At 61.5% G+C, this 56,702-nt stretch carries 57 protein-coding genes (2 of these 57 running past the window's edge); 35 read left to right on the forward strand and 22 right to left on the reverse strand.

What is annotated here, in order from left to right; translation table 11 throughout:
- The 4 genes from NKH95_RS15860 to NKH95_RS15875 all read right to left on the reverse strand — a co-directional run.
- A protein-coding gene (locus tag NKH95_RS15860) for an ABC transporter substrate-binding protein (RefSeq protein ID WP_245273091.1) crosses the window boundary here: on the reverse strand, positions 1-955 show its 5' portion. Its footprint begins 341 nt before the window's first position; 955 of the gene's 1,296 nt are visible here — the first part of the coding sequence; the start codon lies at positions 953-955; its stop codon lies beyond the left edge, outside the window.
- 82 nt (positions 956-1,037) lie between these two features.
- Positions 1,038-2,606 carry a putative N-acetylmannosamine-6-phosphate 2-epimerase gene (locus NKH95_RS15865; RefSeq protein ID WP_031212571.1) on the reverse strand — a complete coding sequence of 523 codons (1,569 nt, stop codon included), beginning with the start codon at positions 2,604-2,606 and terminating at the stop codon, positions 1,038-1,040.
- Between the two features lie 45 nt (positions 2,607-2,651).
- Entirely contained in the window at positions 2,652-3,401 is a 750-nt protein-coding gene (locus NKH95_RS15870) for a GntR family transcriptional regulator (RefSeq protein ID WP_023809444.1), read from the reverse strand.
- Between the two features lie 129 nt (positions 3,402-3,530).
- Entirely contained in the window at positions 3,531-4,316 is a 786-nt protein-coding gene (locus tag NKH95_RS15875) for an IclR family transcriptional regulator (protein ID WP_023809445.1), read from the reverse strand.
- 129 nt (positions 4,317-4,445) lie between these two features.
- On the opposite strand from NKH95_RS15875, the gene NKH95_RS15880 reads away from it, so the two are divergent.
- The 8 genes from NKH95_RS15880 to NKH95_RS15915 all read left to right on the forward strand — a co-directional run bounded on the left by NKH95_RS15880 (position 4,446) and on the right by NKH95_RS15915 (position 14,628).
- The gene (locus NKH95_RS15880) at positions 4,446-5,513 is read left to right on the forward strand and encodes a succinylglutamate desuccinylase/aspartoacylase family protein (protein WP_050592648.1); all 1,068 of its coding nucleotides are present in this window, start codon (positions 4,446-4,448) and stop codon (positions 5,511-5,513) included.
- Positions 5,503-6,441 carry a threonine ammonia-lyase gene (locus NKH95_RS15885; RefSeq protein ID WP_023809447.1) on the forward strand — a complete coding sequence of 313 codons (939 nt, stop codon included), beginning with the start codon at positions 5,503-5,505 and terminating at the stop codon, positions 6,439-6,441. The genes NKH95_RS15880 and NKH95_RS15885 overlap by 11 nt, the downstream gene beginning before the upstream one ends.
- Before the next feature lie 159 nt (positions 6,442-6,600).
- Positions 6,601-7,620, forward strand: a complete 1,020-nt coding sequence (locus NKH95_RS15890; protein ID WP_023809448.1) for a sugar ABC transporter substrate-binding protein — start codon at positions 6,601-6,603, stop codon at positions 7,618-7,620.
- A gap of 116 nt (positions 7,621-7,736) precedes the next feature.
- Complete coding sequence (locus tag NKH95_RS15895; RefSeq protein WP_352891980.1) at positions 7,737-10,280, forward strand: ATP-binding cassette domain-containing protein; 2,544 nt, start codon at positions 7,737-7,739, stop codon at positions 10,278-10,280.
- Between the two features lie 11 nt (positions 10,281-10,291).
- Complete coding sequence (locus tag NKH95_RS15900) at positions 10,292-11,314, forward strand: Gfo/Idh/MocA family protein (protein ID WP_352891982.1); 1,023 nt, start codon at positions 10,292-10,294, stop codon at positions 11,312-11,314.
- A 10-nt stretch (positions 11,315-11,324) separates the two neighbouring features.
- Complete coding sequence (locus NKH95_RS15905) at positions 11,325-12,299, forward strand: ABC transporter permease (protein ID WP_352891984.1); 975 nt, start codon at positions 11,325-11,327, stop codon at positions 12,297-12,299.
- Complete coding sequence (locus NKH95_RS15910) at positions 12,296-13,102, forward strand: creatininase family protein (RefSeq protein ID WP_352891986.1); 807 nt, start codon at positions 12,296-12,298, stop codon at positions 13,100-13,102. The genes NKH95_RS15905 and NKH95_RS15910 overlap by 4 nt, the downstream gene beginning before the upstream one ends.
- Positions 13,102-14,628, forward strand: a complete 1,527-nt coding sequence (locus NKH95_RS15915) for an aldehyde dehydrogenase family protein (protein ID WP_031212579.1) — start codon at positions 13,102-13,104, stop codon at positions 14,626-14,628. Before NKH95_RS15910 ends, NKH95_RS15915 begins: the two co-directional genes overlap by 1 nt.
- Positions 14,629-14,695: 67 nt before the next feature.
- On the opposite strand, the gene NKH95_RS15920 is transcribed toward NKH95_RS15915, so the two are convergent.
- Positions 14,696-16,258 carry a GMC family oxidoreductase gene (locus tag NKH95_RS15920; protein ID WP_352891988.1) on the reverse strand — a complete coding sequence of 521 codons (1,563 nt, stop codon included), beginning with the start codon at positions 16,256-16,258 and terminating at the stop codon, positions 14,696-14,698.
- Between the two features lie 437 nt (positions 16,259-16,695).
- Here NKH95_RS15920 and NKH95_RS15925 point away from each other — a divergent pair, with 437 nt between their 5' ends.
- A complete protein-coding gene (locus NKH95_RS15925) occupies positions 16,696-17,214 on the forward strand; it encodes a YciE/YciF ferroxidase family protein (protein ID WP_013530428.1) in 519 nt (172 codons plus the stop codon).
- Between the two features lie 126 nt (positions 17,215-17,340).
- On the opposite strand, the gene NKH95_RS15930 is transcribed toward NKH95_RS15925, so the two are convergent.
- Positions 17,341-17,538: a hypothetical protein gene (locus NKH95_RS15930; protein WP_352891990.1), complete on the reverse strand. Its 198-nt coding sequence runs from the start codon at positions 17,536-17,538 to the stop codon at positions 17,341-17,343.
- 230 nt (positions 17,539-17,768) lie between these two features.
- On the opposite strand from NKH95_RS15930, the gene NKH95_RS15935 reads away from it, so the two are divergent.
- On the forward strand, positions 17,769-18,200 hold the full coding sequence (locus tag NKH95_RS15935) for a GNAT family N-acetyltransferase (protein WP_352891993.1): 432 nt from the start codon (positions 17,769-17,771) through the stop codon (positions 18,198-18,200).
- A 352-nt stretch (positions 18,201-18,552) separates the two neighbouring features.
- The gene (locus NKH95_RS15940) at positions 18,553-18,879 is read left to right on the forward strand and encodes a hypothetical protein (protein ID WP_352891996.1); all 327 of its coding nucleotides are present in this window, start codon (positions 18,553-18,555) and stop codon (positions 18,877-18,879) included.
- 31 nt (positions 18,880-18,910) lie between these two features.
- On the opposite strand, the gene NKH95_RS15945 is transcribed toward NKH95_RS15940, so the two are convergent.
- From NKH95_RS15945 to NKH95_RS15980, 8 genes are all read right to left on the reverse strand, one after another.
- On the reverse strand, positions 18,911-19,243 hold the full coding sequence (locus NKH95_RS15945) for a hypothetical protein (protein WP_352891998.1): 333 nt from the start codon (positions 19,241-19,243) through the stop codon (positions 18,911-18,913).
- A gap of 2 nt (positions 19,244-19,245) precedes the next feature.
- Positions 19,246-19,605, reverse strand: a complete 360-nt coding sequence (locus NKH95_RS15950; protein WP_352892034.1) for a hypothetical protein — start codon at positions 19,603-19,605, stop codon at positions 19,246-19,248.
- Positions 19,605-20,825, reverse strand: a complete 1,221-nt coding sequence (locus NKH95_RS15955) for an NRAMP family divalent metal transporter (protein WP_023809459.1) — start codon at positions 20,823-20,825, stop codon at positions 19,605-19,607. The genes NKH95_RS15950 and NKH95_RS15955 overlap by 1 nt, the downstream gene beginning before the upstream one ends.
- Entirely contained in the window at positions 20,822-21,277 is a 456-nt protein-coding gene (locus tag NKH95_RS15960; RefSeq protein WP_352551570.1) for a hypothetical protein, read from the reverse strand. The genes NKH95_RS15955 and NKH95_RS15960 overlap by 4 nt, the downstream gene beginning before the upstream one ends.
- A gap of 157 nt (positions 21,278-21,434) precedes the next feature.
- Positions 21,435-21,665: a hypothetical protein gene (locus tag NKH95_RS15965; protein ID WP_031212583.1), complete on the reverse strand. Its 231-nt coding sequence runs from the start codon at positions 21,663-21,665 to the stop codon at positions 21,435-21,437.
- Between the two features lie 84 nt (positions 21,666-21,749).
- Positions 21,750-21,968, reverse strand: a complete 219-nt coding sequence (locus tag NKH95_RS15970) for a hypothetical protein (protein ID WP_352441966.1) — start codon at positions 21,966-21,968, stop codon at positions 21,750-21,752.
- Between the two features lie 4 nt (positions 21,969-21,972).
- Positions 21,973-22,191, reverse strand: a complete 219-nt coding sequence (locus NKH95_RS15975) for a hypothetical protein (protein ID WP_352753508.1) — start codon at positions 22,189-22,191, stop codon at positions 21,973-21,975.
- A complete protein-coding gene (locus NKH95_RS15980; protein ID WP_023809464.1) occupies positions 22,188-22,454 on the reverse strand; it encodes a hypothetical protein in 267 nt (88 codons plus the stop codon). Before NKH95_RS15980 ends, NKH95_RS15975 begins: the two co-directional genes overlap by 4 nt.
- A 326-nt stretch (positions 22,455-22,780) precedes the next feature.
- Between NKH95_RS15980 and NKH95_RS15985 the strand changes: the two genes are divergently transcribed.
- Both NKH95_RS15985 and NKH95_RS15990 read left to right on the forward strand, forming a co-directional pair.
- On the forward strand, positions 22,781-23,566 hold the full coding sequence (locus tag NKH95_RS15985) for an SDR family NAD(P)-dependent oxidoreductase (RefSeq protein WP_352753506.1): 786 nt from the start codon (positions 22,781-22,783) through the stop codon (positions 23,564-23,566).
- A gap of 75 nt (positions 23,567-23,641) precedes the next feature.
- Positions 23,642-24,820, forward strand: a complete 1,179-nt coding sequence (locus tag NKH95_RS15990; RefSeq protein ID WP_023809466.1) for a zinc-dependent alcohol dehydrogenase — start codon at positions 23,642-23,644, stop codon at positions 24,818-24,820.
- A 421-nt stretch (positions 24,821-25,241) separates the two neighbouring features.
- Here NKH95_RS15990 and NKH95_RS15995 read toward each other — a convergent pair whose 3' ends face one another.
- Together NKH95_RS15995 and NKH95_RS16000 are read right to left on the reverse strand one after the other, a co-directional pair.
- Positions 25,242-25,622, reverse strand: coding sequence for a response regulator (locus NKH95_RS15995; RefSeq protein ID WP_023809467.1), 381 nt, complete (start codon positions 25,620-25,622; stop codon positions 25,242-25,244).
- Positions 25,619-28,729 carry a CheR family methyltransferase gene (locus NKH95_RS16000; protein WP_352892002.1) on the reverse strand — a complete coding sequence of 1,037 codons (3,111 nt, stop codon included), beginning with the start codon at positions 28,727-28,729 and terminating at the stop codon, positions 25,619-25,621. Before NKH95_RS16000 ends, NKH95_RS15995 begins: the two co-directional genes overlap by 4 nt.
- A 332-nt stretch (positions 28,730-29,061) precedes the next feature.
- On the opposite strand from NKH95_RS16000, the gene NKH95_RS16005 reads away from it, so the two are divergent.
- Positions 29,062-29,655 carry a response regulator gene (locus tag NKH95_RS16005; protein ID WP_352551574.1) on the forward strand — a complete coding sequence of 198 codons (594 nt, stop codon included), beginning with the start codon at positions 29,062-29,064 and terminating at the stop codon, positions 29,653-29,655.
- Positions 29,656-29,707: 52 nt separating this feature from the next.
- Here the strand turns inward: NKH95_RS16005 and NKH95_RS16010 are convergent, their stop codons facing one another.
- A complete protein-coding gene (locus NKH95_RS16010; protein WP_127255003.1) occupies positions 29,708-29,980 on the reverse strand; it encodes a hypothetical protein in 273 nt (90 codons plus the stop codon).
- 212 nt (positions 29,981-30,192) lie between these two features.
- On the opposite strand from NKH95_RS16010, the gene NKH95_RS16015 reads away from it, so the two are divergent.
- From NKH95_RS16015 to NKH95_RS16055, 9 genes are all read left to right on the forward strand, one after another.
- The gene (locus tag NKH95_RS16015; RefSeq protein ID WP_352759470.1) at positions 30,193-31,299 is read left to right on the forward strand and encodes an NAD-dependent epimerase/dehydratase family protein; all 1,107 of its coding nucleotides are present in this window, start codon (positions 30,193-30,195) and stop codon (positions 31,297-31,299) included.
- Positions 31,296-32,369: an NAD-dependent epimerase/dehydratase family protein gene (locus NKH95_RS16020; protein WP_128303891.1), complete on the forward strand. Its 1,074-nt coding sequence runs from the start codon at positions 31,296-31,298 to the stop codon at positions 32,367-32,369. The genes NKH95_RS16015 and NKH95_RS16020 overlap by 4 nt, the downstream gene beginning before the upstream one ends.
- Positions 32,366-33,658, forward strand: a complete 1,293-nt coding sequence (locus tag NKH95_RS16025; protein WP_352759472.1) for a TIGR04295 family B12-binding domain-containing radical SAM protein — start codon at positions 32,366-32,368, stop codon at positions 33,656-33,658. The genes NKH95_RS16020 and NKH95_RS16025 overlap by 4 nt, the downstream gene beginning before the upstream one ends.
- Entirely contained in the window at positions 33,643-34,743 is a 1,101-nt protein-coding gene (locus NKH95_RS16030; protein WP_352892008.1) for a glycosyltransferase family 4 protein, read from the forward strand. The genes NKH95_RS16025 and NKH95_RS16030 overlap by 16 nt, the downstream gene beginning before the upstream one ends.
- A gap of 2 nt (positions 34,744-34,745) precedes the next feature.
- Positions 34,746-35,876 (forward strand): CgeB family protein, encoded by a 1,131-nt coding sequence (locus tag NKH95_RS16035; RefSeq protein ID WP_352892010.1) that lies wholly within the window; start codon positions 34,746-34,748, stop codon positions 35,874-35,876.
- A complete protein-coding gene (locus NKH95_RS16040; protein ID WP_023809476.1) occupies positions 35,873-36,967 on the forward strand; it encodes a CgeB family protein in 1,095 nt (364 codons plus the stop codon). The genes NKH95_RS16035 and NKH95_RS16040 overlap by 4 nt, the downstream gene beginning before the upstream one ends.
- The gene (locus tag NKH95_RS16045; protein ID WP_352892011.1) at positions 36,964-38,067 is read left to right on the forward strand and encodes a CgeB family protein; all 1,104 of its coding nucleotides are present in this window, start codon (positions 36,964-36,966) and stop codon (positions 38,065-38,067) included. Before NKH95_RS16040 ends, NKH95_RS16045 begins: the two co-directional genes overlap by 4 nt.
- Positions 38,068-38,090: 23 nt before the next feature.
- On the forward strand, positions 38,091-39,137 hold the full coding sequence (locus NKH95_RS16050) for a UDP-glucuronic acid decarboxylase family protein (RefSeq protein WP_023809477.1): 1,047 nt from the start codon (positions 38,091-38,093) through the stop codon (positions 39,135-39,137).
- A 94-nt stretch (positions 39,138-39,231) separates the two neighbouring features.
- Positions 39,232-39,417 (forward strand): hypothetical protein, encoded by a 186-nt coding sequence (locus NKH95_RS16055; RefSeq protein ID WP_352441956.1) that lies wholly within the window; start codon positions 39,232-39,234, stop codon positions 39,415-39,417.
- Between the two features lie 9 nt (positions 39,418-39,426).
- Here NKH95_RS16055 and NKH95_RS16060 read toward each other — a convergent pair whose 3' ends face one another.
- Entirely contained in the window at positions 39,427-41,169 is a 1,743-nt protein-coding gene (locus NKH95_RS16060) for a hypothetical protein (RefSeq protein ID WP_352892013.1), read from the reverse strand.
- Between the two features lie 155 nt (positions 41,170-41,324).
- Between NKH95_RS16060 and NKH95_RS16065 the strand changes: the two genes are divergently transcribed.
- The 10 genes from NKH95_RS16065 (at position 41,325) to NKH95_RS16110 (ending at position 50,322) form a co-directional block, all read left to right on the forward strand.
- A complete protein-coding gene (locus NKH95_RS16065) occupies positions 41,325-42,428 on the forward strand; it encodes an inositol-3-phosphate synthase (RefSeq protein WP_128303885.1) in 1,104 nt (367 codons plus the stop codon).
- The gene (locus tag NKH95_RS16070) at positions 42,425-43,021 is read left to right on the forward strand and encodes a histidine phosphatase family protein (protein ID WP_352892016.1); all 597 of its coding nucleotides are present in this window, start codon (positions 42,425-42,427) and stop codon (positions 43,019-43,021) included. The genes NKH95_RS16065 and NKH95_RS16070 overlap by 4 nt, the downstream gene beginning before the upstream one ends.
- A 14-nt stretch (positions 43,022-43,035) precedes the next feature.
- Positions 43,036-44,136 carry a CgeB family protein gene (locus NKH95_RS16075; RefSeq protein ID WP_023809482.1) on the forward strand — a complete coding sequence of 367 codons (1,101 nt, stop codon included), beginning with the start codon at positions 43,036-43,038 and terminating at the stop codon, positions 44,134-44,136.
- Positions 44,136-44,939, forward strand: a complete 804-nt coding sequence (locus NKH95_RS16080) for a sugar phosphate nucleotidyltransferase (protein ID WP_023809483.1) — start codon at positions 44,136-44,138, stop codon at positions 44,937-44,939. Before NKH95_RS16075 ends, NKH95_RS16080 begins: the two co-directional genes overlap by 1 nt.
- Before the next feature lie 2 nt (positions 44,940-44,941).
- A complete protein-coding gene (locus tag NKH95_RS16085; protein ID WP_013533206.1) occupies positions 44,942-45,703 on the forward strand; it encodes a TIGR04290 family methyltransferase in 762 nt (253 codons plus the stop codon).
- Positions 45,696-46,628 carry a glycoside hydrolase 5 family protein gene (locus tag NKH95_RS16090; RefSeq protein WP_023809485.1) on the forward strand — a complete coding sequence of 311 codons (933 nt, stop codon included), beginning with the start codon at positions 45,696-45,698 and terminating at the stop codon, positions 46,626-46,628. The genes NKH95_RS16085 and NKH95_RS16090 overlap by 8 nt, the downstream gene beginning before the upstream one ends.
- A 6-nt stretch (positions 46,629-46,634) precedes the next feature.
- Entirely contained in the window at positions 46,635-47,783 is a 1,149-nt protein-coding gene (locus tag NKH95_RS16095; protein ID WP_352721180.1) for a glycosyltransferase, read from the forward strand.
- Positions 47,780-48,766: a GNAT family N-acetyltransferase gene (locus tag NKH95_RS16100; protein WP_128303881.1), complete on the forward strand. Its 987-nt coding sequence runs from the start codon at positions 47,780-47,782 to the stop codon at positions 48,764-48,766. Before NKH95_RS16095 ends, NKH95_RS16100 begins: the two co-directional genes overlap by 4 nt.
- Before the next feature lie 3 nt (positions 48,767-48,769).
- The gene (locus NKH95_RS16105) at positions 48,770-49,684 is read left to right on the forward strand and encodes a class I SAM-dependent methyltransferase (protein ID WP_352892020.1); all 915 of its coding nucleotides are present in this window, start codon (positions 48,770-48,772) and stop codon (positions 49,682-49,684) included.
- Positions 49,685-50,145: 461 nt separating this feature from the next.
- Positions 50,146-50,322 carry a hypothetical protein gene (locus tag NKH95_RS16110; RefSeq protein ID WP_023809490.1) on the forward strand — a complete coding sequence of 59 codons (177 nt, stop codon included), beginning with the start codon at positions 50,146-50,148 and terminating at the stop codon, positions 50,320-50,322.
- Here NKH95_RS16110 and NKH95_RS16115 read toward each other — a convergent pair whose 3' ends face one another.
- Entirely contained in the window at positions 50,323-50,886 is a 564-nt protein-coding gene (locus NKH95_RS16115) for a sigma-70 family RNA polymerase sigma factor (protein ID WP_023809491.1), read from the reverse strand.
- 291 nt (positions 50,887-51,177) lie between these two features.
- Between NKH95_RS16115 and katE the strand changes: the two genes are divergently transcribed.
- A complete protein-coding gene (katE, locus tag NKH95_RS16120) occupies positions 51,178-53,289 on the forward strand; it encodes a catalase (RefSeq protein WP_023809492.1) in 2,112 nt (703 codons plus the stop codon).
- Positions 53,290-53,361: 72 nt separating this feature from the next.
- On the opposite strand, the gene NKH95_RS16125 is transcribed toward katE, so the two are convergent.
- From NKH95_RS16125 to NKH95_RS16135, 3 genes are all read right to left on the reverse strand, one after another.
- Complete coding sequence (locus NKH95_RS16125) at positions 53,362-53,856, reverse strand: hypothetical protein (RefSeq protein WP_023809493.1); 495 nt, start codon at positions 53,854-53,856, stop codon at positions 53,362-53,364.
- Positions 53,857-53,943: 87 nt separating this feature from the next.
- Entirely contained in the window at positions 53,944-55,323 is a 1,380-nt protein-coding gene (locus NKH95_RS16130; protein ID WP_348625573.1) for an Nramp family divalent metal transporter, read from the reverse strand.
- 247 nt (positions 55,324-55,570) lie between these two features.
- Complete coding sequence (locus tag NKH95_RS16135) at positions 55,571-56,161, reverse strand: LysE family translocator (RefSeq protein ID WP_050592649.1); 591 nt, start codon at positions 56,159-56,161, stop codon at positions 55,571-55,573.
- A gap of 224 nt (positions 56,162-56,385) precedes the next feature.
- Between NKH95_RS16135 and NKH95_RS16140 the strand changes: the two genes are divergently transcribed.
- Positions 56,386-56,702 carry the 5' portion of an ATP-dependent DNA ligase gene (locus NKH95_RS16140; RefSeq protein ID WP_023809496.1) on the forward strand. 694 nt of this gene lie beyond the right edge of the window, so only the first 317 of its 1,011 coding nucleotides appear in the window; it begins with the start codon at positions 56,386-56,388; the stop codon falls past the right edge of the window.

Genomic DNA, 56,702 nt, shown 5'->3' on the forward strand with positions numbered 1-56,702 from the left:
AACCAAGGCCGTGGATATGATCGGCGCGTCCGTCGGGACCTGCCGGCGGCGCGATGATCCCGGTCACCTCGGCGACGGCCGGGGATTTTTCGGTGCTGGTCAGATCCGCCGCCGCGGCGTTCCACTGGAGCGCTGTCGCGGCCTGGCCGGATGCGAAGGCCGCGTTGGTTTCCGCATATTCGTAGCTCAGCGAATCCTTGGGCGACGACCCGGCATCATAGAGCTTCTTGTAGAGCTCGAGGCCTGTCCTGTAGGCATCGGAATCCACCGTGACATTGCCGTCCTTGTCCATCCAGTCGCCGCCGTAGGAGCGCGGCAGCGACTGGAAGACCATCATGTTGAACAGCAGGTTCTTCATCTGCAGGACCGTGCCGTAGCGCACCGGGCTGTCGGGGTTCACCCGCTTGGTGAAATAGAGGGCGGTGGCCCCCCAGTCGTCCCAGGTCCAGCTGTCCGGGTCTTTCGGCTGCAGCGGCTTGCCGAGATACTTCTGGGCGATTTCACCATAGGTCTTCCTGGCGGCGTCATCCCTGATCAAGGCGTCGATGAGATCCTTGCGGTAGTACATGAAGTGCAACGAAAGGTCTGTCGGCACGCCGTATTGCTTGCCGTCGAACTGCATCGTCTTGAGAACGGATTCGCCGAAAACCTTGGCCGCGTCCGCGCCAAGATCGATCGGCTCCATATAGGGCGCGTAGCGACCGAGCGAGTAGGTGGCGACGAGGTTCACGTCGAAGGCACTGGATCCGGCCGCCATGTCGGCCTGCAGCTTGTCGTAAAAGCCTTCGCGGTTGAAGAACAGCAACTCCACCTTGTCGGCATCACTGGCCTGCGTGTTGTAGGTTTCCACGGTTGCCCGCAGTGCGGTTTCCTCGGAGCCGCCAGGCCAGCCGAGCACGGTCACGGTTGCGTTGGCAGAGGTCGGCAAAGCCGTCCCCGCAAGGAGGGTGGCCATAAGCGCAAAAGACGTCCTGCTCAATTTCATGATCGTTCCCTTCTTTTTTGATGATTTTTGCATGACATGATCGGGCGCGCCGTTACCTTGCCCATTCGGCAAGATCGGCAACACCGATGACGCCGGCGTGGCCTCCGAGCTTCGCCGCTACGAGATCGGGGGAAAGGCGCGGCGGGACCTCGCTCAGATGTGCGCGCACCCGGTCGAGATAGCCTTCTGCAAGACCGATGCTGCCGCCGATGACGATCAATTTGGGATCGAACATCATCTGAATGTCCCGGCACAGCGTCGCGACCCGCGAGGCGCTCTGCGAGACGATGGCGCCGGCCCAGGCCTCGCCCTTCAGCGCACGCCTGAACACATCGACGGCATCGGCCTTGAAGCCGGCCTTGAGGGCTTGCGAAGCGATCCAGCGGCCGGAGGTGCCGTCCTCGAGCGGAGCCCGGTCTTCAGACAGACTACGGATCAGACCGAAGTGACCGGCAAGACCGGACAGCAATCGGCCGTTGCAAACGATGCCGCCGCCAATTCCGGTCGAGATGGTTAGAAAGACGATGTCGCGACCTTGCCCGGCGCCGAATTTGTATTCGCCCCAGGCAGCTGCCTGGGCATCGTTGACCGCACAGACCGGCTTGCCGAAAACAGAGGACGCCCTTTCGACCAGCGGGTAGCCGTCGGGAATGCCGAGGGTTGCCGGATTCAACGCCGACCAGCGTCCATCCTCTACCAATCCGGTCACCGCAATGCCGATACGACTGAAGCGGCTCGACCAGGCCGACGTGCTTTGCGCCAAGGATGCAAGCCAGGCGTCGGGTCCAGCCTCTCGCGCGGTCGGCACGATCATGTCCTCGATCACCTTGCCGCCGCTGACCAGCGCGGCCATGGTCTTGGTTCCCCCGATGTCGATGCCCAGAACGGTTGGGCCCAGGACACTTGTGCCAAGGGCGGTTTGCGCGCCCCTCGCCACATAGGCGTCGGAAAGCGCCTGATGGAACCATGAGGTGACGTGCTCGGTACGGGTGATCGCCGAGCCGACAACCACGGCACAGGCGCCGGCGCGCGCGGCGGCAGCCGCCTGCTCAGGCGACCGGATACGCCCTTCAGCAATGACGTAGGGGGTCAGGGTTCGCATTTGAGCAATGAGGGCGATGTCCGGATCCTCCGGCTCCGGCCCACCGACATAGCCGGAAAGCGTCGTGCCGACGAAATCGACACCCGCGGCAAGGGCCCGGCGCGCATCGTCAAGGCAAGAGCAATCGGCCATGGTCAGCTTGTTCCTGGCCTTGACGGCTTTCACAAGCGCTTCGACAGGAACGGGACGGACACGGTCCGTCGCATCGAAAGCGATGATATCGGCGCCCGCCTCTGCCAAGGCCTCGATATCGGCCAGATAGGGTGTGATGCGCACCGGGCTGTCGGTGAGATCCCGCTTGACGATACCGATGATCGGCACGCGGACGGCCAGGCGTGCGGCCGCGACATAGAACACGGATTCGATGCGCAGGGCCTTGGCTCCGGCTTCAACAGCGGCCCTGGCAAAGCCTGTCACGAATTGCGCACTATCCATCGGGCCGCCGGGAACCGGCTGGCAGGACACGATGAGACTGTTGGTGATGTCTTCCCGCTGCACGTCGGCACTCCCTGTCGCCATCACGATAAATGGAAAATACCAGATTACAACCAGTTGTAACTGGTATTATCTTTGCAGCTCGAAGACGAAATCGTAGACGTCGCCCTTGTATCGTGTCTCGCAGTATTCGACGATTTGTCCGTCGGCGAGAAAGCAGCGGCGCTCGGTCATCAGCAGCGGTGCGCCCGGCTCGCAATGAAGATGTTTCGCATCCTCCAGCGACGCGCCGCGCGAGCGCATGCGCTGGACTGCCCTCTGAGGCAGGAAGCCGCGTGCATCAAGCGCTTCATAAAGGGAATCCTGAACCATCTCGGGCGAAGGAAGGAAGCGAACCGGCACGGCCGAGACCTCGACGGCGATCGGCGCGCCATCGGCCGTCCTCACACGACGCATGCGAACTACATTGGTATTGCCTGCAATACCCAAGGCCATCATTTCGGCTGGGGATGGGCGGCTTATCTGCTTGGAAAGCCATAGACATCCAGGCTTCAGGCCGCGCGCCAGAATGTCCTCCGAAAAGCTCGTCAGCGTCGAAAGCGATTTCTCGACCCGCGACCCGATCTCGGTTTTGGAACCGTGCCGGCGATTGAGCTGCCCTTCCTCTTCGAGCAGCGCCAGAGCCTTTCTCACAGTGACTCGCGAGATCGACAGGGCTTCCGCCAGAACCCGCTCGCCTGGCAGAACCGCGCCGGCCTTCAATGCATTGGAGCGGATCGCTGCCTCGATCGCCGATTTCAACCGCCTGTAAAGCGGCACATCGGACGCTGTCGCTTCCATTTCCCGACTGACAAGCCCGATCAGGTTCACGGTTGTCATTGCCTTTCCTCCGCGCGAGAAGCACCCTGGATCGGAACATTCCTGACTGGACCTATACTGGTATTACCAATCCGGTGCAAACGGCCAGCGGACGGTGCTTCGTCCGCGCCCCCGGCCCACCACGATCCCTCAGCGAACCCGCGGTGACAACTTCATGGAGATGCGATCGCAGGCCGCGCGCAGGACCTCCAGAGTAAAGGCATGGCGGCTTTCACGCGTATGGCGATTGATATAGGCGACGATAATGGAGGCGACGGCGCTGCCGTCCGGTCCGATGACCGGACAGCAGATATCGGTGATGCCGACGAAGTCGCGGCTTTCGCGCATCCAGTAGCCGTCCGCGCGGATGATCCGAAGCTGCTTTTCCAGCGCGTCACGATCCAGCGGCGCCGGGGAGTGCGCCTCACTTTCATCGATCATCCGCGCCGCGACCTTTGACGGCTGGAAGGCAAGTATCACATGGCCGGAGGTCGCGTCGGTGGCCAGGCGGCCGTATCCAAGACGTAGCGTGAACGCCATGTCCTCGCCCCCGGGAACGGCCGCGGTTACGACGGTCAAGCCGTGATTGAAGACGACCAGGTGCGGCGACTGATTTGAGTCCCCCGCAATCCGCGTCAGTTCGGGCATGGCGGCGGACATGAGATCCTGAGCGCTCGGCGTGTGCAGCCCCAGCTTGAAAAGCTTGTCGGTCAACGAATAGGCGTCGGTCTCGGCGTTGCGCTCGATGTATTGACGTTCCTGCAGCGCGATCAGCATTCGGAATATCTCATTCTTCGAACGGCCGAGGCCTTCCGCGATCTCCTTCATCGTCAAGGGTGCCCGCGCTTCCGCCAGCAGTTCCAGAACATCCAGGCCCTTGCTCAGCGCCGGGGCCGAATAGGTCGGTTTGCCACTCTCTTTTGCGTCATCTGACATTCGAAGAATCCCCGGTGGTCCGCGCACGATAGAGATAAGAAATCGGAATTGCCATTGGTTTTATATCCAAACTTGACACCATATATAAAACTGACATGATGGCCGGACAATGAATTCGAGGCCGACCCGATGACCGTACCGAGACCTGCAAACACTGTGCGCGCAACCATCGCTCCCCGGAACAACAGTGTTTACACGTCGGTCGATTTCGATCGCGAGGGCAAGCAGATCGGCTTCTTCCATGTGCCCCAATCGCCGCACGACGATGCCTGGGGCACGGTCCGCGTTCCGCTCGCCGTCATCAAGAACGGAGACGGTCCGACGGTCCTGATCGAGGGCGGCAACCACGGCGATGAATATGAGGGGCCGATCGCGCTCGGCGAGCTTCTGCGCGAGATCGATTCACGGGATATTGCCGGTCGCATCATTGCGATTCCGGCCATCAACATTCGGGCTGTCGAGGCCGGCACCCGCACCTCCCCGGTCGACGGGTTGAATTTCAACCGCAGTTTCCCGGGCGATTTCAACGGCACGCTGACAAGCCAGATCGCGGCCTATGTGCATGACATCCTGTTTCCGAAGGCCGACTACTTCCTGGATCTCCATTCCGGCGGTTCGTCCCTGATGATCTTGCCGAGCGCAATCATTGAGCCATCCCCGACCGCGCAAGGGCATCGCAAGAACATCAGGGCGACGCTCGCCTTCGGGGCGCCGACCGTTGTCATGGTCGACAATCTCGGTGAAACCCGGACTTCGACCGCGTCCGCCAACCACCAAGGGCTGATCGTTATCGGCAGTGAGATGGCCGGCGGCGGCCTTGTCAGTCCGGATGCGCTGGCCATCTGCCGCAGGGGCATCCGCAATGTGCTGAAACATGCAGGCGTCCTGAAAGGCGCGCCTGACATCGCCCCTGGCGCCAACGCGCGCGTGCTCAAGGTGCCCGGAAGCGAAGGCTATCTGCTTTCCGAGGAGGACGGTGTCTTCGAGCCCTTGAGCCCGCTCGGCAGTGCCGTCAGCAAAGGCGACCTTGCCGGACGCATTCACTTCCTCCACACGCCGTCACGCGCGCCCATCGATCTCCTTCACCCCATCGACGGCATCGTTTTCGCCAAGCGTCAGCCCGGCCGCGTGCGTCCGGGGAATTGCTGCTTCGTGCTTGCCAACGAATATCCGGAGGCACTGACCGATGAGCCATGAGGACATCATTGCGGCTGCCCGGCGCATTGCCCCCTTCATACGGCGCACCCCGGTCGTCAAGCTCGACCATGCCACGGGCGCAAACCTTCAAAATGATGTCTATCTGAAACTGGAATGCCTCCAGGTAAGCGGCTCCTTCAAGATTCGGGGCGCCACGAACCGGGTTAAAACGCTCGAGCCAAGCCGGATCGAAAACGGACTGATCGCCGCATCCGGTGGCAATCACGGCCTGGCCACCGCCTATGTGGCTGCCCAGGCCGGCGTTCCCGCCACCATTTACCTGCCGAACAATGCAAGCCCGCTGAAGGCGGAAAAGCTGCGCAAATGGGGCGCTGACGTTCGCTTCGCAGGCAATGTCTGGGATGAAGCGCATGAGGCGGCATCGGCCGAGGCAAAGGCGCGCGGCGCCTTCTACATGCATCCATTCGCCGATGCACAGATCGTGTCCGGTCAGGGAACCGTGGCGCTGGAGATGGTCGAACAGATTCCCGATGCCGACATCTATATCGTCGCGATCGGCGGTGGCGGCCTTATCAGTGGCATGTCCGAAGTCCTGAAGCACGTCAAACCTGAAGCCAGGATCATCGGTGTCGAGCCGACCGGTTCACCGACCCTTCACGCCTCCCTGGCTGCCGGCCGTGTCGTTCGCTTGCCCGAGATAACGACGAAGGTGGCGACCATGGCCTGCGGCCGCACGGATGAAAGCATCTACGCGATCGTCGCCAAGCACGTCGACGATATCGTCCTTGTCGAGGATGCGGACATGCAGAAGGCCGCTGAATTGCTCTGGTTCGAATTCGGCATCGCCGCCGACCTCAGCGGCGCGGCATCGCTGGCCGCGTTGACGAGCGGAGCTTTCAAGCCACCGCGCGGCGCCCGCATCGCCGGACTTGTCTGCGGCGCCGGTGTCGAGGGCCTGAATGGCTGAGGTCGAGCAAGGCCGGTCCACGCAGGGCGCGGCCCTGACATGGATACGGCACGAGTGCCGCGGAATACCGCCGGAATGCCTGTCGCTGGGACGGTCGTCGTGCGGGACATGAAAAAGAGGCGAAGAATCGCCCTGTCGCAACAAGAGGAGAACTGAAACATGCGCCTTTCCTTGAAAGCATCCATTGCTCTGCTCGCACTCGCCACCGCGACGCCCTCGCTTGCCGCGGAAAAGGTTCTTGGGCTTGCGGCAATCGACCTGCAGAATTCCTTCTTTGTCCGCATGAAGGAAGCGGGCGACGTGGCTGCCGCCGACTATGGGGTGAAATCCACCTGGCAGAGCGCCGAGGGCAGTCTGGAAAAACAGGTCAGCATCATCGAGAATTTCATCAATCAGGGCGTCAGCGCGATCCTGATCGATCCGATCGACAAGAACGCGGTCATTCCGGTCATCCAGAAAGCCACCGCCGCCGGCATTCCGGTGATCACCATGGGCAACAAGGTCGAGGCCGGCTCGAACTACTCGACGCTCTATCCGGACTACGACAACATGTCGATGGTTGCCCGCGCGCTCGGCAAGTCGCTTGGCGGCAAGGGCGAAGTCGCCCTGCTCGTCGGTTCGCGTGGTAACTTCGTGTCCGACACGCGCGAAAAAGGCTTTGTCGAAACCCTGAAAAAGGAGTTTCCGGATATCAAGGTTGTCGGCATCGAGCCGACCGGCTGGGACGCAGCCAAGGCAACCAATGCCGCCCAGACCTGGCTCACCACCTATCCGGATCTGAAGGCCATCGGCTGCATCTCCGACAGCCTTTGCCTGGCCGCCGATTCCGTTGCCAGCTCGATGGGAACCCAGCTGCTCTACGGCGGCTATGACGGCGACGCCGAGATGAAGCCGCTGATCGACGACGGCAAGATGGTGATGGACGTGCTGACCGGCGCCTATCGTGTCGGCTACTGGAACATCGCCGTTGCCGCTCGCCTGGCCAACGGCGAAAAGCTGCCGCAGGATCTCTACATGCCGACCTATTTCGTGACCTCGGATGCGACGGCGGCAAAGCTCAAGGCGGATGGCCTCACCTTCGAATACATCAACACCGACAAGGAGGCGGTGGAAGCCAAGAACTATACCGAGCAACTCGGTCCCAAGGTTCCGGCGACCGCCATGACCCTGGCAAAGTAACAGCCTAAAGCGGCTCAAGCGCCGGATGACATATCATCCGGCGTCCCCTTTTCCTGACGATCGCCGTCGCCGCTTCCGTGGTGACCGCGCATGATGCTCGATAAGAGGACCGACCCATGTTCCAGTCCTGGACCTCTCCGTTACTGCGGCGCAACGAACCGGTTCTCATCGCGGTGCTGCTGGTCGCCATCGCCGTCTTCGGCTGGATCGATCCGCGTTTTCTGTCGACCGGCAATCTTGTCAGTATCGCGCAGCAGAGTGCGGTCATCGCCCTCATCTCTTTTGCCATGACGGCCGTGATCATAGCGCGCGGCATTGATATTTCCGTCGGCAGCAATCTTGCCTGTTCCGGCATCGCCGCGGGCCTTGCCTACACGGCAACCGGCTCGGCGAGCTTGAGCCTTCTCGCCGCGATCGGTGGCGGTGCCGCAATCGGTCTGCTCAATGGAGCGCTGATCGGCTTTGCCGGCATCTCCCCATTCATCGCAACGCTCGCCACCATGGCGTTTGCGCGCGGCCTGGCGCTCAGTCTCTCCGGCGCATCGAGCATCGCGGTCGCCGATCCGGTCCTGCTTTTCGCGGGACGCGAGACGATCGGCCTCCTGCCGGTCTCCGTCATCATCGCCGCCATCTGCCTGGGCCTCTGGTGGTTCGTGCTCAATCGCACGGTGTACGGGCGCTGGATCTATGCGGTCGGCGGCAATGCGGGAGCAGCGCGGGCCTCACTGGTTCCCGTCGACCTCGTGCGCATCTCCGTCTACCTGATTGCCGGCGCAACGGCCGGGCTCGGCTCGATCCTCACCATCGGCCGCCTTGGTTCGGCACAGCCGCTTGCCGGCACCGGGCTTGAATTTACAGCCATCACAGCCGCCATCATCGGCGGCACGAAACTGTCCGGCGGCCAGGGCTCCATCTGGGGAACGGCGATCGGGGCGCTGCTGCTGGGCGTCATCAACACCGGCCTGTCCTTCCTGCAGGTACCACAGATCCTGATCTACTTCGTGACCGCGAGCCTCATTCTGGTGGCCGTTCTCACCAGCCAGCCGGAGAGTGTCGCCGCCCTGTTCAAAACCAGTGGCCGCAAGTCCACCCCGTCGCCCCGCAACACCGCCGCAACACCGGTCGGCAAACACAGCATCGCCTTGCGCGGGCTTGGCAAGTCTTTTCCGGGCGTCAAGGCACTCGACGGTGTCAGCTTTGCCGTCTCGGCCGGCGAGGTGGTAGGACTTGCCGGCGAGAACGGGGCCGGAAAATCGACGCTGGTGAAGTGCATTTCCGGTCTGCATCGTCCGGACGAGGGTGAGATCGTCATCGACGGCAACGCCGTCCAGTTCCACTCCCCCAGCGACGCCAAGGGCATCAGCGTCATCCATCAGCATTTCAGCCTTTCGCCGGACCTGACGGTGGCGGAGAATCTCTTCATCGGCCGCGAACCGCATACCCGCCTGGGATTTCTCGACCGGGCCCGGATGCGGCGCGATGCGAAATCCATCATGGACGAGCTGTCGCTCGATATCGACATTGGCGCGGAGCTGCGAACGCTTTCCGTCGGGCACCGGCAGATGGTGGAAATTGCCCGTGCCGTTCTGTCCGATGCCTGGTTCTTCATCATGGACGAGCCGACCAGCGCGCTCTCCAACCGCGAGCGCGACCAGCTCTACGACCTGATCGACAGGCTGAGAGCTCGCGGCGCCGGCATCCTCTACATCTCGCACAAGATGGAAGAGATCTTCAGCCAGTGCGACCGCGTCGTCGTTCTGCGTGACGGACGGTTCATCGGCGAGCGCCAGACCCGCCAGACCAACGAGGCCGAGATCGTCTCCATGATGGTCGGGCGCGATGTCGGCGACATCTTCCCCTATCTCGAAGCGCAAGTCGGCGAAACCGCGATCGAGATCAGCAACATCTCCGATGGCAAGCTCTTGAAGTCGGCCACGCTCAGCGTGTGCAGGGGCGAAATCGTCGCGCTCGCCGGCCTGATGGGAAGCGGCCGCTCCGAGGTGCTCAGGCTGATTGCCGGCCTCGAGACCATGCATGGCGGCACGCTCAGAATTTTCGGCGGGCAGCAGACCGGCGGCGACACCAAGGCCGCCAATCGCGCCGGCATCGTCTACATACCCGAAGACCGGCATCTGGAAGGCTTCGTCGGCACGATGTCGATCAGGGACAATCTGTCCCTCGCCTGGATTCGCGATAACAGTCACTTCGGCCTGCTGAGACCTCGCCGCATCCTGGCACTCGCCCGCGATCTCATCGGCTCACTCGGCGTGCGGCCGGCCCAGCCCGACAAGATGACCATCGAGCTTTCGGGCGGCAATCAGCAGAAGGTCGTCATCGGCAAATGGCTTGCCACTAAGCCGAAGATCATCCTGCTCGACGAGCCGACACGCGGCGTCGACGTCGGCGCAAAATCCGAACTCCATCACCTAATCGCAAGATTGAAGGCCGAGGGCGCGGCGATCCTCATGGTGTCGAGCGAGTTGCCCGAGGTTCTCGGCGTTGCCGACCGCATCGTCGTCATGCGCGAAGGCCACTCTGTCGGCACGCTGGCTCGTGGGGCGACGGAAGAAGACGTGATGACGCTGGCCTTCGGTGATCGCACGATCACACCACAAGCTTGCGCACCCCGGCCAGCATCCAACCTTGCACCATGCCTGTAAGGAGAAACCCTTTGAGCAAGCTGAAAATCGCCATCGTCGGTGCCGGCTACATGGGTCTCCTGCATGCGCAGGTGGTTGCCGCGAGTCCTGTCGCCGAACTGTCGGCATTCGTTGATCCGAATGCTGCCACGGGGAGCAAGGCCGCGTCGGATTTCGGTGCCCGGTATTTCCGCGATGCCACCACCGCGCTGACCGCCAATGCCGCCGACGCCTATATCGTGGCGGCACCCGACACGCTGCATGAAGACGTCTGCCGCATTCTGCTCGATGCCGGCAAGCCGGTGCTGCTCGAAAAGCCGATGGCTCATGATCTGTCCCCTGCCAAGGCGATCGCGAAAGCAGCGGAGAGAAGCGGCGCACGCCTGTTGGTCGGCCACATCCTGCGGTTCGACCCTCGCTATTGCGAGGCCGCGGCAGCGGTAAGATCCGGGCGGATCGGCGAGCCGATCCACGGCAGCAGCGGCCGTTTCACCAGTCGCGAAGTCGGTCTTCGCATGAACGGAAATTCGAGCGTCTGCTTCTACCTCGGCGTGCACGACGTGGATGCGCTGCAATGGATCTCAGGTTCGGACATCATCGCCGTCTACTCCCGCCCGGTCGCCAAGCTCATGCCTTCGCTCGGAGTTCGATCCGAAGACGCGATCTTCTCCACCGTCGAACTGTCGAACGGAATGAGCGGACAGCTCTACTTCGGCTGGACGCTGCCACCGACCGTTCCGACCGGCATCTGGGCACGCACGGAAATCATCGGCACGGAAGGCATGATCGACCTCGACGTGCGCGACCACGGTCTACGCATCCTGTCGCGTGGACAGTGGTCGCAACCCGACGCCCTGCACTGGCCGACCGTCAATGGCCGTATCACCGGGGATCTCTTCGAGGAGGTCCACCATTTCATTTCGGCGGTTCGCGACGACACCCCTTTCGTGATGCCGGTCGGCGACGCCCTGCGCGCCGTCGCCGTCAATGATGCCATCCTGCGCAGCGTCAAATCAGGCCTGCGCGAACCGGTCGAAGATTGGCACATTCGATGAGAGGATCCTCATGAACCGCCAACAGAACATCTGGTGCAGGCGCTTTCTCGACCTCTCGCCGTTGATCCTGCTGGTCATCCTGCTGGCGATCTTCGCGCTCATCGACGCCCGCATCGTTTCAACCGCCAGCCTGATCAACATCGTCGCCCAGGCGACCCCGATCGCCATCCTGGCGCTTGGGGCTCTGATCGTTCTGCTGACGGCGGGCATCGACCTGTCCGCCGGCGTCGGCGTCGCCTTCTGCGCCGTCTTCATCGCCAGCCTGATCGACGGCGGCGCCGGCCTGCCGCTTGCCCTGCTTGTCGGCTTTGCCGTGATGGTGGTGATCGGCCTCGCGAACGGCGCCGTTATCGCACTGTTGAAAATACCGCCCTTCGTGACGACACTGGCCACAATGGTCGCGCTGCAGGGCGCAACGCTTGCCGTTGCCTCCAAAGGCGTCCTGATGCTGAAGGATCCGACGCTTCGCGCGGTCGGCATTGAGCGCAGCTTTGGCATTCCCAATGTCATCTTCGCAACGCTCCTGATCGTTGCCGTAGCAGCAATCCTGATGCGGCACAGCCGTTTCGGGCTGCGTACCTATGCGCTCGGGTCGGATGCCGGAGCCGCGGAACTTGCCGGCATCCCGGTGACGAAACACACGACCCTCGTCTATTGCGCCTCCAGCATCTTCGTCTTCCTGACGGCCGTGATCATGATCAGCCGGGTGCCTGTCGTGACGCCCAATATCGGCGGTACCTCGCTGCTTCTGGACGCGATCGCCGCTGCCGTGCTTGGAGGCACCAGTATCTTCGGCGGACGGGGAACGGTGTGGGGGGCGGTCGTCGGCGCCCTGATCGTCAGTCTGCTGACAACTGCGCTTCGGGTATTCGGCACGGATCCTTCCAGCCTCGAACTCTACAAGGGTGCAATCATCATGGTCGCTCTCCTGGCCGATTCCGGCATGACTTACGCCAAGGCGCGGCTCGTCGAGGCAGCACGATGAGCGAGCCAGTTCCGGCCTTGCCGATCCCGCCCAGGTCCAGCTTTGCGCTGATGACTTCGCCGGATACGGAAAGACACGCGACAGCCGGCGTGCATAAACCCGTCGTCATTCTGCCGCTCGGCGCTGTCGAGCAACATGGCCCGCATCTGCCTCTCGGCGTCGATTGCTGGCTTGCGGAAGCAGTCGCTCTCGCCGCGGCGGAAGGACAGGCTTCCATGCGGGTCGCCGAACCTTTCGCCTATGGCTCGTCCGAGCATCATCGCTCCTTCTCCGGCACGATGAGCCTCAGTCCGCGGGCCTTCATCGCCGTGCTCGTCGATCTCTGCACCTGCCTTGCCGAAGACGGCTTCCTGCCGGTCATGCTGAACGGCCATGGCGGAAACCGCGCCGCGATCCAGGTGGCGATCACCACCCTTGGCCAGCGTGGCATCGTCACCGCGGGTTTCTCGTATTTCGATCTCATCGCCGACGTGGCGGCGGAGGCCCTGCCCGATGCCGCCACGGGCACCGGTCACGCTTGCGCGCTTGAAACCTCGTTGATGATGCATGTGCTTGGCGACGGCGTTCGCCGCGATCTCATCCCGCCAGGCGGCACTTCGCCATCCTGGCCGGATCCTCACCTTTACGCCGCGCCGGCCGTCACCGTCTGGCGCCGTTTCGAAGCCATCCGCGACAACGGCGTCATCGGCACGCCATCGCAGGCGAGCGCAGAGGCCGGCAGCAGACTTTTCATCGCAGCCGTGGAGCGCAGCCGTGCCGCCATTTTGAACATCCAATCCGAATTCGGCCAAAGGAACGCATGATGACAGTCCATTTCAAATCTTCTCTCGAAGGCCCCAACCTGCGCGGCATGGCGATCGTCTCGGAGCCGGAAGCAGCCGCCCGCATCGGCATCAACCGCATCGGCGGCGAGTGGATTGCCGGCAGCTCGGGCAAATTCCTGAAAATCGACAGTCCTTCGACGGGCGAGCATCTCGGCTATCTCTCCCTTTCCACCCGCGCCGATGTCGGTCGCGCGGTGAAAGCCGCCGAAGGCGCACGCGAGACCATGCGCAAGATGGGAACCTTCGCGCGCGCTCAACTATGCATGCGCATTGCCGACGCGATCGACAGGCGCGCCGAGGAGCTTGCGCGCCTGCTCTGCCTGGAACAGGGTAAGCCGTTCCACAGCGAAGCAAAGGCCGAAGCGTCGGCGGCGGCTCTCGGCTTCCGCAATGCGGCAGAACAGATGAAGTGGCTGGAGACGGCGGCGTTTCCGCTTGCCGATGCCAACAAGCGCGCCTTCAGCTTCCTGCAGCCGAAGGGCGTCTTTGCCATCATCACACCCTGGAATTTCCCGCTCGCCCTGCCCTGCCTCTACTATCTCGGACCGGCCGTCGCAACGGGCAACACCGTCGTCTGGGTGCCCGCGCCGACGACGTCGCTGATTGCCACTGCACTTGTCGAATGCTTCATCGAGGCGGGCCTGCCGGACGGCGCCATCAATCTCGTTCTGGGTGACGGTGCGGAGGTGGGCGACGAGGCGGTCGTTCATCCGGGCACCCATGCCATCGGCTTCACCGGCAGTTCCGCCACCGGCGCGACGATCGCCCGGCGTGGCGCGGGCAAGCCGCTTCTGCTCGAAATGGGCGGCAACGGTCCGACCATCGTGCTGGCCGATGCCGATATCGACATGGCTGCCGCCCAGGTCGGGGCCGGCTGCTTTGCCAATGCCGGGCAGATCTGCACGGCCACCGAACGCGTGCTGGTGCATAAATCCGTCCATGACCGTTTCATCGAAGGTCTCGTGAAAGCGGCCGCGAAGGTGAAAATGGGCGACCCTTTCGATCCCGCGACGACGATGGGTCCGATCAACAATGCGGTGGCCGTCGACAAGGTGCTCAGCCACATCGCGGACGCCCGCGCGCGCGGCGCCGAGATCGTCACCGGCGGCAATGTGGCAGCGGGCTTTGCCACCAATCTCTATTTCGAGCCGTCGATCGTCACAGGACTGACCCGGGAAAGCCTGCTCAATGTCGAGGAATCCTTCGGGCCGATCGCACCCGTGTTGACCTTCGAGACCGACGGGGAGGCGATGGAACTTGCGGCGTCCAGCCCCTACGGCCTGTCGGCCGCGGTCTTCACCAGCACCATCAAGAACGCCTTTGCCTTTGCTGAAAGCCTGAAGGTCGGCATCGTCAACATCAACGAGATGAGCTGCTATTGGGAGCCGCATATTCCTGCCGGCGGCGCCGCCGGGACGCAGAGCGGCCTCGGTCGCACCGGTGGGCGGCACACGCTGATGGAAATGTGCGACCTGAAGACGATTACCGTGGATGTCACTCGCTGACATTCAAGGCCCGCGCCTTTTTGCGCGGGCCTGCCCTCGCGACCATATGCAGTTCGGCAGAGAGCTGTCAGGTGGACCGGCGCAGGCTGTCGGCCATTTTCTCGCCAATCATGATCGAGGTGAGATTGGTGTTTGCCTGGCAATCGAGCGGCATGATCGACGCATCGATAACCCGCAATCCTTCCAAACCGTAGACCCGGCATTCCGGATCGACCACGGCCTCGCCGGGCCCCCCCATGCAACAGCCTCCGATCCCATGCTGCGCATCGGAAGACTGCGCCAGCAGGAAATTGTCGACCTCCTCGTCGCTTGCCGTTTCGAGCCATGACAAAGGCAGATCGGAATCCCCCAGCAGGACGCGCTCGGCGATCGCCTGGATCGGCGCCTGCCGGGCAATCTCGCCGAGGTGGCGATAGGCGATACGCATGCGCTGGAGATCCATTGGATCGTCCAGCATGTTCTCTTCCACGATCGGCTGGTCGAAAGGGTTGGCGGAACGCAGTTGCACGGTGCCGCGGCTCTTGGCCTCCATCAGGATCAGATTGACCATGGCCTCGCCGAACTGGGCGCTGTCGGACTCCACGCCGATACCGCCATGGTTCATGGCGACGTAGAGAATGTCGTCGCGCTCGGCGCCCGGCACGCCCGAACTCATCCGCACACAGCAGTTGGTATGCCGCGCGTCGACATCGGTCGCCTTGAATTCCGGCTTCAGCTTCAGTTCGATGCGGCAATAAGGATGGTCGAAGAAACCTTCGCCGACCGGCAGGTCGGCAAGCACCTCGATGTCCTTTCGATTCAAGAGAGCCGCCGGACCGATGCCCGAGCGCTGCAGGATGACCGGAGAGTGGATGGCGCCGGCCGAGACGATGACCAGCGGCGTCTCCAATTTGCGAACCTGACCGGCCACGATGGCCAAAACGCCGATCGCTTTCTTGCCATCGAAAAGCACCTTATCCACCGTCGCCTGCCCGATGATGGTGAGGTTCGGCCGGTCGCGGGCAGCTTCCAGATAGCCGTCATTGACCGACACGCGCTTGCCGGCTCGACTGTTGATGGGATAGGTGCAAGCCCCTTCGGCATCCGGAGCATTGAGATCGTCATGCCAGGGATGGCCGAGAGCCATCGCGCTTTGGCGCATGGCCTTGTCGACGCTTCCCCAGCTTTCGACAGGCGCGCGGTAGATCGGAATCGGGCCGCCGCTGCCGTGAAAATTGGCCGCGATCGGGTCATCCTCCAAGCGGCAGAAGAAGGGCAGCACGTCGGCTCCCGACCAGCCCTTGCATCCGATTTCCTCCCAGCGGTCGAATGCATGGAGCACGCCGCGAATGGCAATCTGGCCATTGACGGCCGTCGAACCGCCAAGCCCCTTGCCGCGCCAGTAGACCCGGTGTTCCTGCCGCTTCGTGCGGCGAGCCATCAGGTCGGGATACATGTATTGTTGCTGAAAATGGTCGGGAAGCAGCAGGTTGAAGGGATTTGGGCTCGCCATCTCGGCAGGTTGCTCGCCGCTCCGGTAGTCCGGCCCCGCTTCCAGCAAAAGCACGGTCGTGGCCGCATCTTCGGTGAGCCGGGCGGCAAGAACAGCCCCGGCTGCGCCGGCTCCGACAACGATGACATCAAACGGCATGCCGTACTCCCCGGATCCGACCAATGCACGGCTGGCTCGACCGCACATCATGTTGATTTCATTTGTGCACTATCATCTGCTGGCATTCAGGCTCAGCGACGTACGCCGGAACCAACCACCTTAGCCGCGTTGCACGACTGCAAGATCATCATGATTTGTTTTATATGTAAATATGATTTCGTATATGAACCCATCGGAAGGGTTTCTTTTCACCATCTGCTCCATATCGCGCGACGAACCCCGGTGCTCTCCGTCCCCTGCCGGCGGTTCTCACACGTCATCATCCATCGCCTTTTGACAGCGATCGGTTTTCGACAAAAGCGGTGTTTGGCGTGCTGCCCTTCCGAGTCGCGCCCAGGGAACAACTGCTTCCATGGAAAGTTAGTCCATGGCTACACCGCCGGTGAGCTTTCACGACAATCCAAGGGAGACAAATCATGGCGACTGCAAAAAGAGCGACGACAAAGGGACTGGAGGCTTTGTTCCTCGATGGGCTGAAGGACATTTACTACGCTGAAAAGAAGATACTCAAAGCCTTGCCGAAGATGGCAAAGGGCGCCGAATCCGAGGAGGTGGCCGCGGCCTTTGAGAAACATCGCATGGAAACCGAAGGCCAGGTCGATCGGCTCGAGCAAGTGTTCGAACTTATGGACAAACCGGCCCGCGGCAAGACCTGCCCGGCGATCGACGGCATTCTTGAGGAAGGATCGGAAATCCTCGACGAATACAAAGGTGACCCGGCGCTGGATGCAGGGCTGGTCGGCGCGGCACAAGCCGTCGAACATTATGAAATCGCGCGCTATGGCACATTGGTCGCGTGGGCTGAACAGCTTGGCAAGAGCGACGTGGTCAAACTCCTCAACGAGACATTGAAAGAGGAGGTCGCGACGGACGAAGCGCTTTCCGGGCTGGGCGAAGGCGGTGTCAACGAGCGCGCCCTGGAGCAAGCTGCCTGACTGGTTGTGCCCCGGCGCCAAAGCCGCCGGGGCGACTTCGCGACCCGGCCTTTTCGTCGGTACCCCTTCAGATGCAATCAGACCCACCCCGATACTTCGGGGTGGGTCTGCTGAAATCAACCGCGATCAGCGGTTCTTGTGGCTTTGTTCGCCAGCTTTCACGTGCTGTTCGTGGGTTCCACCACGCATGCCGGATCCATCGCCCTGCTCCCGTTGACCACCACCAGCGGCCTGCTGTTGCTGACGGTTTTTATTGTCGGCGTTCTTGTGGCTCTGCTGGCCTGCCTTCACATGCTGTTCGTGACTACCACCTTGATTGGGCATTCTTCTTCTCCTTCAAAATCCACGAGGCGACAACCGCCTCGATTGCCTAAGAAGAGTCAGGCGCGAACGTTCCCTCACGTAACATTTTGTGAAGACCACAAAGCCCGCGGCGTTCGAAGGCGCCTGAGATGGCTCGGATTTATTTCTTGGCGTTGGCAACGAGTTCATCTTGGCCGTGACCGACGTTGCCGGCGAGGTCTCATGCCTGTGCCCACCCAGGAGGAAAATGCATGTCATTCCGATCCGAGAGATTTACAACCGCTTTGACGTATAGCGAGGATGATAGAGCGCGGGCCGCCGCAGCGCTCTATCAATACAACATCGCACAGACCGGGATCGACGACCGAGCTGTCATCGGAGCGGAGCTTTGCGACCACTCAGGAAGAGTCTGGGGCGGGCTTTGGGGCAGAACGGAGCTCGGGCTCCTGTTTCTCGACATGTTCTTCCTGCCTGAGCAGTTGCGTGGCCAATCCTTTGGCTCACAACTTCTCAGGACTGTCGAGGAAGAAGCCATCCGGCGTGGCTGTAAGAAGGCCGTCGTGGAGACGAGCAGTTTCCAGGCACCGGTATTCTACATGCGCCATGGTTTCGAGAAATTTGGCAAAGTCGAATTCGGGATCCCTGGACATGCCCGCATCTTCCTTCGGAAAGATCTGCTGTGAAATTGATCGCGAACCTGCCGTCATGGCCTCAATCGCGAGGCAGCGACGGGTCGGTTCATTTTCCCGCAGCGAGCAGTGACTGTTCATAGGATCTGCCAAGGCTGATCTAACGCCAATTTGCGACGCCATGCTCCACAGCCAAATTCTTGAGCGACACAGCCTCGTGTGAACCGACTCAGCCGTGGGTGTTGCTGCTTGGAACAAATCGGCGGCGGCAGAAGTTTGGCGTGCGCTACGAGTGACCGCATGGCGAGCAAATCGACAGTGGTAGGCCGCTCCGGCGCACGCAAGCTTTGCTCTCGCCGCGCTCACAAGTGCAAGTCTGCCAGGGCGTGGTTGAAAGGGAGAAATCATGGCCAAGGTTTCAAGTCCGACCCCTGCCGCGGCCAGAGGCGAAGTTCAGGCAGGAGTTACGCAGGACAAGACGCCGGGGTTCGATCCCGCCATTGCCCCGCTTGAGACAGACGCAGAGGCCGCGGACACACAAAATCCGGTCGCTGGGACAAGTCCGCCGCGCAATCGTCCAGAATTCGAAAACGATGCCAGCTTTGCCAATGCCATGCGACCGGTCGAAGGCGAGCCGGAACTGCGGCCTGGCGCCAACTGGCCGGTTTTGGTGATTGCAGCTGTCGTTTTGATAGCAGCCGTGGTTTTCCTGGCGGCAAGCATGCTGCGCTGAGAACGATCCCGACGATGCAGCACCCCACGGCCTATTCCTGGAGGTCTGGTGCGCCCTTCATGCCTGAGAGTTCGGTCATTGGGCACAGCAGCCGCGGTCGCGCGGGATCGGAAATGTCGAGCTTGTCCCAAGGGATGCGATATAGACCGTCGCGGCGGCGCAATCGGAAAAGATCCAACACCGCCACGCCTATGGCCGAGGCCGAAAGACGCTCGAAAGCGGCGTAGACCCCGACATGGAATTCGGTGACGACGAAATCGTCACCATCCCGTTCGGCGTGGATCTCCTCGATATAGCCGACATTCTTGCCGCGCTGCGAGAGTACGCGTCGCCCAGCCAGATGCTCGAGATTGACCGTGGTCATCATCAAGCTCCCGGAATGCGCCCGATGACATGGTCGCGCAACCAGTCCTGCCAGGCGAAGATCGACGTTTCTCGCACATCGATGTCGAACTCGATATCGATGCCGATATCTTTGACCTTGTGCCAGGCGATCCGATGGGGTTCGCCATGCTGCTTGCCACCCAGCTTGACCGCGAGCCGCGCCATCCAGCGCCCAGGCCCTGCGCCGAGGCGACGTGCCAGGGTAATGGAGCCGAGCTCGATGGCAATGATCCGAGGCGGCTTGCCAGGCCGCAACTCCGCCACCAGCCCATCGACCTTGCCGATCTTGATCTGCTCGCGGTCGACCACCTGCTTGTCGAGGAGATCGCGCAGCAACTTCATCATGTGCCTCCGAATATCTGCAGCGGGATGGTCACCACCGCCAGTACGAAGCCAAGCGCGATGATGAAGATGACGGCGGCATTCGACAAAAAGCCATTGCGATGCTCGCCGACATAACGTTTGTCGTTCAGCAGAAACAGGAAAGGAACGACCGTCAGCGGCAGGCTGGCTGCCGTCAGCGCCATGGAGAAGATGGTGAGCCTCAGCGGATCGAGACCAAGCGCGATGGGAATAGCCGCCAAAAGCAATGATATCGTGTAGGTGGCGCTGAAACCCGGATCGTCGCGCGGCTTGCGATCCTCGCCCCAATTCCAGCCGAAACCCTGGGCCACAAGATAGGCCTGTTGCAACCCGACCTCTAGTGCGGCGCCGAAGCAGGCAATGGCGAGGGAGGCAACAAACAGCACGAAGCCCCAGAAGCCGAATATGGATATCAGCATCAACGGCAATTGGTGATAGTCGTCCACCTGGGTGACGCCATGCGTGGCGAGCACGAGAGCGGCCACGATCAACACGCCGATCGAGATGGTCCCCCCGAAAGTCATGCCCAACCCCGCTATGGCCCGATTGGCTCCGAGATAGCTTTTGTCCCACCTGTCCTCGATGGCCCCCGAGGAATAGAACATGAAGAGGTAGGGCGATATCGAGGCGCCGAGAATGCTCACCGCCATGAACCAGTAATTGGCGGCATCGTGGACCGGCAGCGAAGGCACGGCGCCCCTTGCGACTGCCGTCCAATCGGGTCTCAGCATCACCGCTCCGACGACGAAACACAGCGTCACCAGACCGAGAATAGATACGCCCTTCTCGATGAAGCCGAAGGTGCCTTTCCAAAGCAGCAGCCACGCCAGCAAAGCCACCGGCAGTGCCCACCACTGGAAGCCTATGCCGGTGGCAAATTCGAGCGCAATGGCGACGCCGCCGATCTCGGCGGACAGCACCAGGAAATTGACCAGCAGGGCGGCCAGCAACGGCCATAGAAAGACGTTGAAGCCGAATCTCTCGCGGATGCCGTCGGAGATCGTGTGATGGCTCACGGCCGCGAACCGGCCGGACATTTCGACAAGGAAGATGATGCAGATGGTGCCTAGCACCACCGCCCAGATCAACTGGAAGCCAAACATCGCGCCTGCCTGCGCCGCCGTCGCCATGGACCCAACTTCGAGGAAGCCGCCGACGCTGGTGACGACGCCGAGGGATATTTCCATGAGCTTCTTCATGGCTTCGGCGCGAAATACTTGGCGTAGGCGGTAGCGAGCGAACGCGACGCCAGCCGTAGATCCTGTTGCGCGTCTTGGACTTCCGGCCGGTCGCCCGCCTGCAATCCGGCCTCTGCACGCGCCACCGCGACCGACAAATCGTAGACTGCCTTTGTCAGTGAAGCTTGCTCGGCGGGTTCACTGGTTTGCGCGGACCGGATTTGCGCCCCGGCGTCGGTAAGCGTCTCGCCGATCGATTGCAGCGTACCCACCGTGTATGCGGTCGGCGCCGCCCCTGCCGCCCAGGCGTCCAGCGCCATCAACACGGTCTGCGATGCGGAGGCCGCTGTTCGTGATTGCTGCTCGATCTGATCGGAAGATGAGCATGCCGACAACATCAGCAACAGCAAGCACAGGCAGTCGTGCCTGAGATAGCGGCGTCTAACGATCAAATCAGGCGTTTGGTGCGCCACCGAATAGTCTCCCCCGACCCAACAAAACCGTGGCCGGCGTAAATCTGATCTAGAGCACTCGTCGGGTCCGTCAACGACCGCGCCCGCCGATCCGGAGCACGAGGCGGCGAGCCAGGTCCCGATCGGTTTCAATTGCCGCATCAGCGTAAGCTGAAGGTCAGGCGGGGCGATCCCCGTTCGGCGCGTCTTGGATTCTGTATTCGTGAATGAGGCCGAGAACCTGAGTTCTGACTGTATCGCGCGCGTCGGGCTGGATGAAAAACATCAGCCGTTCGACCGCTTCCACGACTGCTTCCGGCAGATCCGAAACCGCATCGGTGAATTCGCTGCCATGCTCGTACATATTGTCCGTCAGCTTCTTGTCGAGGTCGGAAAGGATGCCCATCATCCACACTCCAGATCGGTGCTGTATTGAACTCAGTTCGGCAGGGTCACCGCGAGGTCGCCCTCTCCTGTTGCTGCCGGCCGTCGATCACTGTTGCCCCGGCATTTCCGTGTTTTCCCTGGGATTTTTCTGGACGCCCGCAGCCGGGGCGGTGTCCGCCGGGGCATTGCCGCCCTGGTTCTGCTCCGGCGCACGTTTCAGCGGGGAGGTCTGCCAGCCCATGTCAACGTAGAAAAAGCCGACGATGAAACCGACAATGATGACCGCCGCTATCACCAGCGAGATTATTGCGTTGCGTCGCTCCATAGGCCTAGTCGCCACTTGGCTTTGGAGATGCGGGCTGCGTTGGCTGCGTACCTTGCTGGTCGCCGCCGGTGCTGGTCTGCGGCGTCGGGTTGGTGTCCGTCGTGGGATTCTTGTCCACCGGCTGGCTGTTCGTAGTGTCCGTCTTGGACTTGGCTGGATCGGCATTGTCGTTGCACCCCGCCAAGGCGAGGAATGCAGCCGACACCAAAAGGACTGCCCTCATGCTGATTTCTCCTGGCTGAGTTCGGGCGAAGCCGCCTGCCAATGACCTATTCGGTCGAACCGCACCGAGAGCCCCTGTTTGACCGCGCTTCTAGCCAGCAAATGGTCCAGTTCGGCGTCTTCGATCGGACTTCGTACGACTTGGCGAATGGCCTTGCAGGCAAGTTCCGTCGAGACGAAATCATATCTCCTGCTCCTGGCGACAACATATTGTTCGACCAGCATTTTCACGCGCCTGAGCGCGATTTCTTCGGCGTATTGCATTTTATTCCTCCTGCGCCCCGAACTGCCGAACGGGTTTGTTGTTCCAAAAACATGATTGTCGAGGTGATTAGATGCTCGCGCTTTCCGATAGAAAGCGCGAGCGGATCAGGCTGAGGGGACCCGATCGTGCAGCATCAAACAAGGGGAGCAACGATGCTGCATGATATCGAACTCGCCCAGACCTGAGTTGTTCCACCTCTCCACGCCGCGTGTTCATTGAACTCAAGAACAAATCGTTGTCACGGCCCGCATACGGCCGCGCATCAACCCGCACGGAACAATCAGCTCCGACAGTGGTTCGGCCGAAGCGAAGTTCGGAGGACGTGATGACGAATGAAAAGTTGGCCGTGGTGACGGGCGCCTCGAGCGGCATTGGGAAGGAACTTGCCAAACTGTGCGCAAAGGACGGCTACCATCTGATCATAGCCGCCGACGAACCTGCGATCCGGCAGGCCGCCGAGGCGCTCGGTTCGCATGGTGTGACTGTCGAAACCATCGAGGCCGATCTGGCGACCGAGGAAGGTGTCGATCGTTTGATCGCCGGGATCGGCGATCGCGATGTCGACCTGTTGTTCCTGAATGCCGGACGTGGGCTCGGCCGTGGTTTCGTCGATCAGGATTGGAAAAAAGTCCGCCGCATCATCGACACCAACATCACCGGTACCGTCTATCTCGCGCATCAACTCGGAGCCAGGATGGCACGCCGCGGCCGAGGCCGCATCCTCTTCACAGGATCGATCGCTGGTTTCATGCCGGGCACTTTCCAGGCGGTCTACAACGGCACCAAGGCTTTCATCGATTCCTTCTCGATCGCACTGCGTCATGAATTGCAGGACACAGGAGTCACAGTCACCGTGCTGATGCCCGGGGCAACGCAGACGCGGTTCTTCGAACGCGCCGAAATGATGGATACCAAGGTCGGCACCGATGAGAAGGACAATCCCGCCGATGTGGCCGAGGCCGGCTACGAGGCGATGATGGACGGTGAGGAACAAGTCATCAGCGGCTGGAAGAACAAGCTGCAGGTCGCCGCGGCGCATGTGACGCCGGCAGGCACGCTGGCCGAACAGCACCGCAAGATGGCCGAGCCGGGTTCTGCCTCCAAAGGCTGAATTTCGGCCTTCACGCCAAACCAAAATGTCGGGCAGACTCTTCTGCCGACCTTCTTCCAAGGCAGGAGCACCATCATGAAAGCGCTCACGTGGCACGGCAAAGGCGACATTCGATGCGACCAGGTGGCTGATCCCGCCATCGAGGATGATCGTGACGTCATCATCAAAGTCACCTGTTGCGCCATATGCGGCTCGGACTTGCATCTGATGAACGGATATATGCCGACGATGGAGTCGGGCGATGTGCTCGGACACGAGACGATGGGCGAGGTCGTGGAAGTCGGCAGCGGCCATTCGAAATTCAGAAAGGGCGACCGCATCGTGGTGCCTTTCAACATCTCATGCGGCGAATGCTGGTTTTGCCAGAAGGGGCTGTTCTCGCTTTGCGACAGGTCCAATCCCAATGCCAAACAGGCTGCCGAAGTGATGGGACAATCCCCGGCTGGCCTGTTCGGCTATTCGCATCTGGTCGGCGGCTATTGGGGAGGGCAAGCCGAATATCTGCGCGTTCCTTTCGCTGATGTCGGTCCGATAAAGGTGCCCGAGGGAATGGACGACGAACAGGTGCTGTTCCTCTCCGACATCTTTCCAACCGGCTATATGGCGGCTGAAAACGCCGGCATCGAGCCAGGCGAAACCGTCGCCATCTGGGGTTGCGGTCCGGTTGGTCAGTTCGCCATTCAGAGCGCATGGATGCTCGGCGCCGGCCGCGTCATTGCCATAGACAAGGTGCCGGAGCGGCTGGCGATGGCTCGCGAGCACGGCAAGGCCGAGACGCTCGACTTCAGCAACTCCGATATCTACGACGCCTTGATGGCGATGACCGATGGCCGCGGTCCGGATCGCTGCATCGACTGTGTCGGTACGGAATCGGATCCCGGCGCCAGTGCCGACTCCATGCTCGACAAGGTCAAGGCTGCCGTCTATCTCGGCACCGATAGGCCGCATGTATTGCGCGAAGCAATTTACTCCTGCCGCAAAGGCGGCACCATCTCGGTGCCCGGCGTCTATATCGGCCTCGTCGATCATATTCCGTTCGGCGCCGCCATGAACAAGGGACTGACCTTCCGGATGGGTCAGACGCACACGCAACGCTATCTCGAACCGCTCCTGGCCATGGTACAGAAGGGCGACATCGATCCCTCCTTCGTGATCACGCACCGGGCAGACCTCGAAGCGGGACCGGACCTCTACAAGACGTTCCGTGACAAGCAGGATGGCTGCATCAAGGTGGTGATGCGACCGCATGGCTGAGATGTCGGCATCTTGCGTGGGGTCCGCCTTGCGCGGATTCCCCACCAAGGATAGCACCGACGCTGCCGAGGAACCTGGAACTTTCGACCGTGGCGGCGGTTGACCCGCAGAATAAACTCAGGGCGACGAGACTGTCGTGCCCGCCCGCTGCGAAGGAGGTTATCGCCATGAGGAATCCCACATCGAAACCCAGCGTCCGGTCGCCAAACGCCGATGCTCTGCCGCACCCGAGACGGGACGCCAGTGATACGGATGCCGGTGCCAAGCCGCTGACGCCGAAAACCGCCGGCACATCCCGGCCATCGGCCCCGCCGCTGGACAATCCGGTTGCCAATCGAAACGCCGGGCGGCCGCGTCAGGCGAACACCACGCCTAGGCCGACCGACAAGCCCCTGGACTGATCGAAACCGGCCTCTTGAAATCACAGCGAGTGTTTGTCGGGACGAAGCGATGCCAGGTCGGCCAGGGTGTTGAGAAGTGCAGCGTCGCCTGCCGGTTTCGGCACGAATTTGCAGTTTCGGAAGGGTGTGGGAACGTCGCGCGGCCCAAATCCGGTCATGAATGCGAAGGGGATGCCGCGAGCCAGCAATGTTTCGGCCACGGGCAGACTTGTTTCACCGTTCAATTGAATGTCCAGCAGCGCCACGTCGGCTTTGCCTGCATCGATAAGCTGACGAGCCGCGGCGACCGACGAGACCGGGCCGATCACCGGATAACCCGCCGCACGCAGGCGAGACGCGACGTCTTCGGCGATCAGCCATTCGTCCTCGACCACCAGAACGCGCGGCCTGTCGTCGCTCACGGCGCCTCCTTGTGATTTGCCGGAAACGCGATCTGGACGCTGAGGCCGTCCTTGTGGAACGCGGTCTCGACATGGCCGCCGAGCCTGTAACCGATTTCTCCTTGCAACAAGGTCAGGCCAAAGCCGTTGTCCAAGGGCGCCTCGACAAGAGGACCGTCCTTCTCTCGCCAGCCAAATGTGAAACTTTCATCCTCGATCGACCATTGCACACTGACCTTGCCGTCGGTTTTTGACAAAGCGCCATACTTGGCCGCGTTGGTGGCCAGTTCATGAATGGCCATGCTGAGGGAAAGCCCCTGTTGCGGGCCTAATTTCACGTCTGCGCCATCGAGTTCAACCCGCTCGATGCCGAAGGGTTCGAGCTCCTGCTGGAGCAATTCCCTGACCGAGGCTTCCTTCCATCTCTCCCGGGTCAGCAGGCCGTAGGCCCGCGACATGGCATGCAGGCGGCCGATCAGCGCATCCGCGAACTCCTCCTTCGTATCAGAACTTTCCCGCGTGCGGCTTGCAATGCTGGCGATCACCGCAAGCATGTTCTTGACCCGGTGGTTGAGTTCCGAGATGAGCACCTGCTGATGCTCTTCTGCCTGTGCCAGCGTGGTAACGTCGACAAGTGTCACCACCACGCCCTGGATCCTGTTGCCCTTGTCCCGATAGGGATTGATGCGGACCATGTGGAACAAGCCCCTGGCATCGCGCGCCAGATGGTGATTCAGGATCTCGCCTGTCTCGAACACCTTGTCGATGTGCTGCTTCAACTCTGGGTAGTCGAGTTGGCTCGACAAATCCGTCAGCGGCCGGCCAACATCGGAGGGGCGCAGGCTGAAGAAGGATGACGCCGCCGGCGTGAAGGTGCGGACCACAAGGCTGCGGTCGAGGAAAATGGTCGCGATGTCGGTGCTTTCGAACAGGTTGCGCAGATCGCCGTTAGCGTGATTGAGCTCTTCTATCTTGGCCGTCAACTCGGCGTTGATCGTGTTGAGTTCCTCGTTGAGCGACTGCATCTCCTCCTTCGAGGCTTCGAGTTCCTCATTGGTGGATTGCGCCTCCTCATTGACGGAGACGAGTTCCTCGTTGGACGATTTCACCTCCTCCAGCGCGGTCTCGTATTCCTCGATCATCGATTGCAGGCGCTCTCTGGTATCGCGCAGTTCCCGCTCGAGATCGGCGGTGCTGTCACTGTCACGGCTGCCGCCGTCTTCCTCTGAGCGGGCCTGCGTCGGGCCCGACGGCTCGAAAAGGACAAGGTAAAGCGGCTCGCCGTTGCCGCGTTCCGCGAGCGGCTCGATCGTCAGCCTGATCGGCTGGACCCGTTCGTCGTCTTCCTCCACGGTGAGGTTTTCCCGCACCACTGTGCGGCGCGTGGTCGTCGCTTCGCGCAGTGCGGCGCGGAGATCCAGCCGCAGCCCACGCCTTGCCATCGTCAGCAACTGCCGGCTGGGAATCCCTTGTGGCGCTTCGAGATATCTGCCGGTCCTGGCCGAATAATAGACGACATCGCCCTCGGCGTTGACCAGGACATGCGGCGGCGCGAACCGTTCCAGCACCTGCGCCTCCACTGCCTGCCGCAAGGGATAGCCGACAAGTCCCTTCTTCGAGCCGGCGCTTTCGGATGGGAAGACGCTGGAATGACTTTCCCCGATCAAGGCCGGCAGTCTGATGTGCGGTGAGGCATGCTCCCGCGCATGGAAGATGCGATGTTTCTTGTCGACGGTGGCGAACAGATCGTCGTGCTGCCCGACGCTTTCGGAGGTGCCAAGGAAAAGGTAACCGCCGGGCTTCAGCGCATAATGGAAGACAGGGATGACGCGGTTTTGGATGATCGGGCCGAAATAGATCAGCAGATTGCGGCAGGAGACCAAGTCCATGCGCGAGAAGGGTGGATCGCGAATGACGCTGTGCGGCGAGAAGATGCACAGTTCGCGTATCGCATTGCTGATGACATAGCTTTCGCCATCGCCGTTGAAAAACCGCTGTTTGCGTTCGGGAGAAAGACCTTGCAGCAAGGCTTCCGGATAGCGTGCCGCCCGCGCCACCGCCAGCGCCGGCTCGTCGATGTCGGTGGCGAATATCTGGACGCGCGGAACGACCGTAAGCTTCTCCATGTGTTCGCGCAGCAGGATGCCGATGGAGAACACCTCCTCGCCCGTGGCGCACCCGGGAACCCAGACCCTGACGGTGTCGCTGGCGGTCTTGCCTTCGAACAGCTGCGGTATGATCTTTCGCTCGAGCAACTCGAAGGCATCGGGGTCGCGAAAGAAGTTGGTGACATTGATCAGCAGATCGCGAAAAAGGCTCATCACCTCGCGAGCATCCTTCTTCAGCCAGTCTATATAAGCGCTGATGGAATGGACCTGGGCGATCTGCATGCGCCGCTTCACGCGGCGCAGGAATGTCTTGGTCTTGTAGCCCGAGAAGTCGTGGCCGGAGTGGCTGCGCAGAATGGCGTATATCTGTTCTCGCACCTTATCGATGTCGGCCGTATGGTCGCCATCTTCTTCCGTCAGCCCCTCCAACGGATCGAAGCCGCGGGCGAAAGCCTCCAGCTTCGCCCCGATCTCCTCGGCGGGCACAGCGACATCGACGAGTCCGCTGGCAATAGCGCTCTGCGGCATGTCGGGATTGCGCGGCCCGTAGCCGTCCGGCGCTTGCGCGACGGTAAACCCGCCCCGCTCCTTGATGGCCTTGGCACCCAGGGTTCCATCGGAATCACCGCCCGACAGGATGACGCCAACGGCATATTCGCCCTGGTCTTCGCCCAATGCAGCGAAGAAGATATCGATGGGCTTGCGCTCCTGGGTAAGCCCATTCGGCCGTCGCAGGTGCAGCACCCCCGATTCAATGGCCAATGTCACGTTTTGCGGCATCACATAGACGTGGTCAGGCTCAACCACCATGCCGTCCTCGATCACAATGACAGGCATGTCGGTGTAGCGGCTGATGACCTCGTGCAACAGGCTTTCGCGCTTGGGGCTGAGATGCGTGATGATGACGAAAGCCATACCAGGCTGACCGGTCACGCCTTTGAACAGACCTTCCATCGCGGGAATGCCGCCCGCGGACGCGCCTATGCCCACGATGGGAAACCTTTTCGGTTGGGCTGTCACGTCATGTCCCCCTTTCGCCGACCCGACCTGAAATCCCCTCAAGGCCGGCGGACAGGACACAACCATATAGCGCGCAAGACGGATGGAACAAGACGTCAGGGATGACGTTGAACCCGATATCAATGGTGGTTCAATGGCAAAACGATCTGCTGACATAATACTCCCGACGCCGGTGGTATCAGGGGAGCCTGGATCGCTTGGAAGTTCCCATGCTGGGGCCGTCCCTGATCGCATGCTGGCGCTTACGAGACGGTTGCAGGCGGCCTTGGACGACAGAATTCGGAAGGCAAATCCGCTGCATTCTAACCTCCGTTCCAAGAAAGGATGACGACGTGCGCGACCTGCGGGGGCTGCATATTCTGATAGTCGAAGACGAATGGGCGATGGCGGGAGATCTTGCGCGGTTTTTCAGCAATATGGGTGCCATCATCCTCGGTCCCGCTGCAACCGTCGAACAGGCATCCAAACACACCGGGACGGCTGAAGCCGCAATCCTCGACGTCAATCTCAATGGCCGACGCGTGTTTCCAATCGCCGATGAGCTGATGCGCCGGGGTGTCCCCTTCGTGTTCTTCAGTGGCGATGACGACATCGCCATTCCCGATCATCTCCGCTACGCCAGCAATTTGCGGAAATCCTCGGGCAGCCAGGCGGTGTTCAACGCGCTCTTTCCCCCGCAGGCATCTGAGCGAGCGGCCCCCGTGCCGGACCCCTCCGACGACGTCTTCGCGCTTTTGCCCAAACTGCGACTTGCGGCGCGCCTTTTGCTGGCAGACGTCGAGGCTTCGGATCGGCTCGTCGAGAGGACGCTCGAGCAAGCGATTCGGGATGTCGACCGCAGACAGCTTGGTCAATCCACTGAAAACTGGCTCAACGGCATCATGCAAGAGATGGCGAAAACCCGCGGCGCAAAACTGATGCATTAGTTTGCCTTCCAAGAAAACTTGGCCGTACAGATAGGCCACTTGACCGGCGTCATCAGCCCTTCTGATTGCGCTCGACGAACTTGTTGAAACGGCTGGCTTTCCCCTCACCGGTCTTGGCCTGATACAGAAAGGCCAGATCATTCTCGTCGAATATCCGGAAGAACTCGTCCCATTCGACGGGCTCGAATGCTTCCTCGGGCTCGCCGAAGTCGATCCGCAGGATGCCGCCCTCGCCTTTGGTGCGCACCACTGCCGGCCGGCCGTCCCGCTCCTCGGCCCATTTGCGAATTTCGTCGTGGTTGGTGGTCGTTTGCGACTGAGACATTGAAATCTCCTTTGATCATCGGCGTTGCCACATGGGACACGCGGGCTGTCGGGCGTCCTAACAGCACAAGCACGTCAATGTTCCAGAACCGCGCGGTGATCGCGATGCGCCGGCTCCCAATGGGACCGACCAAAGGAACTTTGTTGAAGCAAGGGAACAAACCTTTTGCCGAAAAGTTCGGGGCGCCGAGGTTACTGGTCTGAGGAGTCGTCGTGAAACGCATATTGGTTACAGGAGGCTGCGGCTTCATCGGCCGGCATGTCGCACAGGAACTCGTCGAGCAGGATTATTCGGTTCGCATCCTCGATGCGCTGCTGGAGCAGGTGCATGCGGGCGAAGCCGTCGCGCTTCCCGCTGGAACCGAGCTGATCAAGGGCGATGTCCGGGACCGAGAGGCGGTCGCCAGTGCGCTGGAAGGTGTCGACGCGGTCATTCATCTGGCGGCGGAAGTCGGCGTCGGACAATCGATGTACGAGATCGCGCGCTATGTCGGCGCCAACGATCTCGGCACCGCAACGCTGCTCGAGGCGCTGATCAAGCACCCGGTCGAACGGATCGTCGTCGCCTCGTCGATGAGCGTCTATGGCGAAGGGCTCTATGCAACGCCAGACGGCCGGCGTGTCGACAATGCTCGGCGCAAGGCGAGCGACATCAGGAGCGGGCAATGGAACCCGCTGTCGCCAGAGGGAGACGCCCTCTCGCCGCTGCCGACGGACGAAGAAAAGCCGGTCGATCTCGCCTCCATCTATGCGCTGACAAAATACGCACAGGAACGCGCCGTGCTGATCTTCGGCGAAGCCTATGGCGTCGATGCGGTCGCGCTGCGCCTGTTCAATGTCTTCGGCGCCGGCCAGGCGTTATCCAATCCCTATACCGGCGTGCTTGCCAACTTCGCTTCGCGTCTCGCCAACGGCCAACGGCCAATGATCTTCGAGGATGGAGAACAGAAGCGCGATTTCGTCCATGTGCATGACGTCGCCCGCGCCTTTCGCCTTGCGCTGCAGCAACGCCAGGCAAGGGGTCATGTCATCAACATCGGCAGCGGCCGCGCCTATGAGATCAGCGAAGTCGCGCGATTGCTGGCCGAGGCCATGGGGACACCGAACCGCTCGCCGGAACTGCTCGGCAAAGCCCGCTCCGGCGATATCCGGAACTGCTTCGCCGATATCTCCAAGGCCCGTGAGCTGCTCGGTTTCGAGCCGGTGCGGCAACTGGAGAATTCGCTCGGCGAGTTCGTTTCCTGGGTGCGTAACACGTCCGCCGTCGACCGCGGCGCCGACATGAAGCGCGAGCTAGAAGAACGTGGGTTGGTCTCATGAACACACGCAATCGACGCGACGCGCCGATCGCCATCATCGGCGGCAGCGGCTTCATAGGATCGAACCTCGCCGACAGCCTGTTGTCGGATGGCGAGCCGGTACTGGTGATCGACAATCTCAGCCGTCCGGGCGTCCAGCAGAACCTTGAATGGCTGGCGCAAAAACACGGTGGTCGCCTCACGGTGGAGACGATCGACGTGCGAGACGCCAACGCACTGGCGCCTGTCTTGATGGTTTCCAGGGCAATTTTCCATCTGGCCGCGCAAACCGCCGTCACCACAAGCTTGGTCGAGCCGGGCGAGGATTTCGACATCAACCTTCGCGGAACGTTCAACGTTCTGGAGGCGGCGCGACTGAGCGGTGAGCGCATCCCTGTGATCTTCGCCAGCACCAACAAGGTCTATGGCAGCCTGCCCGACGTCGCGGTCCGCGAGGACGGCGATTGCTATGTGCCTTGCGACAGCGTCATCCAGGCGAACGGCATCGATGAGGCTCGGGGCCTGGACTTCTGCACGCCCTACGGTTGCTCCAAAGGCGCGGCGGATCAGTATGTGCTCGACTATGCCAAATCTTACGGCATGCCGACGGCGGTTCTGCGGATGAGCTGCATCTATGGACCGCGACAGTTCGGAACCGAGGACCAGGGCTGGGTCGCACACTTCCTGCTCAGCGCGCTGACGGGACGCCCAATCACCATTTACGGCGACGGCAGGCAAGTGCGCGATATCCTGCATGTCTCCGATGCCGTCGCCGCCTACAGGGCCGTGCTCGATCGCATCGAGACCACCAAAGGCCAGGCATTCAATCTTGGCGGCGGCCCGGAAAATGCGGTCAGCCTGCGCAGGTTGTTGAGCGAAATCCGTAGCCTGACCGGCCATGATCTTTCAATCCGCCATGATGGGGAACGCACCGGCGACCAGCCCTTCTTCGTCGCCGACACCCGCAAGATCAAAACCGCGCTTGGCTGGATGGCCCATGTTTCATGGCGCGAAGGCATCCGCGACCTCGCCGACTGGCTGCAGCGCCATCGGCTCGAGCCTCGCCCTGAAGCCGTGAGGTACGTTGCATGAAAATCGCCCTGGTAAACCCGTCCTGGACGTATGACGACAGCATTTATTTCGGCTGCCGCCAACCGCATCTGCCGCTGGAACTCGGTTATTCGAAGGCCCTGCTCGAAGCCGCCGGACATGAGGTGCTGATGCTGGATGGGCAGCTGCAGAAGCTCGACAATTCCGGTCTCTGCGAGCAGGTGGCTGATTTCGCCCCGGCTATGACCATCGTCAGTACCGCCCCGACCTATCTGTTCTGGCGCTGCGCACCGCCGGAATTGCGTGTGCCGGCCGATTTCCTCAACCGTCTCGCCGGGCGCGGTGGACGCACGGTCGCGGTCGGGCCGCACGGCTCGGCGACGCCGGCGCCAACCTTGCGCAAGCTCGGCGTCGACATCGTCGTGCGCGGCGAATGCGAAGAAGTCGTCGAGCAACTTGCCCGGCGCGACGATTGGAGCGCCGTGCCCTCAACCGCTTATCTGCGGGATGCCAGGGTTGTTTCGAACGGCGGCGTCCACGCCAGCTCGTTTGTCGATCATCCGCCGCTCGAATGGCCAGCGGACTGGATCGCAGCCCATTCGCATCACCATCACCGGTTTGACGACAGTCAGGTCGGGTTCGGCGCGGAAGTCGAGGCATCGCGCGGCTGTCCCTACAATTGCAGCTTCTGCGCCAAGATCGATTTCCGTGATGCCTATCGCCGTCGAAACCATGAAGCGGTGGTAGCGGAGATCGATCGGCTGATTGCCCAAGGTGTCGGCTACATCTACTTCATCGACGAGATCTTCCTGCCGCAAAAAGCGTTGCTGGAAGCCTTGGTCGATCGCGACGTGAAATTCGGCGTACAGACCCGCATCGATCTGTGGAAGCCCGAGCTGCTGGAATTGCTGGGCGCCGCGGGCTGCGTCTCCATCGAGGCCGGTCTCGAAAGCCTGACCGTCGAAGGCCGGGCAATGCTGGCCAAGCGCTGCCGGCTGGGGACCGAGGAACTCGCCGCGCTGCTCGTCGATGCCAGACGTCACGTTCCATTCGTCCAGGCCAATCTGATCGGCGTGGTCGAGGATGATCCCGCCCTAGTCGAGCACTGGCGAACCCACCTGATCGACCACGGCGTATGGGCCAACGAACCTGTGCCGCTTTACCCGTATCCGAGTTCGCCCAGCTACCGCGAGCTTTGGGGCGAACCCGACGACCTTGCCTGGGAACGGGCCCATGACCACTACCTCGCATCCTTCCAGAAATTCAGTGACATCCAGGAGAGGCGGCCGCGGCCGCTGGCGGAACTGGAGGCGACATGTTGCGGACACTGACGCCGCGCTCGCGGCGCATCCTGATGACCGTCGATGCCGTGGGCGGCGTATGGCGCTATGCGCTTGATCTGGCACGGGAACTTGTGAACGGCGGCGACAGCGTGGTGCTTGCCGGCCTCGGTCCGCAACCGTCGAGGCAGCAGGCCGAGGAGGCGGAGGCTTTCACGACGCTGATCTGGTTGAACACGCCGCCGGATTGGATGACCCGCGACGGCGGCGACCTCGACGCGCTGCCGCGGGAATTGCATGCGCCCATGCGCGACCACGCCATCGACCTTGTCCATTTCAACGCGCCGACGCAGGCATCGGGATTCGATGCGCCATGCCCAGCCGTGGTGGTCTCCCATTCCTGCGTGACGACATGGTTCCACGCCGTCAGGAAACAGACAGTGGACGGCGCATGGGCCTGGCAGAAGGAGCGCAACAGGCGCGGCTTGGATCGGGCCGACGCAGTCATTGCGCCGAGCCGCAGCCACGCCGACATGCTTGAGACCTGCTACGGCCCGATCGCGCGCCTGCATGTTGTTGCAAATGGCGCTCGTCCCGTCCCGAATGCCGAAAAACGTCAACCAGTCGTCTTCGCCGCGGCCCGCTGGTGGGACGAGGGCAAGAATGCGGCGGTGGTCGACCAGGCCGCGTCGCTGACGCAATGGCCCGTCTTTGCCGCCGGTTCGATGCACGGTCCGAACGGCGGGCATACCAGCTTCAGCTATGCTGTTCCTCTGGGAGCACTGCCGTCTCACGAGGTGCGCTCCTTGATGGCGCGCGCCGGTATTTTCGTGTCGCCATCGATCTATGAGCCATTCGGTCTGGCCGCGCTGGAAGCTGCCATGTCGGCAACGCCACTGGTGCTTTCCGACATCGCAACCTATCGCGAACTATGGGACGGGGCCGCGATGTTCTTTGATGCGTGCAATCCGCACGACCTCGCTGCCTGCCTCAATCGTCTCTCCAGCGACGCCGAATTCAGGCGGGAGCTTGGCCAGGCAGCCATGCGACGGAGCCGCCGGTTTACACTGGTCAGGCAAGCGGCGGCCATGCGAGGCGTCTACGACAAGGCGGCCCTGGCCATGGCGGGGCGCTGACCATGCGCTTTCTGTTCTACACCCACTCGGTCGTTTCCGACTGGAACCACGGCAATGCCCATTTCCTGCGCGGTATCATGCGGGAACTGATCGCGCGCCGGCACCAGGCGGTGGCGCTGGAGCCGGCGGACGGTTGGAGCCGTTCGAACCTGGTGGCCGAGAAGGGACCCTTCGCCATCGAACGCTTCCGCAAGGATTTCCCAGAACTGATGCCGGTGACCTATGATGCCGGGTTCGATCACGAAGCCTGGATCGCTGAGGCCGACGTCGTGATCGTTCATGAGTGGACGGATCCGGAGCTTGTCGCACGCATCGGCCGTGCCCGGGCCGCTGGCGGCAACTTCATCCTTCTGTTTCATGACACCCACCACCGGGCCGTATCGGCGACCGAGGCAATCTCGGCGCTGCGGTTGGAGCACTATGACGGCGTTCTCGCCTTTGGCGAGGCCTTGCGCGAGAGCTATCTGCGCGCCGGCTGGGGCAAGCGCGTCTTCACCTGGCATGAAGCCGCGGACGATCGCCTGTTCAAGCCGCACCCGGAGATCCACGTCACGTCCGATCTGGTCTGGATTGGAAACTGGGGCGACGATGAACGAACCGTCGAACTCAGGGAGTTTCTGATCAAGCCGGTCCGCGATCTCGGCCTCGAGGCCACGGTGCACGGCGTCCGCTATCCCAAGCCGGCGCTCACGGACCTAGCCGCCGCCGGACTGCGCTATGACGGATGGATCGCCAATGCCGACGTGCCGAAGGCGTTCGCCGCGCATCGTGTCACCGTCCACATCCCACGGCGCCCCTATCGTGAGGGTTTGCCCGGAATTCCGACGATCCGCATGTTCGAGGCGCTCGCCTGCGGCATTCCGCTGATTTCAGCACCATGGTCCGATGTCGAGCAGCTGTTCAGGCCCGGCGTCGACTTTCTGTTTGCCCACAATGGCTCGCAAATGCGGCAACACCTGCGGGCGGTATTGGCCGATGCGGATTTCGCGGCTTCCCTGGTGACTTCGGGTCTCGAGACTATCCGCTCGCGGCACACCTGCTCGCACCGCGTCGACGAGTTGTTCGGCGTGCTCACGGAATGCACAGCCGAACACACCATCAACAAGACCACCGCAAAGGAAGCCGCCGCATGAAGATGGCATTCTACGGATCGAGCCTCTTGTCGTCCTACTGGAACGGTGCCGCGACTTACTATCGCGGGTTGCTGAAGGCGCTTTCCCAATTGGGCTACGAAATCACCTTCTATGAGCCCGACGTCTACGACCGGCAGAAGAACCGCGACATCGAGGCGCCTGACTGGTGCACTGTGGTCGTATATGAAGCGACCCAGCACGCACTGATGCAGGTCGCGGCACGCGCCGCCAGCGCCGACATCGTCGTCAAGGCGAGTGGCGTCGGTTTCGAGGACGAGGCGCTGCTGCGCGCCGTCCTCGACCACGCCCGCAGCGACGCGCTGGTGGTATTCTGGGACGTGGACGCTCCAGCAACCCTTGCCCAGCTGCGCGACGAACCGGACCATCCGCTCCATGGCGCCCTGCAAGAAATCGACCTTGTGCTGACCTATGGCGGCGGCGACCCCGTCGTCTGGGCCTACCGTGCCATGGGGGCGAACGAATGCGTGCCGATCTACAATGCGCTCGATCCCCAAACGCATCACCCGGTCGCCAGCAATGCGCGTTTCGCTTGCGATCTGGCGTTCCTGGGCAACCGGCTGCCGGATCGTGAGGCACGCGTCGAAGCGTTCTTCCTCGATCCCGCAAGCCAGCTTCCGAAACAGCGTTTTCTGCTCGGCGGATCTGGCTGGGGGGACAAGCCGCTTCCCGCCAACGTCGGCTGGCTTGGTCACGTTGGCACCCGCGATCATAATGCCTTCAACGTCACACCCAAGGCAGTGCTGAACATCAGCCGCGACAGCATGGCCGTAAACGGTTTTTCACCGGCCACGCGTGTCTTCGAGGCGGCTGGCGCCGGTGCCTGCCTCATCACCGACGCATGGCTGGGCGTGGAACTGTTCCTGAAACCAGGCGAGGAGATCCTGGTGGCACGCGACGGCGGCGATGTCGCCGAGATCATGCGCTCGCTGACCTCCAGTCGTGCAAAAGCAATCGGCCAGGCCGCACTTTGCCGCGTGCTGGCCGACCATACCTACGCGCTGCGGGCGGACGTGGCCGATGCCGTCTTCAAACGTCATTTCGAGCAGGGGACCGTGGAGGCAGCGGAATGACCAAGCAATTGAACATCGTCTTTCTCGGCCTGTCGCTGTCCTCGTCCTGGGGAAACGGCCACGCCACGACGTTTCGAGGCCTGCTGAAAGGTCTGCACGAACTCGGCCACCGCGTGACCTTTCTGGAGCGCGACGTGCCGTGGTACGCCAACCACCGCGATCTGCGAGATCCGGATTTCTGCGCCTTGCGCTACTACGAAACCACTGCGGAGTTGCAACGCGACTACGCCCGGTGCCTGGAGCAGGCCGACATCGTCGTCATCGGCTCCTTCGTGCCGGAAGGGCGCGTGGTCATCGACATCGTCGCTTCATTTTGCAAGGGGCGCTTCTGCTTCTACGACATCGACACACCGGTGACCGTGGCGCAGCTTTCGGCCGATGATTGCGATTATCTGAGCTGGCGGCAGATTCCGTATTTCGATGTCTACTTCTCGTTCACCGGCGGGCCGATGCTTGGCCATCTGGTGGAGGAGTTCGGCGCGCGCCGAGCCGAACCGCTCTACTGCTCGGCCGACCCGGAACGGCATCACCGGACCGGCGATCCGATCCACTGGGATCTCGGCTATCTCGGCACCTACAGCGCGGATCGGCAGGCAACGCTGAACGCGCTGCTGCTCGAACCCGCACGGCATATGCCGGACCGCCGTTTCGTCGTAGCGGGCTCGCAATACCCATCCGACATCACCTGGCCGGACAATGTCGAACGCATCGAACATTTGCCGCCCGCCGATCATGCCGCGTTCTACAGCCGTCAGCGCTACACGCTGAACGTCACACGCAGTTCCATGATCGCTGCCGGATGGTCGCCCAGTGTGCGCCTGTTCGAAGCGGCTGCTTGCGGCACGCCTATCATCAGCGATCGCTGGCCAGGGCTCGACAGCTTCTTTCCCGCATCGGCGATCCACACCGCCGGAGAAACGGACGCTGTCGTCGAGATCCTCTTCGGCGAGTCCGAGCGCACACGCCGGGCCATGGCCCGCCGGGCCCGCGAACGCGTCCTCGCATTCCACACCGGTGCGGCCAGGGCCCGCGAATTCGTGGCGGCGTTGACACAGCCAAGGGCGGCGGCCCTCGATTTCGACATCGGAAGCGCAGCATGACCGGCATACAGGAGAAAACGACGATGCGACAAAAAAGAAACGCGCAAAGGGCAAAGGCAGTGCTTGTTGCCGGCGGTGCGGGATTCCTCGGTTCGCATCTTTGCGAAGCATTGCTCCGCGACGGCTGGCGCGTGATCTGCGCCGACAATTTCCTGACTGGGCGCATGGAGAACATCATCTCGATCATGGACCAGCCGGGTTTCCGATTGATCGAGCAGGACATCTGCCGGCCATTGGATCTCGGCGAGCCCGTGGAGCGTATCTTCAATCTGGCATGCGCTGCCTCGCCGCCGCGTTACCAGGCCGACCCGATCCACACCACGCGAACCTGTGTGATCGGCACGCTCAACCTGCTTGAACTCGCTGCCCACAATAACGCGCGGCTGCTACAGGCCTCGACGAGCGAAGTGTATGGCGATCCGGAGCAACATCCTCAGAAGGAGGACTATGTTGGCCATGTGAACTGCACCGGCCCACGCGCCTGCTACGACGAGGGCAAGCGCACCGCCGAAACGCTTTGCTTCGACTATCTTAGAGCCGGCAAAGCCGACGTGCGCGTCGCGCGCATCTTCAACACCTACGGTCCGAGAATGGATCCGGCGGACGGCCGCATCGTCTCGAACCTGATCATGCAGGCGCTCGAGAAACGTCCTCTGACGATCTTCGGCGACGGCTTGCAGACGCGATCCTTCTGCTACGTCTCCGATCAGATTGATGGATTGAGGCGACTGATGGATATCGATCCCAATCCGGGCAAGCCGGTCAACCTGGGCAATCCCGGAGAATTCAGCATCGTGCGACTGGCGGCGTTGGTAAAGGCGATGACCGGCACCAAATCGGATCTGAGATTTCTGCCGCTGCCGCAAGACGATCCTCGGCGCAGGCAGCCCGATATTTCGCGTGCAAAAGCGCTGCTCGGCTGGACACCGAAGGTGCCCCTCAACGAAGGGCTCAAGCTGACGATCGATTATTTCGCGGCGCTCGAAGGCAGTCGCATCGGCGATCAGATGACAGGCTTTGCCAAAAGGGCGAGACCCGCATCCGGCGGGCTGCAGAACCTTCCGGCATGATGCGAGCCGGCGGTCGAATCTTTCCCGAGATCGTGCGGAACATCCGCCCAAGCTTGTGGTTTGGCGGGAGGACCCGATACGGAGGATCATCCTCATGCGACCCAAGCGACCCGCGAGAGAGATCGACCAGATGGCCGAACGTGAGACGGCTGCCTATCTGCGGCGCGCCTCGATCACCTATCTCGAGTGCTGCGTCAGCCTGATGATGACGCATCTCCAGCGGGAGGAAGTGGCCACTATTCTCGAGCAGGAAGCGGACATGTTGCGAAAGCTGGACTGATCGGAACGATCATGGCCGGCATTCGTCCAGGAACCGTATCAGTCGCATCCTATATCGGTCTGCCGTCGCGGCCAGCCTTGCTTTTTCCCGGCCATTTTCGGATTGCGCAGCCGTGCTCCAGAGCCCGAGCTGGAATGCCAAATAGCACGGTTCGAAAAAGCCGATGTGGCCGTTGTCGATGGCAAGCTTCATTCCTTGGACCAGGGTCCTCACATCGCTGTCGGATAGCCCGTACTCGACACGGGCGCCGGCAATGTCCCACTCAATCGGCTGGCAGCCGATCAAATTGTGTGCCCGGCAATGGTCGACAGCATCTGTCTTGAGCACCCTGCCGTCGGCACGAACGAGAAATTCCCACGGTTGGAGCTTGCCGTCGATTTCAACCCGCTGAAGCACATGCGCGGGAGTTTTTTTCGAGAGCCAACCGCGCAACGTCGCCGCGCGTTTTTCGCCCACGGCTTCCGACGCATTGGAAACAGCCATCTCCGCGAGTGCAAGCAATGATGCACCCGGTTCGCAAGTTCGAAGATTGACCGCACGCCAGGCCAGGTAATTTGTGAACTCCGCGATCCGTCTTTCCCTGGGCAGCGGCGCCTGATCCATCGTGGTGCCGTCAATCCACCGTTCAACCAGAAAGCCATGGCAAAGCGCGACAACTTGCGATCCGAACCCGGCTTCATACAACATCCCCGCGGCTCGTTTCTTGCGCAGTCCGGTTTCGCCGAGGCCGGCAAATTTGACGAGCCAGCGGTCACGCCCGGCGGACGCCAGGAATTTGCGCCGCTCGTTACCGCGTGGGCTCGGCGGCCAGCGCCCTTCATCGGCGTAGTGGGCGGCCCGCCACTCGCCGCCAGATAGCTCGGTCAGGCTTAATTCCGGCCTGCCGACCGCCTCGGCCACCCAGTCGCGCAACGTGGGAATTTTCGAGCTTTCGGAGAAGGTGCATTCAAACGCCGTCGCCACATGCTTCGGACAGCGCGACCATGTCTCCCGAGCCTCCCGCGACGCTTCGATGCCCGGGCCGCCTGAATGGCTGGGAAACAGGTGAATGCGGTCCGTATCGATACCCAGTTCACGCAGCCACACGACAACGGCATGCATCGAACTGCCGGACAGGCCAGGACCCTCGTCGACAACCGCGAAACGCGCCGATGGATTGTTCATCCAAGTGGCGATCGACCGCGGATCGGCGTTGATATGCCTGCGGAAGGGATGGCCGATCGGGCGAACGCTGAATGGTGCCGGCGCACCAATCGAGGCCGCCACCATAGCTGCCAGCCCGAGGCCAATGCTGCGGACGCCGATCACGCATGTGTTCGCATCGAGACCCGACTTCTGCGCCGCGTCCAAATAGCTTTCGGGATAAAGCGCATAATGCGCATAACCCTCGGCAGAGCCGGTCAGAACCTCGGCCTGGCAGTCGAGCCCGGCCAGCAGTTTGAAAAGTCCCGGGTCGATGCCACCGCCGGCGTCAAAACCGCTTCGCCACGACTTCGCCACCTCTGCCGCAAGTCCGACCAGCAACCTGGCGCCTTGCTGTTGTCGTGGCGAAAAGATGTCGATGCCGCTAGTTTCGAAATCGACATCGGCAAGCGCCTGAACCAGCTCCGACACGCTGATGAACAGTCCGACCAATGCAGCATGGCGTTGGATGCCATGAGACATCCGATCCAGGCTTTCGGCCATTTCGCTTGCTGCTTCGCGAAGCTGTTGTGCGTTCTGCGTCTGCTTGTGGTCGCCGTAGACGATCATCGATCGGTTTTCCAATGCTTGCCGTGCGGCAACGCATCGAATGCAGCTTCGATCCATGCTGTCTCGCGCAATTTTTCGATGGGCGGAGGAACATTCCGGCACGCTGATGGTTCGGCGCCAGGAACTTACCTTTGAACAACATAGGGTGGCGGTTCGTGGGATCGAAAAAGGTTCGTGTTGGTATCGTTGGTGTCGGCAACTGCGCATCCTCCCTCGTGCAGGGCCTCTCCTTTTACCGTCACGCGAAAAGCAACGAACCAATCCCTGGGCTGATGCATGCCGACCTCGGCGGCTACCATGTCGACGACATCGAGATTGTCTGCGCATTCGATGTCGCCAGGAGCAAAGTTGGCCTCGACGTCGCGGAAGCGATCTACGCCGCCCCCAACAACACGTTCCGCTTTGCCGACGCGTTGACAACCGGCGTTCGCGTCGAGCGCGGACCGACGCTGGACGGGATCGGCAAATATTTGCGTGACGAGATTGAAGAAGCTCCGGAGCCGGTTGCCAATGTCAGCGAGATCCTGCGCGACAGCAACGCTGACGTGCTGGTTTCCTACCTGCCGGTGGGTTCCGAGGAGGCGACCTGCTTCTATGCCGAATGCGCACTCGAGGCCGGCTGCGCCTTCGTCAATTGCATACCCGTTTTCATCGCCTCACGTCCGGAATGGCGCCGGCGCTTTGAGCAGCGAGGACTGCCGCTGGTCGGCGACGATATCAAGAGCCAGGTCGGCGCGACCATCGTGCACCGGTTGCTGGCCAATCTCTTTCGCGAACGCGGCGTGCGCATCGACCGCACCTATCAGCTGAATTTCGGCGGCAACACCGATTTTCTCAACATGCTGGAACGCGAGCGGCTGGAATCGAAGAAAATCTCGAAGACACAGTCCGTGGCCAGCCAGTTCGATGTTCCCCTGGAGCCGGGCAATATCCATGTCGGTCCGAGCGACCATGTGCCTTGGCTCACCGATCGCAAATGGGCCTATATAAGGGTGGAAGGCACGACTTTCGGCGGCGTGCCGCTCAATGCCGAACTCAAGCTGGAAGTCTGGGATTCTCCAAATTCAGCCGGCGTGGTGATCGATGCGTTACGCTGCGCCAAGCTGGCGCTCGATCGCGGCATAGCCGGTGCCCTGACCGGTCCCTGCAGTTATTTCATGAAGTCGCCTCCCGAACAGTTCACCGACGCCGAAGCGCGGCAGCGCACGCTTGCGTTCATCGCTGGCAAGGACGAGCCTTTGCTCGATGCCGCAGAATGACGACGACCTTCTTTCTGATCCGCCATGCGGCACACGACAATGTCGGCTCTTATCTTGCAGGCCGGATGGACGGCGTTTGCCTCGGCGATGCCGGCAAGGCACAGGCAGCGCAGCTTGGCGGCCGCATGGCCCGGGAGCCTATCGTCGCGATCCTGTGCAGCCCGCGTGAGCGTACGCGAGAGACGGCGCTGCCAATCGCGCTAGCCTGCGGTGTCGGGGACATCGCGATCTGCGCCGAACTCGACGAGATCGACTTCGGCGACTGGTCGGGAAAGACTTTCGATGAGCTGAATGGCGACGCCAGTTGGCGAGCGTGGAATGACCAGCGGCAGGAGGCAAGGACACCGAGTGGCGAGACCATGCAGGATGTCCAGCAACGCATTGTGTCGCTGATGGCCACGGTCCGCGAGCGGCATCAGAACCAATGCGTCGCCCTGGTCAGCCATGCCGATGTGATCAAGGTCGCCGTCTGCACCGTCCTTGGCTTGCCGGCCGGTGACTGCTTTCGCTTCGACATCGATCCCGCCTCGATCACGACGATCGTGTCGGGGGACTGGGGGGCGAAGCTGATCCGATTGAACGAAGTTGCCTGACGAGGATTTGCCGGATGCAGATGGTCATTTTCGGTCTTACCGTCACGTCTTCATGGGGTAACGGCCATGCCACTTTATGGAGGGGACTGATCAGAGCCCTCGCCCGGCGCGGCTGGTCCATTACCTTCTTCGAACGCGACACACCCTACTATGCCGGAACGCGCGATCTCGATCATCTGGACGGCGGCAACGTCGTGCTCTACCCGGACTGGGAGGACATCCGCCGGGTCGCGGAGCAAACGATCAAACGATCGGATGTCGTGATCGTCACCTCTTATTGTCCCGACGCCGTGGACGCCTCGCGGCTGGCGCAGCAGGCAGGGCGCGGAGTGCGGGTCTTCTACGATCTGGACACTCCAGTCACGCTTGCCCGCATCGAACAAGGTGAGCGTCCACCCTATTTCGGCCCCGAGGGTCTTGCGGATTTCGATCTCGTCCTGAGTTACACAGGCGGCCCGGCGATCGACGCGCTAAAGACGGTGCTGGGTGCGCGCTACGTGGTGCCGCTCTATGGGCATGTCGATCCCGACCAACACCGGCCGGCAGCGCCGCGAGCCGATTTCAGGGCCGATTTGTCCTATCTCGGAACCTATGCGCCAGATCGCCAGGCAGCAGTCGAAAATCTGCTGGTTCGCCCAGCTGCGCGCTTGCCGGACCAGCGCTTCGTCATCGGCGGCGCACAATACCCGCAGGAGTTCCCGTGGAGCGACAACATCTTCTTCGTCAGGCACCTTCCGCCGGCCGATCACCCGGCGTTTTTCTCATCCTCTCGTCTGACGCTGAATGTCACCCGCGAGGCGATGGCGCAAAAAGGCTGGTGCCCTTCGGGCCGGTTGTTTGAAGCAGCGGCATGTGGAGTGCCGATCATAACCGACACCTGGCCCGGCCTAAGCAGCTTCTTCGAACCCGGCAGCGAGATCCTGCTGGCCCACGACACCGATGACGTCGTCGCGGCGCTCGCCTTACCCGCACGAGAACTCGATGCCATCAAAACCCGAGCGCGCGAACGGGTTCTCGACGAACACACCTCTGCCCGGCGCGCGGCGGAGCTGGACCACATTCTAAACGACGCCTTTCAAAGATCTCCCGGCGAACCGATGATGGAAGCAGTCTGATGTTGGGCATTGTGCCCGCTGCCGGGCGCGGCAGCCGCATTCAGCCGCTCGGCTTCTCCAAAGAGCTGCTGCCGGTCGGCAGTCGGATCGATGGGCAGACCGAGCGTCCCTGCGCCGTGAGCGAGTATCTGGTGCGGCGGATGGTGCGCGCCGGCGTCGACAAGATCTGTTTCATCATTGGATCGGGCAAATCCGACATTCTCGAATATTACGCCGCCGGCTATGGTGACGCCGCGGCTCTCTTCGTGGTGCAGCCCAATCCGGTTGGGCTTTGCGATGCGATTTTTCGGGCAGCTCCTCTCGTCGCGCCCAATGAGGTCGTCCTGGTCGGCCTTCCCGACACGATCTGGTTTCCCGAGGATGGCTTCTGTCATTTGCCTGACGATCAGCTTTCATTTCTGCTCTTCCCGGTGGATCGTCCGGAATTCTTCGACGCCGTCATTGTCGATGACCACGAGCGCGTGATCGAAATCCAGGTCAAGCAACAGGATGCCGGCACGAACTGGGTTTGGGGTGCGTTCAAGATGCCGGGCCAGATTCTGCATCAGCTTGCGGCACTCTGGCGCGAGCGGGAATGCCGTGACGAATATATCGGCACGTTGGTCAACGCCTACCTTGCGGCCGGAGGTCAAGCCTCCGGCGTCAAGGCTGGGTCCGCCTATGTCGATGTCGGCACGTTCAATGGCTATCGCACGGCTCTGCGGCTGCTCGAGGACGGCGCCGCACCCGTCCATCACCAAACCGCCACGATTATGCCAGGTGCCCGTTCGCATGTGCCTGTCGTTCCCGGCGAAGGAGCCTGATCATGCTGCATTCCCATGCCGAAATCCGCCGCCGTATCGATGCTCTCGGCCCATGGTTCCACAACATGGAACTGGCGGGTGTCGAAACCGCTCCCAACCATTTTCTCGGCAATTATCCGCTGATCAAATGGCGCAAATTCGCCGAGGCCATTCCCGCGGATCTGACAGGCAAGACGGTGTTGGATATCGGCTGCAATGCCGGTTTCTATTCCATCGAGATGAAACGGCGAGGTGCTGCCCGTGTCCTCGGCATCGATTTCGATGAGGCCTATCTGGCGCAGGCCCGCTTTGCCGCCGAGATCGCCAATTGCGAAATCGAATTCCAGAAACTTTCGGTCTACGACGTCGGCGCCCTGCGCGAAACATTCGATATCGTGCTGTTCATGGGGGTGCTTTATCACTTGCGCCACCCCTTGCTCGCGCTCGACCTTATCCGTGAGCATGTCGCCGGTGACCTGATGATCTTCCAGTCCATGCAGCGCGGCAGCACAGATCTGCCCGAGATGGAAGAGAACTATCATTTCTGGACGCATGACCTGTTCGACCGGCCGGAATTTCCCAAGCTCCATTTCATCGAGCACCGCTATGCCGATGACCCGACCAACTGGTGGATTCCCAACCGCGCCTGCACCGAAGCGATGCTGCGCAGCGCCGGATTTGAAATCGTCCTGCATCCGGAGCAGGAGGTCTATTTCTGCCGCGCCGCCGGCGACCCGGCCAGTGGCGGTCCCGTCTACCCCTCGAAAGGACAGCGCCATGATTGAAGCCGCGATGATCTGGAACGAGCCCAACAACAAATCGCATTGGGACCCGGAACTCGACCCTGATTGGAGCCGCTTTGCCAGGATGGCGATCCTGTCGGCGGACGCAATCGCATCTGAAAACCCGGCTTTGACCAAAGTGCTCGGCGGCATCTCGCCGATAGATCCGGGGTTCATCACCCGCATGAAGGAATTCGGCGTGCTGGATCATGTAGATGCCGTCGCTGTGCACGGCTTTCCCCTCGACTGGAATCTGTGGCAGATCCAGGAATGGCCGCAGAAGATCGGCGAGATCGCGACCGTCACCGACCTTCCCATCTGGGTCAGCGAAGTCGGCGTATCGACCTTCGGCGCCGAGGAAATCCAAGTCTGGGGGCTCAAGCGCACAGCTGAATTGCTGCTCGGCAATGCGCCACGCATCCAGTGGTACAGCCTCTATGATCTTCCGCGTGAATGGGAAGCAACGACGCGGCACCGCGAAGCCGAGGGCTCGTCTTATTACCGGCATTTCCATATGGGGCTGCTGCGCCAGGACGGCACGCCAAAGCCCGCGCTGGAGGAATTCCTGCGCCATGCACCTGCAATGGGCCTGGTGCAGTGGTTTCATTTCGAAGACCCGCGGCTGGACGATGCCGTCGCCTGGATGAAGCGGCTGGGTGTCACCAATATGCGTACCGGGCTTTCCTGGGCGGACAGCTTTCGGCCGAATGCGCTGGACTGGTTCGACCGGCAGATGGAAGCACTCGCCGATTTCGATGTGACGGTCACCTTCTGCTTCACACCTCAGCACCGCGGAATGATGCCCCACCACACCAGCCCCCCCCTGGTGCCGGAGGAGTTCGCGGAATTCTGTTCAACCATGATCCGCCGCTATGCGCCTGGCATGACATCCGCCTCGCTCCCCACGCAGCGGGCCTCGGCCGCGTGAAATGTCATGGTGCCCATGCATCAGATGCCGGGCTCCGCGACGCCGTTGACAGGTGGAGATGCGGCGCAGGGCAACGAGACGCGACCGGCCGCGACGCTCACCGTCCTCAATGTCGCCTACCCTCTCGCACCCGTCGGCCCCGACGCTGTCGGCGGTGCCGAACAGGTTCTGTCGATGCTCGATCGGGCACTGGTTCAGGCCGGTCATCGATCTATCGTCATTGGCTGCCGAGGCTCCAGAACGAGCGGCACGCTTGTGGAAATACCGGCCGAAAACGGCGTACTCGACGAGGCGGCGAAGAGCCGCGCGCAACAGGCCCATCGCGACGCGATCGCGGCTGCCCGCGCCCGATGGCCCATCGACGTGGTTCATCTGCACGGCATTGATTTCGACGCTTATCTGCCCGACGATGGTCCGACGTTGGTGACCCTCCACCTGCCATTGGATTGGTATCCGGCCGCGGCATTGCGCCCGACGCGCGGTGACCTCTGGCTCCATGCGGTCTCGCCCAACCAGCAGAAAACCGCGCCATCAGGCGCCAGGCTGTCGGCGCCGATTCCAAACGGCGTTGACATCGAAGCACTGACCCTGCTGCAGCCGAAGCGCGACTTTGCCCTTGTTCTAAGCCGGGTTTGCCCGGAAAAGGGCGTCCACCTGGCGCTCGACGCAGCCAAACAGGCAGATGTGCCGCTGGTCATCGGCGGCAAGGTCTATCCCTATGAAACGCATACGCGGTACTTTCGCGATGAGGTCCAATCTCGCCTCGATGGCCGCCGCCGCTTCCTTGGCCCGCTCGGCTTCACCGCCAAGCGACGCATTCTCAACGCAGCGCGCTGTCTGGTCATTCCGAGCCTCGCAGCCGAGACCAGCTCGCTTGTGGCCATGGAGGCCCTCGCCTGCGGTACCCCGGTGGTCGCCTTTCCAAATGGTGCGCTTCCCGATGTCATAGAGCACGGCAGGACGGGCTTTCTCGTCGACACGGTCGATGAGATGGCCCAAGCCATTCTTGCGGCGTCCAGCTTGGATGCCGAGACATGCCGGGCCGAAGCGCGACGGCGGTTTTCGCTGGAACGGATGATCTCGTCTTACATGGACGCCTATCAGGCGCTGGCACAGCTTGGCAGTGGTCGCCGGCGCTTCGCCGCGGTGCCGTGAGTAAAGCTGTGCTGCGCAGCGAAATCATCGGTGACCTCGCACAATTCGACGCCTTGACGCCGCACTGGTGGAAACTGTGGCAGCAGAGTCCCTCGGCGACGCCGTTTCAATCTCCCGCCTGGCTGGTGCCGTGGTGGCACGCATTCGCACCCGGTGAACTGGCGACGGTCGCGGTATGGCGCGGCGGCGATCTGGTCGGGCTGGCGCCGCTCTATCTCGAGCATGGGACCGCCGGTTCGAAGCTGCTTCCGGTCGGCATTTCGCTCAGCGACTACCTGGACATTCTGGCTGTCCCTGGGATCGAAGCCGAGGTCGTCGCCATTGTCGCCGAGTCGATCCTCTCGATCGGGTGGGTGCAATGGATCTTGTCGGACTTGCCGCAGGACAGCGTCGCCCTTGCGATGACGCATCCCGAGATGGATTGGCCGACCGCTCATGCCGCCTGCCCCGTGCTCGCCCTCGCCGGCGACGAAACGCTTGCAGGCTGCGTCCCCGCAAGACGCAGACGCCAGTTGCGTCGGGCGCGTCAAGCCGCATCAAGATGCGGCCGGATCGCGATGTCGTCGGCGAGCGGCAGTCCGCAAACCTTCCTCGATCAGTTGATCCGCCTGCACAATATGCGCTGGGCCGAACAAGGAGGCGGTGTGTTGGCCAACGCCGCCGTCGAGCAATTCCATCGGCTCTCACTTCCCGTGCTCGATGCTCACGGTCTGGTGCGATGCTGGCTGTTCGCGATCGATGGCGGGACCGTCGGCGCCTATTACGGATTTCACCACTGCGGCCGTGCCTATGCTTACCTCGGTGGCTTCGACCCTGCTTATGCCGAGGAGAGCCCAGGCGCGATCCTGATTGGCCACGCAATCGCGGAAGCGATCCGCGAAGATGCGCGCGAGTTCGATTTCCTGCGCGGCCAGGAGGCCTATAAATATGGCTGGGGCGCCGTCGACAGGTGGACGATGCGCAGGGTCTGGACGCGGAGTTGATGCATGAGTGTAACCGCACCGAAAGCCGCCCGGCGCCTGACATCGGTCGGGCTGGCGGTTGAAGACTGCGTGGCCGATGGCATTTGCGCCGAAGGCGTTCTCGTCAGACTGGCGCTCCACCTGCCGCCCACAATTGGAGCGGCGGAATTGGCGGAGGTCGTGCTGAAGGTCCAGCCGGCGGATGCCGGCGACGCAGCAAGGCTGCGAAAGGTCGCCGGACTGCTGCGCTGCAAGCCAGACGTCTTCGCCATGTTGCAGGCAACGGGTGGCGCCGTTCGGCATGAGCGCGATGAGGATGAGACGAATGTCGCTGTCGTCAGGCGGCTGGCCTCCAGCTTCGATGCCGCGGCAGCGATTTCGGGAGCCGCGAGTGTCCAACTGGCATCCCTCGGCGATGAGGCAAGGCTCACAGCCACGACCAACGAAATCGTTGCTTGGCTGGAATCGCGAGAATTCACCGGAAGGGAACGGAGCATCCTCGACATCGGTTGCGGCATCGGCCGTTTCGAGCGTGCGCTGTGCAAATCCTTCAAGCGGATGGTCGGCATCGACATATCGCCGCGGATGATCTCCATCGCCTCCGAGCAATGCGCCGCGCTCGGCAATGTCGAGTTGCGACAAACCTGCGGTCTCGATCTGTCCGAATTCGCCGATGCCAGTTTCGATTGCGTGCTGGCGGTGGACAGCTTTCCCTATCTGGTTCTGGCCGGCATGGCTGATCGGCATTTCGACGAAATTGCGCGCGTTCTGAAACGGCCGGGCTGGCTCGCCTTGCTGAACTATTCCTATCGCGGATCACTTCTCTCAGACCGCGATGACATCGGCCGTCTGGCGCAAGCTCATCAATTGCGGGTCCTCATCGACGGCGAGAAGCCGTTTCGGTCGTGGGATGGCGACGCCTTTCTGCTCGCTGGGTGAAGCGGAACATTACAGCGCGATGCCAGTTCGGACGTCGAACAACGGGCACCGACGAGTGTCCCCGATTCGAAGGAGGATATCATGGCATCCGGCGGTAAAAAACATTTCGGCCGCAGCAGCCAGGCAAGAGTGCCGACGCCGGCGCGGTGACCTCACCGGAGAAGGACGAGATCGAAGAAAACGCGGTCTTGTCGAATCGCGACAAGAAGCAGCATGGCCAGGAGCGCGGGCAGGACGGCAATCGGATCAAGTCCGATCAATATCCGGGTCACGCCGCTGACCGATTGCCTAAGGACTGAACGCTACCGCAGCGCGTCCATGGCCCGCGGCGACGAAGGAGCAGCAAGGAAATAAACCTGTGCAAGGGGCCGCTGGTGAGCTTCTTGGCGGTGGACACCGCCTTGTAATGCAAGGCGCTTACCACCACACTAGGATCAAGGGACCGCTATCAAGAGAATGTGATGTCTCGTTCGAGCGACGATACCGCGGATCCGCATGTCGAGATGGCTGTGGATCAGGAGATTGCTTCCCTGCTGGCCGCCATAGAGCAGGAAAAAATTCCAGATCGCCTGACCGAGCTGGCGATCGAATTGCAAAACGCGCTCGTCGAGAAACGTCGACGCGACGTGAAGAACTGACTATCTGCGGCCGTCGACCTCGACATCGAGCTGACCATCCGACAGCTGGTTTCGTCTTTCCATCAATGTCTGCAGCGAACTCTCCCCCAGGAATTCAAGGATGTTGGCGCGCGCACGGTTCAGGCGGCTTTTGACCGTCCCGACCGCGCAACCGCATATGTCGGCGGTTTCCTCGTAGCTCACTCCCAAAACGCCGATCAGCATCAGGACCTCGCGTTGGTGTTCAGGCAGCCTTTGAATAGCGCCGTGAACTTCCCTGCTCTGAACCGTCCATTCCTGGGTAGCTTCCGAAATTGGCCTCGAAGACGCGCAATCGAGCAGGCCGGGCGCCTCCCGGGCAGCGATCTTGACCCGGGTGTAATAAGTGTTGCGCATGATGGTGAAGAGCCACGACTTCATGCGCGTACCGGGTTCGAACTTGTCGATGTTGGCGAGACCCTTGGTCAGTGTCTCCTGCACGAGATCGTCGGCGTCGTCGGGGACGCGGCAGAAGGTGCGCGCGAATGCCCGCAGGGCAGGTATCAGGTCAACGATGGAAACTTCACTGGTTTCCTGGTCGGCCAAAAGGCAGCCTCCGGATGACAATGGTCCAGCTCCCAGAAGAAAGAGTGTGTGAACGCAGCCCCAGCTAAATGCATGGAAGTTTGGTTCGTTCCTCGTGCTGGAGACAACTCTTCATAAATTCTGCGCAGGCGGAGATATCTGTCATCCGATCGGCGCGCACCATCGCCGCAGCAGTCACGGCTCCTCCGACAGCGGTGTCTCCAGCGTCCATTTTTTACGGGAACAAAGCCGCTCACCGGCAGTTTGATGGCTTGACCACTTCAACCTTCCGGTATCGATCGAGGACCTGTCATGGCCAAATCCGCTCGCCCCTCCGCTCGCCAATCGGCAAGTGGACTGGATCAGAATAGCGCGCGCGGAAATGGCGGCGAGTTGCACCAGATCGCGGGGGACGAAACGCCTGCCCTTACGACGGCGCTCGGAACGCCTGTCTCCGACGACCAAAACACATTGCGGATCGGTGAGCGCGGACCATCGCTGATCGAGGACTTTCACTTTCGCGAGAAGATTTTCCACTTCGACCACGAACGCATCCCGGAAAGGGTCGTTCATGCCCGCGGCTACGGTGCGCATGGTTTTTTCGAGACCTACGAGTCACTTGCCAAATACACACGTGCCGACATTTTCCAGCGAGTTGGTGAGAAGACGCCGGCATTCGTTCGTTTCTCGACGGTTGCCGGCAACAAGGGCTCGTTCGATCTCGCCCGCGACGTGCGCGGCTTCGCGGTCAAGCTCTACACCAAGGAAGGCAATTGGGACCTGGTCGGCAACAACATCCCGGTCTTCTTCATCCAGGACGCCATCAAGTTTCCCGACCTGATCCACGCTGCCAAACAGGAGCCCGACCGTGCCTTTCCGCAGGCACAGACGGCGCACGACAATTTCTGGGACTTTATCAGCCTGATGCCGGAATCGATGCACATGGTGATGTGGATCATGTCGGATCGCGCGATCCCGCGTTCCTTCCGCTTCATGCAGGGCTTTGGTGTGCACACGTTCCGCCTCGTCAACGCGAAGGACGAATCCACCTTCGTCAAGTTCATCTGGAAACCCAAGCTCGGCATGCAATCGGTGGTCTGGAACGAGGCGGTCAAGATCAATGGCGCCGATCCCGACTTCCATCGCCGCGATCTGTGGGAGGCCATACAGGCCGGCAATTTCCCGGAATGGGAGTTGACGGTGCAACTGTTCGATCAGGCGTTTGCCGACAGTTTCGACTTCGATATCCTGGATGCAACGAAGATCATTCCCGAAGAGGTCCTCGAACCAATTCCGGTCGGTCGGCTGGTGCTCGACCGGATGCCGGATAATTTCTTCGCCGAGACCGAGCAGGTGGCGTTCATGACGCAGAATGTGCCGCCCGGAATCGATTTCTCCAACGATCCGCTTCTGCAAGGCCGCAACTTCTCTTATCTCGATACCCAATTGAAACGGCTGGGCAGCCCGAACTTTACCCATCTGCCGATCAATGCGCCGAAGTGCCCGTTCGCCCATTTTCAACAGGACGGGCACATGGCCATGCGCAACCCGGCCGGTCGCGCCAATTATGAGCCGAACTCATGGGGACTGGGACCGCGCGAGGATCCGCAGCGTGGCTTCCGTTCTTTCGCCGATGCCGAAGAAGGGCAGAAAGTACGTCTGCGCGCGGAGAGCTTCGCCGATCACTACAGCCAGGCCCGGCAATTCTTCAACAGCCAGACACCACCGGAGCAGCGTCACATCGCGATGGCGCTGACATTTGAACTGAGCAAGGTCCAGGCACCGGCGATCCGCGAGCGCATGGTTTCGCATTTGTTGAACATCGATGAAACGCTGGCGACCACGGTCGCCGACAAGCTCGGCGTCCGTGACCTGCCCGAACCTGCCGAAGCCGCCGTTACGCCGCGTGATGACTTGCCGCCGTCGCCGGCGCTCAGCATCATTCAAAATGGGCCTGATAGTTTTGAAGGCCGCAAAGTCGGTGTCATGCTTAGCGATGGAGCCGATGTCGCGCTGTTCGAGGAACTTCGTTCCGCCATCGAAGCGGAAGGCGCGGTGATGGAGGTGGTTGCGCCCAAGGTGGGCGGCGTCGAAACCGCCGACGGCACTCACATCGAGGCAAGGCACATGATCGACGGCGGTCCATCCGTATTGTTCGACGCGGTGGTGCTGCTCCTCTCCGAGGCGGGCGCCGAGTTGCTGGTCAAGGAGGCCGCTGCGAAGGATTTCGTGTCTGATGCGTTTGCGCACTGCAAGTTCATCGGCTTCACCACAGGGGCCGAGCCGCTCCTGATCAAAGCAGGCGTCGCTCCCGATGCCGATGAGGGGTTGACGCGGCTGGATTCGGCAGCTTCGGTAACTGCGTTTGTGCAGTCATGCCGCAAACTGCGGCTCTGGGCGCGGGAGGCGGCTGTCAAGCTTTGATGCGATGGCGCCAGCTGTTCCGTTGGCGTGTCCGCAGGCCTTGGTTGCCGCCACACCAGCCGCCACCGCGATCTACGAGCGGCCTTCCTTGCTGGACGCTTGTTGCCGCTGCTTTTCCAGGACCTCGTCGGTCCCGACCAGCTTCTTTGCTCCGCCTGAAATGGTCGTGGACACCACCGAGGGCGGATCGCTCGCCGGAAAGGAATCCTCCAACCCCGCCTGCAGTTGGTCCTCGAGCGTCTGTGGTTCTTCGGAACGGCCGGGCGTTCTGCGCGTGTCTATCTTCTCAAGTGCCTGTTTCTTTTTTGGCGAATCGTTGGCGTTCCGGACCAGGGCGTAAAGCTGCTCGATCGCGAATTCCTTGATCGATTCGAAATCGGCCCGATCGTCCTTTGCTGCCTCGATTTGATCAACCATGGCTTTCTCGAAGCGGTCGAGGCTGTCGGCTCCGCAGGCATGGGAAAGGCGCAACAGGGCCTCGTTCAGCATCAACGGAGCGAAATGTGCTGAAGCTTCAAGCCTGAGTTGCCTTAAACGATCCGGAGTGGCGGCCTGCAACTTTGACATGGACAACCTTCTTTCTCCCACAAACGTCTTAACGACATTTGACCGCCGATGTTCCACCAGGCCTGAACATCCTTCACGCCCGGCGAGCTACAGGAACCAGCTTGCTACCAGCCCCGCCGACGCCGCAAGAATCGCCAGGATCGTCACCCCACCCAGGATGTTCGTACTTGTGCTGTTGACCTTGTCACCCATGATCTTGCGGTTGTTGGTCATGATGAGAATGAGAAGCAGCAGCGGCGGCGTTGAAAATCCTTGCACGATGCCGGACCAGACCAGCGCTTTCATCGGGTTGAAGCCGAAGAAATTGAGGCCCACCGCCACCAGCGTTATGACCCCGATCACGATGTAGAATTTGGGAGCCTGCCGGGGTTTGGCATGCAAGCTATTCTTCCATCCCATCGCCTGAGCGAAATCGAAAGCAGCGCCAGCGGTCATGATCGGCACGGCCAGAAAGCCGACGCCAATTACACCGGCCGCAAAGAGAATGCCGGCAGCGTCGCCGGCAAGCGGCCGCAGCGCTTCGGCCGCCTGTGCCGCTGTCTCGATCTGCGTCTGCCCGGCCTTGTAGAGCGTCGACCCTGTCGAAAGGATGATGAAATACATGATCAGATTGGAAAACGTCATGCCGATCAGGATATCGCGGCGGGATCGGCGCAGCTCGCCCTCGGTGGCTCCTTTGCGCTCTTCGAGGCTCGTTCGACCCTTGGCGATCTCCTCCTCCACCTCCTGATTGGACTGCCACGTGTAAAGGTATGCGGAGAGCGTGGTCCCGACGATGGCGACGAGGATGGACAGGTATTCGCGGCTGAACTCGATTTTTGGCAACAGCGTGCCACGCAGAACGGAGGCGGCATCCGGTTTGGCAAGCACCGCGGAGACCACATAGGCAAGCAGAGCCAGAGCCAGCCACCGGAACACATTTCGGATCAATTTATACGATCCGAACACCTGCAGGGCAAAAATGACGATCGCGACGACAATGACGACCAACGGAGCAGGCAGCGGAACAAACAGCACAATGGCCGCCGACATGGCGCCAAGGTCGGCGGCTGCCTCGATCGTGTTGCCAATCAGTACGCCCACCAGCACAGACCATAGCAGCCAACGCGGATAGAAGTCCGATATGACCTTGAAAAGCCCGCGACCCGAAACCTGGCCAAGTTTGGATGAAAGATAGACGACGAGATACATCATCGGCAGCGTGACAGGTGCCGTCCACAGCAGGTCGGGCCCGAACCGCGCTCCGGCGCTCGCGTAGGTACCGATAGCCGAGCAGTCGTCATCGGCCGCGCCGGTGATCAGACCAAGCCCGAGAGCCCGAACGACGCCGCCTTTTTTTGGCTCTCTTGCCCTTTGGCCCTCTTCAGGTGGCTTGTTCATTGAAGGCGCGTCTTTACCGGGGCCACGCAAGAAATCATGACGAACATTCCAATCGGATGCCGATGAAGCAGCCGTTTCAAGCTGCATTGAGATCGAGTTCGAACCTCTGGTCAGGCTTTTTGTTCCTGGACACAGTCCCGGTCCGCGACGGCGATTCATCCCATGCGGGTTCTTTCGGCGGAGCCGAACATCGAAGCGAATGCTCCGTTCCCCTGAAGAAGAGAATGCTTGTGTCGAAGCCTGTCATTCAGGCGACGTGGCACAAAATTATTCTTTGAAGGAATGTCCAGCGGCGCCAAAGTCGAGTGTGGGGCCCGGCTGTTCATCCGCTTCGTCAGCGGCTCGTACCGCCGCCGATCACCATCCGCACGCCGAGGCCGATGATGAGACAGCCGGCGAGCCGCTGCTGCCAAAGCCTTGCGCGAGGGTGCCGCATGACCCATGCGCCGGCCGCGCCCGATGCCAAGGCGTAGGCTCCCAGCACCAGCACACCGGTTATCTTCTGTGTTGCGCCAAGCAGCACCAGCTGCAACGTGACGGAGCCCCTATGCGGATCGACAAATTGCGGCAGGAACGCAACCATGAACATCAAAGGCCAGGGATTGCTCAGATTGGCGATCATTCCTTCCCGGGCGGCGGCGAGCGGCCGCAGGGCCTTGAGGTCACCCGTGGGAATGGTTGCCGAGGATGAAAGCAGCAGCCGGATACCCAGCCAGACGATGTAGGCCGCCCCGGCCCATCGAAGCAGATTGAACGCCAGGGGCGAGGCGTGGACAAGCGAGGACAGGCCGAATGCAATCAGCGGAAGCTGCACAAGTCCGGCGCCCAGCGTCATGCCGAGCACCGTGAACAGCGCCACGTCGCGCCCCTGCCCGATGCCGCGTGCCATCACCAGCATGCTGTCGGGGCCTGGCGGCATCTGCATCAGAATGACGGTTCCGACAAAAGCTATCCACAATGAGGGATCGATGGGACATCTCCGCTCGCGTTGCCGATGACATCAAAGCGACCAGCCGTCATCCGGGTTCCGCGGCAAATGAAAATGTCCCATCGCGAAGAACCAGGCAGAACCGTCAGATGGAACGCGGTGCCAGTCCTGGAAGTTGAAAAGCCGGAGCCGTTCCTGAACCGGTTTTGGAGGCCTGACCCGTGCATGAACCGATAAACGCCTTCCCGCTCCCGCTGGACACTCCTCCGATGGAGGCCAGGCTTGCCGATGAAATCCCCAGGGACGGGAACCGCTGGCAGTACGAGCCCAAATGGGACGGATTTCGCTGCCTGGCTTTCAAGAGCGACAACGCCGTTGACCTGCGCGCCAAATCCGGCAAGCCGCTCGGCCGCTATTTTCCAGAAATCACGGAGATTTTGCGTGACCTCAAGCGCGGGCACTTCGTCATCGACGGCGAGATTGTCATTGAGGTTGACGGTGAGCTTTCCTTCGAAGCGCTGCAGATGCGCCTTCACCC

This window comes from Mesorhizobium sp. M0848, assembly GCF_040319805.1.
Classification (GTDB): Bacteria; Pseudomonadota; Alphaproteobacteria; order Rhizobiales; family Rhizobiaceae; genus Mesorhizobium.

Excerpts from the sequence above, each read along its gene's own strand:
- NKH95_RS16030 (WP_352892008.1), top strand. The coding sequence starts at position 33,643 with ATGTTGCGGACACTGACGCCGCGCTCGCGGCGCATCCTGATGACCGTC.
- NKH95_RS15980 (WP_023809464.1), bottom strand. The coding sequence starts at position 22,454 with ATGCAATACGCCGAAGAAATCGCGCTCAGGCGCGTGAAAATGCTGGTC.
- NKH95_RS16105 (WP_352892020.1), top strand. The coding sequence starts at position 48,770 with ATGAGTGTAACCGCACCGAAAGCCGCCCGGCGCCTGACATCGGTCGGG.
- NKH95_RS16080 (WP_023809483.1), top strand. The coding sequence starts at position 44,136 with ATGTTGGGCATTGTGCCCGCTGCCGGGCGCGGCAGCCGCATTCAGCCG.
- NKH95_RS15985 (WP_352753506.1), top strand. The coding sequence starts at position 22,781 with ATGACGAATGAAAAGTTGGCCGTGGTGACGGGCGCCTCGAGCGGCATT.
- NKH95_RS16025 (WP_352759472.1), top strand. The coding sequence starts at position 32,366 with ATGAAAATCGCCCTGGTAAACCCGTCCTGGACGTATGACGACAGCATT.
- NKH95_RS15945 (WP_352891998.1), bottom strand. The coding sequence starts at position 19,243 with ATGACCACGGTCAATCTCGAGCATCTGGCTGGGCGACGCGTACTCTCG.
- NKH95_RS15935 (WP_352891993.1), top strand. The coding sequence starts at position 17,769 with ATGTCATTCCGATCCGAGAGATTTACAACCGCTTTGACGTATAGCGAG.
- NKH95_RS15885 (WP_023809447.1), top strand. The coding sequence starts at position 5,503 with ATGAGCCATGAGGACATCATTGCGGCTGCCCGGCGCATTGCCCCCTTC.
- NKH95_RS15975 (WP_352753508.1), bottom strand. The coding sequence starts at position 22,191 with ATGAGGGCAGTCCTTTTGGTGTCGGCTGCATTCCTCGCCTTGGCGGGG.
- NKH95_RS16060 (WP_352892013.1), bottom strand. The coding sequence starts at position 41,169 with ATGATCGTCTACGGCGACCACAAGCAGACGCAGAACGCACAACAGCTT.
- NKH95_RS15905 (WP_352891984.1), top strand. The coding sequence starts at position 11,325 with ATGAACCGCCAACAGAACATCTGGTGCAGGCGCTTTCTCGACCTCTCG.
- NKH95_RS15955 (WP_023809459.1), bottom strand. The coding sequence starts at position 20,825 with ATGAAGAAGCTCATGGAAATATCCCTCGGCGTCGTCACCAGCGTCGGC.
- NKH95_RS16045 (WP_352892011.1), top strand. The coding sequence starts at position 36,964 with ATGACCAAGCAATTGAACATCGTCTTTCTCGGCCTGTCGCTGTCCTCG.
- NKH95_RS16010 (WP_127255003.1), bottom strand. The coding sequence starts at position 29,980 with ATGTCTCAGTCGCAAACGACCACCAACCACGACGAAATTCGCAAATGG.
- NKH95_RS16085 (WP_013533206.1), top strand. The coding sequence starts at position 44,942 with ATGCTGCATTCCCATGCCGAAATCCGCCGCCGTATCGATGCTCTCGGC.
- NKH95_RS16040 (WP_023809476.1), top strand. The coding sequence starts at position 35,873 with ATGAAGATGGCATTCTACGGATCGAGCCTCTTGTCGTCCTACTGGAAC.
- NKH95_RS15940 (WP_352891996.1), top strand. The coding sequence starts at position 18,553 with ATGGCCAAGGTTTCAAGTCCGACCCCTGCCGCGGCCAGAGGCGAAGTT.
- NKH95_RS15895 (WP_352891980.1), top strand. The coding sequence starts at position 7,737 with ATGTTCCAGTCCTGGACCTCTCCGTTACTGCGGCGCAACGAACCGGTT.
- NKH95_RS15965 (WP_031212583.1), bottom strand. The coding sequence starts at position 21,665 with ATGATGGGCATCCTTTCCGACCTCGACAAGAAGCTGACGGACAATATG.
- NKH95_RS15865 (WP_031212571.1), bottom strand. The coding sequence starts at position 2,606 with ATGGCGACAGGGAGTGCCGACGTGCAGCGGGAAGACATCACCAACAGT.
- NKH95_RS15890 (WP_023809448.1), top strand. The coding sequence starts at position 6,601 with ATGCGCCTTTCCTTGAAAGCATCCATTGCTCTGCTCGCACTCGCCACC.
- NKH95_RS15875 (WP_023809445.1), bottom strand. The coding sequence starts at position 4,316 with ATGTCAGATGACGCAAAAGAGAGTGGCAAACCGACCTATTCGGCCCCG.
- NKH95_RS16075 (WP_023809482.1), top strand. The coding sequence starts at position 43,036 with ATGCAGATGGTCATTTTCGGTCTTACCGTCACGTCTTCATGGGGTAAC.
- NKH95_RS15950 (WP_352892034.1), bottom strand. The coding sequence starts at position 19,605 with ATGAAGTTGCTGCGCGATCTCCTCGACAAGCAGGTGGTCGACCGCGAG.
- NKH95_RS15930 (WP_352891990.1), bottom strand. The coding sequence starts at position 17,538 with ATGCCCAATCAAGGTGGTAGTCACGAACAGCATGTGAAGGCAGGCCAG.
- NKH95_RS15915 (WP_031212579.1), top strand. The coding sequence starts at position 13,102 with ATGACAGTCCATTTCAAATCTTCTCTCGAAGGCCCCAACCTGCGCGGC.
- NKH95_RS16020 (WP_128303891.1), top strand. The coding sequence starts at position 31,296 with ATGAACACACGCAATCGACGCGACGCGCCGATCGCCATCATCGGCGGC.
- NKH95_RS15870 (WP_023809444.1), bottom strand. The coding sequence starts at position 3,401 with ATGACAACCGTGAACCTGATCGGGCTTGTCAGTCGGGAAATGGAAGCG.
- NKH95_RS16125 (WP_023809493.1), bottom strand. The coding sequence starts at position 53,856 with ATGTCAAAGTTGCAGGCCGCCACTCCGGATCGTTTAAGGCAACTCAGG.
- NKH95_RS16050 (WP_023809477.1), top strand. The coding sequence starts at position 38,091 with ATGCGACAAAAAAGAAACGCGCAAAGGGCAAAGGCAGTGCTTGTTGCC.
- NKH95_RS16035 (WP_352892010.1), top strand. The coding sequence starts at position 34,746 with ATGCGCTTTCTGTTCTACACCCACTCGGTCGTTTCCGACTGGAACCAC.
- NKH95_RS15920 (WP_352891988.1), bottom strand. The coding sequence starts at position 16,258 with ATGCCGTTTGATGTCATCGTTGTCGGAGCCGGCGCAGCCGGGGCTGTT.
- NKH95_RS16130 (WP_348625573.1), bottom strand. The coding sequence starts at position 55,323 with ATGCAGCTTGAAACGGCTGCTTCATCGGCATCCGATTGGAATGTTCGT.
- NKH95_RS15925 (WP_013530428.1), top strand. The coding sequence starts at position 16,696 with ATGGCGACTGCAAAAAGAGCGACGACAAAGGGACTGGAGGCTTTGTTC.
- NKH95_RS16070 (WP_352892016.1), top strand. The coding sequence starts at position 42,425 with ATGACGACGACCTTCTTTCTGATCCGCCATGCGGCACACGACAATGTC.
- NKH95_RS16055 (WP_352441956.1), top strand. The coding sequence starts at position 39,232 with ATGCGACCCAAGCGACCCGCGAGAGAGATCGACCAGATGGCCGAACGT.
- NKH95_RS16095 (WP_352721180.1), top strand. The coding sequence starts at position 46,635 with ATGGTGCCCATGCATCAGATGCCGGGCTCCGCGACGCCGTTGACAGGT.
- NKH95_RS16135 (WP_050592649.1), bottom strand. The coding sequence starts at position 56,161 with ATGCAGATGCCGCCAGGCCCCGACAGCATGCTGGTGATGGCACGCGGC.
- NKH95_RS15970 (WP_352441966.1), bottom strand. The coding sequence starts at position 21,968 with ATGGAGCGACGCAACGCAATAATCTCGCTGGTGATAGCGGCGGTCATC.
- NKH95_RS16090 (WP_023809485.1), top strand. The coding sequence starts at position 45,696 with ATGATTGAAGCCGCGATGATCTGGAACGAGCCCAACAACAAATCGCAT.
- NKH95_RS15880 (WP_050592648.1), top strand. The coding sequence starts at position 4,446 with ATGACCGTACCGAGACCTGCAAACACTGTGCGCGCAACCATCGCTCCC.
- NKH95_RS15990 (WP_023809466.1), top strand. The coding sequence starts at position 23,642 with ATGAAAGCGCTCACGTGGCACGGCAAAGGCGACATTCGATGCGACCAG.
- NKH95_RS15910 (WP_352891986.1), top strand. The coding sequence starts at position 12,296 with ATGAGCGAGCCAGTTCCGGCCTTGCCGATCCCGCCCAGGTCCAGCTTT.
- NKH95_RS16110 (WP_023809490.1), top strand. The coding sequence starts at position 50,146 with ATGTCTCGTTCGAGCGACGATACCGCGGATCCGCATGTCGAGATGGCT.
- katE (WP_023809492.1), top strand. The coding sequence starts at position 51,178 with ATGGCCAAATCCGCTCGCCCCTCCGCTCGCCAATCGGCAAGTGGACTG.